At 72.9% G+C, this 56,082-nt stretch carries 52 protein-coding genes (2 of these 52 only partly in view); 28 read left to right on the top strand and 24 right to left on the bottom strand.

Annotated features, from left to right (window positions below; genetic code table 11):
* On the bottom strand, positions 1-374 hold the 5' end (the start) of the coding sequence (locus tag HHX37_RS08540) for a Re/Si-specific NAD(P)(+) transhydrogenase subunit alpha (protein ID WP_182885019.1). 1,183 nt of this gene lie to the left of the window's left edge; 374 of the gene's 1,557 nt are visible here — the first part of the coding sequence; its start codon is at positions 372-374; its stop codon lies beyond the left edge, outside the window.
* A 327-nt stretch (positions 375-701) separates the two neighbouring features.
* On the opposite strand from HHX37_RS08540, the gene HHX37_RS08535 reads away from it, so the two are divergent.
* Together HHX37_RS08535 and HHX37_RS08530 are read left to right on the top strand one after the other, a co-directional pair.
* Positions 702-1,829, top strand: a complete 1,128-nt coding sequence (locus tag HHX37_RS08535) for a winged helix DNA-binding domain-containing protein (RefSeq protein WP_310740308.1) — start codon at positions 702-704, stop codon at positions 1,827-1,829.
* 40 nt (positions 1,830-1,869) lie between these two features.
* The gene (locus HHX37_RS08530; protein ID WP_182885018.1) at positions 1,870-3,372 is read left to right on the top strand and encodes an AAA family ATPase; all 1,503 of its coding nucleotides are present in this window, start codon (positions 1,870-1,872) and stop codon (positions 3,370-3,372) included.
* Positions 3,373-3,473: 101 nt separating this feature from the next.
* Here the strand turns inward: HHX37_RS08530 and HHX37_RS08525 are convergent, their stop codons facing one another.
* Both HHX37_RS08525 and HHX37_RS08520 read right to left on the bottom strand, forming a co-directional pair.
* Positions 3,474-4,274, bottom strand: coding sequence for an ABC transporter permease (locus tag HHX37_RS08525; RefSeq protein WP_182885017.1), 801 nt, complete (start codon positions 4,272-4,274; stop codon positions 3,474-3,476).
* A gap of 29 nt (positions 4,275-4,303) precedes the next feature.
* Positions 4,304-5,023, bottom strand: a complete 720-nt coding sequence (locus HHX37_RS08520; RefSeq protein WP_182885016.1) for an ABC transporter ATP-binding protein — start codon at positions 5,021-5,023, stop codon at positions 4,304-4,306.
* A 164-nt stretch (positions 5,024-5,187) separates the two neighbouring features.
* Between HHX37_RS08520 and HHX37_RS08515 the strand changes: the two genes are divergently transcribed.
* The 3 genes from HHX37_RS08515 to HHX37_RS08505 all read left to right on the top strand — a co-directional run bounded on the left by HHX37_RS08515 (position 5,188) and on the right by HHX37_RS08505 (position 8,252).
* Entirely contained in the window at positions 5,188-6,366 is a 1,179-nt protein-coding gene (locus tag HHX37_RS08515; RefSeq protein ID WP_182882856.1) for a sensor histidine kinase, read from the top strand.
* Positions 6,341-7,003 (top strand): response regulator transcription factor, encoded by a 663-nt coding sequence (locus HHX37_RS08510; protein ID WP_310740307.1) that lies wholly within the window; start codon positions 6,341-6,343, stop codon positions 7,001-7,003. The genes HHX37_RS08515 and HHX37_RS08510 overlap by 26 nt, the downstream gene beginning before the upstream one ends.
* A 73-nt stretch (positions 7,004-7,076) precedes the next feature.
* A complete protein-coding gene (locus tag HHX37_RS08505) occupies positions 7,077-8,252 on the top strand; it encodes an erythromycin esterase family protein (RefSeq protein WP_182885014.1) in 1,176 nt (391 codons plus the stop codon).
* A gap of 72 nt (positions 8,253-8,324) precedes the next feature.
* Here HHX37_RS08505 and HHX37_RS08500 read toward each other — a convergent pair whose 3' ends face one another.
* Positions 8,325-9,143, bottom strand: a complete 819-nt coding sequence (locus tag HHX37_RS08500; protein ID WP_182885013.1) for an alpha/beta fold hydrolase — start codon at positions 9,141-9,143, stop codon at positions 8,325-8,327.
* Between the two features lie 85 nt (positions 9,144-9,228).
* Here HHX37_RS08500 and HHX37_RS08495 point away from each other — a divergent pair, with 85 nt between their 5' ends.
* The 7 genes from HHX37_RS08495 to HHX37_RS37635 all read left to right on the top strand — a co-directional run bounded on the left by HHX37_RS08495 (position 9,229) and on the right by HHX37_RS37635 (position 15,700).
* On the top strand, positions 9,229-9,690 hold the full coding sequence (locus tag HHX37_RS08495; RefSeq protein WP_310738306.1) for a MarR family winged helix-turn-helix transcriptional regulator: 462 nt from the start codon (positions 9,229-9,231) through the stop codon (positions 9,688-9,690).
* A gap of 747 nt (positions 9,691-10,437) precedes the next feature.
* Positions 10,438-11,991 carry an S-methyl-5-thioribose-1-phosphate isomerase gene (gene mtnA / locus HHX37_RS08490; protein WP_182885012.1) on the top strand — a complete coding sequence of 518 codons (1,554 nt, stop codon included), beginning with the start codon at positions 10,438-10,440 and terminating at the stop codon, positions 11,989-11,991.
* Positions 11,988-12,659, top strand: a complete 672-nt coding sequence (gene mtnB / locus HHX37_RS08485) for a methylthioribulose 1-phosphate dehydratase (protein ID WP_182882851.1) — start codon at positions 11,988-11,990, stop codon at positions 12,657-12,659. The genes mtnA and mtnB overlap by 4 nt, the downstream gene beginning before the upstream one ends.
* On the top strand, positions 12,656-13,231 hold the full coding sequence (locus HHX37_RS08480) for a 1,2-dihydroxy-3-keto-5-methylthiopentene dioxygenase (RefSeq protein ID WP_182885011.1): 576 nt from the start codon (positions 12,656-12,658) through the stop codon (positions 13,229-13,231). Before mtnB ends, HHX37_RS08480 begins: the two co-directional genes overlap by 4 nt.
* Entirely contained in the window at positions 13,228-13,917 is a 690-nt protein-coding gene (gene mtnC / locus HHX37_RS08475) for an acireductone synthase (RefSeq protein ID WP_182874396.1), read from the top strand. Before HHX37_RS08480 ends, mtnC begins: the two co-directional genes overlap by 4 nt.
* Positions 13,918-14,000: 83 nt before the next feature.
* Positions 14,001-14,846, top strand: coding sequence for an S-methyl-5'-thioadenosine phosphorylase (locus HHX37_RS08470; protein WP_182874449.1), 846 nt, complete (start codon positions 14,001-14,003; stop codon positions 14,844-14,846).
* A gap of 113 nt (positions 14,847-14,959) precedes the next feature.
* A complete protein-coding gene (locus HHX37_RS37635; protein WP_182874395.1) occupies positions 14,960-15,700 on the top strand; it encodes a helix-turn-helix transcriptional regulator in 741 nt (246 codons plus the stop codon).
* Here the strand turns inward: HHX37_RS37635 and HHX37_RS08460 are convergent.
* The 7 genes from HHX37_RS08460 to HHX37_RS08430 all read right to left on the bottom strand — a co-directional run bounded on the left by HHX37_RS08460 (position 15,609) and on the right by HHX37_RS08430 (position 22,606).
* Positions 15,609-16,613, bottom strand: a complete 1,005-nt coding sequence (locus HHX37_RS08460) for a DMT family transporter (RefSeq protein ID WP_182885010.1) — start codon at positions 16,611-16,613, stop codon at positions 15,609-15,611. The genes HHX37_RS37635 and HHX37_RS08460 overlap by 92 nt on opposite strands.
* Positions 16,614-16,672: 59 nt before the next feature.
* Complete coding sequence (kynU, locus tag HHX37_RS08455; RefSeq protein WP_182885009.1) at positions 16,673-17,902, bottom strand: kynureninase; 1,230 nt, start codon at positions 17,900-17,902, stop codon at positions 16,673-16,675.
* Between the two features lie 3 nt (positions 17,903-17,905).
* Positions 17,906-18,298, bottom strand: coding sequence for an ester cyclase (locus tag HHX37_RS08450; protein WP_165900607.1), 393 nt, complete (start codon positions 18,296-18,298; stop codon positions 17,906-17,908).
* 78 nt (positions 18,299-18,376) lie between these two features.
* Positions 18,377-18,793, bottom strand: coding sequence for an adenosylmethionine decarboxylase (gene speD / locus HHX37_RS08445; RefSeq protein WP_182874392.1), 417 nt, complete (start codon positions 18,791-18,793; stop codon positions 18,377-18,379).
* Positions 18,794-18,857: 64 nt separating this feature from the next.
* A complete protein-coding gene (locus HHX37_RS08440) occupies positions 18,858-19,586 on the bottom strand; it encodes a 2OG-Fe dioxygenase family protein (protein ID WP_111699991.1) in 729 nt (242 codons plus the stop codon).
* Positions 19,587-19,648: 62 nt separating this feature from the next.
* Positions 19,649-21,091, bottom strand: coding sequence for a glutamine synthetase family protein (locus tag HHX37_RS08435; protein WP_182885008.1), 1,443 nt, complete (start codon positions 21,089-21,091; stop codon positions 19,649-19,651).
* A gap of 222 nt (positions 21,092-21,313) precedes the next feature.
* A complete protein-coding gene (locus HHX37_RS08430) occupies positions 21,314-22,606 on the bottom strand; it encodes an endo-1,4-beta-xylanase (RefSeq protein ID WP_182882845.1) in 1,293 nt (430 codons plus the stop codon).
* A gap of 195 nt (positions 22,607-22,801) precedes the next feature.
* On the opposite strand from HHX37_RS08430, the gene HHX37_RS08425 reads away from it, so the two are divergent.
* A complete protein-coding gene (locus HHX37_RS08425) occupies positions 22,802-25,015 on the top strand; it encodes an NACHT domain-containing protein (RefSeq protein ID WP_182885007.1) in 2,214 nt (737 codons plus the stop codon).
* Here the strand turns inward: HHX37_RS08425 and HHX37_RS08420 are convergent, their stop codons facing one another.
* The 3 genes from HHX37_RS08420 to HHX37_RS08410 form a co-directional block, all read right to left on the bottom strand.
* On the bottom strand, positions 25,016-25,648 hold the full coding sequence (locus HHX37_RS08420; RefSeq protein WP_182885006.1) for a maleylpyruvate isomerase family mycothiol-dependent enzyme: 633 nt from the start codon (positions 25,646-25,648) through the stop codon (positions 25,016-25,018).
* Between the two features lie 69 nt (positions 25,649-25,717).
* Positions 25,718-27,010, bottom strand: a complete 1,293-nt coding sequence (locus HHX37_RS08415) for an RNA polymerase sigma factor (protein WP_182885005.1) — start codon at positions 27,008-27,010, stop codon at positions 25,718-25,720.
* Between the two features lie 13 nt (positions 27,011-27,023).
* Positions 27,024-27,347, bottom strand: coding sequence for a YciI family protein (locus tag HHX37_RS08410; RefSeq protein WP_111699986.1), 324 nt, complete (start codon positions 27,345-27,347; stop codon positions 27,024-27,026).
* Positions 27,348-27,481: 134 nt separating this feature from the next.
* On the opposite strand from HHX37_RS08410, the gene HHX37_RS08405 reads away from it, so the two are divergent.
* Positions 27,482-28,252, top strand: coding sequence for a sporulation protein (locus HHX37_RS08405; RefSeq protein WP_310738305.1), 771 nt, complete (start codon positions 27,482-27,484; stop codon positions 28,250-28,252).
* A 22-nt stretch (positions 28,253-28,274) separates the two neighbouring features.
* Here HHX37_RS08405 and HHX37_RS08400 read toward each other — a convergent pair whose 3' ends face one another.
* The 3 genes from HHX37_RS08400 to HHX37_RS08390 all read right to left on the bottom strand — a co-directional run bounded on the left by HHX37_RS08400 (position 28,275) and on the right by HHX37_RS08390 (position 33,898).
* A complete protein-coding gene (locus tag HHX37_RS08400; RefSeq protein ID WP_182885004.1) occupies positions 28,275-29,540 on the bottom strand; it encodes a cation diffusion facilitator family transporter in 1,266 nt (421 codons plus the stop codon).
* A gap of 123 nt (positions 29,541-29,663) precedes the next feature.
* Positions 29,664-33,230: a BTAD domain-containing putative transcriptional regulator gene (locus tag HHX37_RS08395; protein ID WP_182885003.1), complete on the bottom strand. Its 3,567-nt coding sequence runs from the start codon at positions 33,228-33,230 to the stop codon at positions 29,664-29,666.
* The gene (locus HHX37_RS08390; protein WP_182885002.1) at positions 33,230-33,898 is read right to left on the bottom strand and encodes a hypothetical protein; all 669 of its coding nucleotides are present in this window, start codon (positions 33,896-33,898) and stop codon (positions 33,230-33,232) included. The genes HHX37_RS08395 and HHX37_RS08390 overlap by 1 nt, the downstream gene beginning before the upstream one ends.
* Positions 33,899-34,044: 146 nt before the next feature.
* Between HHX37_RS08390 and HHX37_RS08385 the strand changes: the two genes are divergently transcribed.
* Both HHX37_RS08385 and HHX37_RS08380 read left to right on the top strand, forming a co-directional pair.
* Positions 34,045-35,421, top strand: coding sequence for an FAD-binding oxidoreductase (locus tag HHX37_RS08385; RefSeq protein ID WP_182885001.1), 1,377 nt, complete (start codon positions 34,045-34,047; stop codon positions 35,419-35,421).
* Between the two features lie 142 nt (positions 35,422-35,563).
* The gene (locus HHX37_RS08380; RefSeq protein WP_182882838.1) at positions 35,564-36,082 is read left to right on the top strand and encodes a hypothetical protein; all 519 of its coding nucleotides are present in this window, start codon (positions 35,564-35,566) and stop codon (positions 36,080-36,082) included.
* On the opposite strand, the gene HHX37_RS08375 is transcribed toward HHX37_RS08380, so the two are convergent.
* Positions 36,073-36,858: a Crp/Fnr family transcriptional regulator gene (locus HHX37_RS08375; RefSeq protein WP_182885000.1), complete on the bottom strand. Its 786-nt coding sequence runs from the start codon at positions 36,856-36,858 to the stop codon at positions 36,073-36,075. The genes HHX37_RS08380 and HHX37_RS08375 overlap by 10 nt on opposite strands.
* 182 nt (positions 36,859-37,040) lie before the next feature.
* Between HHX37_RS08375 and HHX37_RS08370 the strand changes: the two genes are divergently transcribed.
* The 3 genes from HHX37_RS08370 to HHX37_RS08360 all read left to right on the top strand — a co-directional run bounded on the left by HHX37_RS08370 (position 37,041) and on the right by HHX37_RS08360 (position 40,529).
* Positions 37,041-37,751 carry a hypothetical protein gene (locus HHX37_RS08370; RefSeq protein WP_182884999.1) on the top strand — a complete coding sequence of 237 codons (711 nt, stop codon included), beginning with the start codon at positions 37,041-37,043 and terminating at the stop codon, positions 37,749-37,751.
* A gap of 73 nt (positions 37,752-37,824) precedes the next feature.
* Complete coding sequence (locus tag HHX37_RS08365) at positions 37,825-38,097, top strand: hypothetical protein (RefSeq protein ID WP_182882836.1); 273 nt, start codon at positions 37,825-37,827, stop codon at positions 38,095-38,097.
* A 152-nt stretch (positions 38,098-38,249) separates the two neighbouring features.
* Complete coding sequence (locus tag HHX37_RS08360; RefSeq protein ID WP_182884998.1) at positions 38,250-40,529, top strand: S8 family serine peptidase; 2,280 nt, start codon at positions 38,250-38,252, stop codon at positions 40,527-40,529.
* A gap of 180 nt (positions 40,530-40,709) precedes the next feature.
* Here the strand turns inward: HHX37_RS08360 and HHX37_RS08355 are convergent, their stop codons facing one another.
* A complete protein-coding gene (locus tag HHX37_RS08355) occupies positions 40,710-41,036 on the bottom strand; it encodes a DUF1876 domain-containing protein (RefSeq protein WP_310738304.1) in 327 nt (108 codons plus the stop codon).
* Positions 41,037-41,159: 123 nt separating this feature from the next.
* On the opposite strand from HHX37_RS08355, the gene HHX37_RS08350 reads away from it, so the two are divergent.
* Positions 41,160-42,014, top strand: coding sequence for a universal stress protein (locus HHX37_RS08350; RefSeq protein WP_182884997.1), 855 nt, complete (start codon positions 41,160-41,162; stop codon positions 42,012-42,014).
* 203 nt (positions 42,015-42,217) lie between these two features.
* Here HHX37_RS08350 and HHX37_RS08345 read toward each other — a convergent pair whose 3' ends face one another.
* Complete coding sequence (locus HHX37_RS08345; protein ID WP_117408266.1) at positions 42,218-42,655, bottom strand: Hsp20/alpha crystallin family protein; 438 nt, start codon at positions 42,653-42,655, stop codon at positions 42,218-42,220.
* A 160-nt stretch (positions 42,656-42,815) separates the two neighbouring features.
* Here HHX37_RS08345 and HHX37_RS08340 point away from each other — a divergent pair, with 160 nt between their 5' ends.
* A complete protein-coding gene (locus HHX37_RS08340; protein ID WP_182874376.1) occupies positions 42,816-43,214 on the top strand; it encodes a cupin domain-containing protein in 399 nt (132 codons plus the stop codon).
* A gap of 11 nt (positions 43,215-43,225) precedes the next feature.
* Here the strand turns inward: HHX37_RS08340 and HHX37_RS08335 are convergent, their stop codons facing one another.
* Positions 43,226-43,768, bottom strand: coding sequence for a hypothetical protein (locus tag HHX37_RS08335; RefSeq protein ID WP_220499633.1), 543 nt, complete (start codon positions 43,766-43,768; stop codon positions 43,226-43,228).
* A gap of 50 nt (positions 43,769-43,818) precedes the next feature.
* Positions 43,819-44,388 (bottom strand): TetR/AcrR family transcriptional regulator, encoded by a 570-nt coding sequence (locus tag HHX37_RS08330; RefSeq protein WP_117408264.1) that lies wholly within the window; start codon positions 44,386-44,388, stop codon positions 43,819-43,821.
* 104 nt (positions 44,389-44,492) lie between these two features.
* Between HHX37_RS08330 and HHX37_RS08325 the strand changes: the two genes are divergently transcribed.
* Entirely contained in the window at positions 44,493-45,419 is a 927-nt protein-coding gene (locus HHX37_RS08325; RefSeq protein WP_182882833.1) for an NmrA family NAD(P)-binding protein, read from the top strand.
* 113 nt (positions 45,420-45,532) lie between these two features.
* On the opposite strand, the gene HHX37_RS08320 is transcribed toward HHX37_RS08325, so the two are convergent.
* A complete protein-coding gene (locus HHX37_RS08320) occupies positions 45,533-45,823 on the bottom strand; it encodes a hypothetical protein (protein ID WP_182882832.1) in 291 nt (96 codons plus the stop codon).
* 151 nt (positions 45,824-45,974) lie between these two features.
* Between HHX37_RS08320 and ppgK the strand changes: the two genes are divergently transcribed.
* From ppgK to hrpA, 3 genes are all read left to right on the top strand, one after another.
* A complete protein-coding gene (gene ppgK / locus HHX37_RS08315) occupies positions 45,975-46,712 on the top strand; it encodes a polyphosphate--glucose phosphotransferase (protein ID WP_182874373.1) in 738 nt (245 codons plus the stop codon).
* A 248-nt stretch (positions 46,713-46,960) separates the two neighbouring features.
* Positions 46,961-47,611 carry a winged helix-turn-helix domain-containing protein gene (locus tag HHX37_RS37630; protein WP_182882830.1) on the top strand — a complete coding sequence of 217 codons (651 nt, stop codon included), beginning with the start codon at positions 46,961-46,963 and terminating at the stop codon, positions 47,609-47,611.
* Between the two features lie 126 nt (positions 47,612-47,737).
* Positions 47,738-51,772, top strand: a complete 4,035-nt coding sequence (hrpA, locus tag HHX37_RS08305; protein ID WP_182884996.1) for an ATP-dependent RNA helicase HrpA — start codon at positions 47,738-47,740, stop codon at positions 51,770-51,772.
* A 93-nt stretch (positions 51,773-51,865) separates the two neighbouring features.
* Here the strand turns inward: hrpA and HHX37_RS08300 are convergent, their stop codons facing one another.
* Entirely contained in the window at positions 51,866-53,398 is a 1,533-nt protein-coding gene (locus tag HHX37_RS08300; protein ID WP_182884995.1) for a gamma-glutamyltransferase family protein, read from the bottom strand.
* A 67-nt stretch (positions 53,399-53,465) separates the two neighbouring features.
* On the opposite strand from HHX37_RS08300, the gene HHX37_RS08295 reads away from it, so the two are divergent.
* The 3 genes from HHX37_RS08295 to HHX37_RS08285 form a co-directional block, all read left to right on the top strand.
* Positions 53,466-54,119, top strand: coding sequence for an HAD family hydrolase (locus tag HHX37_RS08295; protein WP_182884994.1), 654 nt, complete (start codon positions 53,466-53,468; stop codon positions 54,117-54,119).
* A 105-nt stretch (positions 54,120-54,224) separates the two neighbouring features.
* Complete coding sequence (locus HHX37_RS08290) at positions 54,225-54,512, top strand: hypothetical protein (protein WP_182884993.1); 288 nt, start codon at positions 54,225-54,227, stop codon at positions 54,510-54,512.
* Positions 54,509-56,082, top strand: the 5' portion of a protein-coding gene (locus tag HHX37_RS08285; protein ID WP_182884992.1) for a KGGVGR-motif variant AAA ATPase. The gene runs 1,153 nt beyond the window's last position; only the first 1,574 of its 2,727 coding nucleotides appear in the window; the start codon lies at positions 54,509-54,511; the stop codon falls past the right edge of the window. Before HHX37_RS08290 ends, HHX37_RS08285 begins: the two co-directional genes overlap by 4 nt.

The following is a 56,082-nucleotide window of genomic DNA, read 5'->3' as shown; positions in this document are numbered from 1 at the left end:
CGGGGCACGGCGTCCATCGCCAGCACGGTCACCGGCCGCCGCGTGAGCGCGTCCAGCAGGTCCGGGTTCGCCGCCGGGCCGATCAGGGAGACGAGCGTCGCGCCGTCGCGCAGCGCCGCGATCTCCTCCTCCGCCGGGGCGTTCACCTTCAGCACGACGCCGGCGCCCCACGTCTCCTCCCGGCCGCCGATCCGCGCGCCCGCCCGGACGTACGCGTCGTCCGTGAAGCCCGATCTCTCGCCGGCGCCGGCTTCGACGATCACCTCGTAGCCGAGTGAGAGCAGTTGCGGGATGGTGGCCGGGGTGGCCGCGACCCGGGTCTCACCCGGCGCCGATTCGGCGACGACGCCCAGGCGCTGAGCTGCATGACTCATCGCGGAAATGGTCCTTCCTGTCACGCGGGTCGCCGGGTGGCCGGCCCCGCTGCCGCGCCGCCCGCCGCTCGCTCGTGGCTCGCGGTGGTACGGCGTGACGGTGTGCCGGGCCGTGGCCGGCCGGACAGCCATGAAAGGGGCGGATGCGGTGTGATGCGACGTACGGAGGAAGTCTCCCCAGTTTTCCCCTTTGGGATCAAGGCATCGCCGCAGTAGTTCCGTCATCGCGAACCACCGGACGTGCTCACCCGCACGTCGCCGATGATCCGGTGGTCGTACGGCCGGGAGCGGAGGCGCCCTGTCGTACCCAGGGTGTAGAAGGGTGGCGTGATTCCTGAGACGACCTGGGCGCGGGTGCTCGCCTGGAGGCTGAGGCGGCAGTACGTCGAGCCCGTGAGCGGCGGCGACGCGGTGGCCGTCGTCCGGCGGCTGTGCGGGGTGCAGGCGCAGGTCGCCTCGTCGGCGGCGCTGGCGGTCGCCGTGCGGCAGCGGAACCCGGCTCCCGGCGAGATCGACGGCGCGCTGTGGCGTGACCGGACGCTGGTCAAGACCTGGACGATGCGCGGCACGCTTCATCTGCTGCCGGCGGACGAGTTCCCCGCCTACCGTGCCGCCCTCGGGACGCACCGGTTCTGGGAGAAGGGCTCCTGGCAGCGCGGCCACGGGGTGTCCGCCCGGGAGATCGAGGCGGTCGTGGAGGCCGTGCCACGCGTCCTGTCCGGCCGGGTGCTGACGCGGGAGGAACTCGTCGAGGCGGTCGTCGACGCGACGGGGGAGGCGCACCTGAGGGAGGCGCTCACGTCCGGCTGGGGCGCGCTGCTCAAGCCGCTCAGCTTCCTGGGCGAGCTCTGCTACGGGCCGCCGCGCGACGGCAGGGTCACCTTCACCACCCCGGCGGGCTGGCTGCCGGACGGCGGGGGTGAGCCGCTGCCGGCGGACGAGGGGGGAGCGCGCCTGCTCCGCGCGTTCCTCGGCGCGCACGGCCCGGCCACGCCGGCGATGTTCGACGCGTGGCTCTTACGGGGCACCACGCCGAAGGCGGTCCTGCGCGGCTGGTTCCACCGGCTGCGCGACGAACTCGCGGAGGTCGAGGTGGACGGCGTGCCCGCCGTGCTGCCGGCCGAGCACCTGGACGACCTGCTGGCGTGCCCCCCGTCCGAGGAGGTGCGTCTGCTGCCCGGCTTCGACCAGTTCATCCTGGGAGCCCCGCGCGACCTGGAACCTCTCCTGCCGAAGGCCGTGCGCCCCAGGGTGAGCCGCGCGGCCGGATGGATCTCGCCCGTCGTCGTGTACCGGGGCCGGGTGGCCGGGGTCTGGGAGGCCAAGGAGGGGCGGCCGGTCGTGGAGCTCTTCGAACCGGTGCCGGAGAACCTCCTCGCCGCCGAGGCCGAGCGTACGGCCGCGCTTCTCGGAGGCCTCCAGACTCCGGGCGCCGGCCTGACACCGAGAGGATAATCACGGGCGAAGCGCCGCGAAGCCTGCCACTGTGGACGGCATGGATCTCACCGACGCCGAGAACCTGGCTCGGGCGCTGAGCGGCCTTCTGAACGAGGCCCGCCGGAGCATCGACGAGGGCCGGGAGTCTCCCGAGCTCGTGGCGCGGGTCACCGGGCACCTCGGGTGCGACCTGCGGCGCGTCGTGAACGTCGCCGAGAGCTTCCCCAGCTGGGAACACGTCAACCTGCAGCGCGGCACGGACGCGTACCTGGCGGCGTACAGCCCCGGCGCCGAGTGGGCAGGCGTCACCGGCCAGGGGCGCGAGCACACCGAACTCGTCGACATGCTCGTCAGCGCCGCCCGCGGCTGGGAGCGGTTCGAGCCGGGTGCGGTCGACTACGCGACGGCGGCGACCGGGCCCGACCGGACCACGGAGGTCGTCTCGCTCGGCCTGGTCCTGACCCGGTCTCCGGAGGGCGTTCCGGTCGTGCTGAGCCTGCGGGGCCCCCACGAGCACGGCGCGCCGGAGTGCCGGCTCGTCGTGCTCGCCCCCGACCGGGCGAGCGCGACCGCCACCCGCGACGAGGTCGAGCGGCTCATGCGCGCCGACGACGTCTACCGGGGGCAGGTCCTGTCGTTCCAGTGGAGCGAGCACCGGGGCAACGACCTCGTCACCTTCCTGCCCCGGCCGGACCTCGACGCCGAGCAGGTGATCCTGCCCGAAGGCGTGCTCGGCACGATCGAACGGCACATCGTCGGCATCGGCGAGCAGGCCGACCGGCTGCGCGCGCACGGGCAGCACCTGAAGCGGGGCCTGCTGCTGCACGGCCCGCCCGGCACGGGCAAGACGCACACGGTCCGCTACCTCATGGGCCGGATGACCGGCTGCACGGTCATCGTGATGACGGGCGCCGCGATCCGCTTCGTCGCGCAGGCGGCCGGTCTCGCCCGGCGGCTGCAACCGGCGATCGTCGTGCTGGAGGACGTGGACCTGGTGGCCCGCGACCGCTCCTTCACCGAGGACGGCAACCCGCTGCTGTTCGCCCTGCTGGACGCCATGGACGGCGTGGGGGCGGACGCGGACATCACGTTCGTGCTCACCACGAACCGCGCGGACGTGCTGGAGCGGGCGCTGGCCGACCGTCCGGGCAGGGTTGACCTGGCTGTGGAGATTCCCCGGCCCGACGCGGCCGGTCGGGCCGCCCTGCTGCGCCTGTACGCGCGTGACCTGCGGCTGGAGGCCGACCTGGAACCGGTCGTCGCGAGGACCGAGGGCGCCACCGCGTCGTTCTTCAAGGAACTGCTGCGCCGGGCCGTGCTGTCCGCGCTGCGCGCCGGGGACGGGACACCCGTGCTCACGGACGAGCACGTCGGGCGGGCGCTGGAGGAGATGCTGGGCGAGCGCGAGGCGCTCACCAGGTCCCTGATCGGCGCGGGGGAGCGGGGCCCTGACGGCTACGAGGACGAGGAGGACGCGGCGGAGTTTCCGGTCGTCACCGGTGGAGGCCCGGTGCCCGGTGCCTACGTTTCGAGGCTCCGTCTCGATTTCGACGGGCCCTGACGGCAGCGCCGCGCAATGCCGCCCCCGCCTCCCGCCACGGCCCCGCCACGGCCCCGCCCCCGCCACGGGCGCCGGCCGGGCCGCCGCGGGAAGGCCGCCGGTCAGATCACCTCCTTGCGGAGCACGCGGATCAGACCGGCGGTCATCGGGACGACGATCCACAGAGTGGCCGACGCCGCGAGCCGCGCGCCGTCGCTCCAGGTCAGGTCGCCGGTCATCAGGGGCGCGGACGTGGTGCCGAGATCAAGCCATCCGGCGAGGGCCGCGCCGCCCGGGCCGAGCCGGGCGGCCGCGCTCCAGAGCATCGGAGCCGTCAGGCAGATCACGATCGCGCTCGGCGCGTTCAGGAGCAGGGCGCCGAGGGCGAGCCCCGTCGCGGTCACCAGGACGTTCGCCCCGGTCCAGCCGAGCAGCGCGGCGGGATCGACGTCCCAGACGGGGGGAGTGTTCCGGACGCCCGCCGCGACGGCCGTCACCGGGACCGCGACCAGCATGGCCAGCAGCGAGAGCAGCACGGTCGCGGCCAGGGGCGGCACGCACTTGGCCGCGATGACGCGATGACGCCGTGGTTCGAGCGCGAAGGTGGTCAACGCGGTGCGGTGCGTCCACTCGCCGGTCATCGTGAGGATGCCGAGCACCGGGAGCAGGGTGCCGAGGGCGATCCCGGCGGTGAAGATCAGCCTCTGCGGTTCCGGGCCGGCCACGGTGGCGCGTGCGGCGACGGACGCGACCACCAGCGCGACCAGGAGCACCGCGATGACCTTTCCGCTGCGGGTGCCGGCGAGCTTGCGGGTCTCGGCCCGCAGCAGCCTGCGAAAGGGGATGGGCAGGTCCTCGGTCGTCGTGCCGTCCTCCGCGGCCGTGGCGTGCGGGCCTTCGGGGCGGCGCGTGCGGGTGGTCATCCTGTGGTCCTCCGTAACCGGGCCGTGTGTCACTTGGGGAGCGCCGTGCGGGCGGTGTTCGCGGTCAGTTCGAGGAAGGTCCGTTCGAGGCCGCCGCCCCGGCCGAGTTCTGCGGCCGTGCCCTGGGCGAGCACGCGGCCCCGGCCGATCACGACGATGTGGTCCGCCACCTGCTCCACCTCGTGCAGCAGGTGTGAGCTGAGCAGCACCGCGCACCCGGTGCCGGCGAGGTCGCGCAGCAGGTGACGCATCCAGTGGATGCCCTGGGGATCGAGACCGTTGACGGGCTCGTCCAGGACGAGCACCTCGGGACGGCCGAGGAGCGCGTGCGCGATCCCGAGCCGCTGCCGCATGCCGAGTGAGTAGCCGCCGACCCTCCGCCTGCTCTCCCGCTCGGTCAGCCCCACCAGGCCGAGCACCTCGCCGACCCGTGCGCGCGGCAGCCCGAGGGTGACCGCGCCGAGCGTCAGCACCTCCCTGCCGGTGTGGCCCGGGTGCCGGGCCCCGGCGTCGAGCAGCGTGCCCACCCGCAGCCCCGGGCAGGCCATCTCGGCGTACGGGCGGCCCAGAACGGTCGCCGTGCCCGAGGAGGGGCGGGCGAGCCCGACCAGGATGCGCAGGGCCGTCGACTTCCCGGCGCCGTTGGGGCCGAGGAAGCCGGTGACGCTCCCGGGTTCGACGGTGAAGGACACGTCGTCGAGCGCCTTCACCTTGCCGTAGTCCTTGCTGACGTGCCTGAACTCGATCACGGTGCCAGTTCATCGCGGGCCGGGCGGCCGCCGCATCAGACCCGGGGCCGCCGGCGGCCGACGTGAGGCGGTATGCCGGCGCTGACAATCGATACCTTCGGCTGCCCACACGTCGACCCAGGTCGCTGAACACCAGCTCAGCGCGGTCTCTAGGCTGTGGGGCTGTGCGTGCCCGACCGGAGTACCAGCCGCCCCTGGACAGGAGGGGCGTCGCGCTGCGCTACCTGTGCGCCGTGGTGCCCATGCTTTTCCACGGGGTGGTGCTGGCCTGGCTCGTCGCGCAGGACGGGAGCCGCCTCGCCCAGGCGCTGACCGACGTGGGGCTGGGCGTCCTCGGTCTGGTCCTGATGCGGTGGCGGCGCCGGTGGCCGTGGCAGATCGCGGTGGCGACCGTCCTGCTGACCGCCGTCTCCGCCACGGCGACCGGTCCCGCGCTGGTCGCGTACGTGTCGCTGGTGACCCATCGCCGGTGGAGCCGGACGATCCCCGTCGCGGTCGTGTCGGTGCTGTGCCTGCTGGCGGGCGCCGTCCAAGGCGGGATCACCCAGGCCACCTACGTCTCCACGGTATCGGGGGTGACGATCCTCGGCGCGCTCACGGTCTTCGGCCTCTACCTGCGCGGACGCCGCGACCTGGAGCTCTCGCTGCGGGAGCGGGCGCTGGCCGTCGAGCGCGAGCAGCGTCAGCGGATCGAGCAGGCACGGCTGGCGGAGCGCGTCAAGATCGCGCAGGAGATGCACGACGTGCTCGCGCACCGGATCTCCCTGCTGGCGATGCTGGCCGGAGGACTGGCGTACCGGACGGACCTCACACCCGAGCAGACGCGTGAGGCCGCGCTGGCCGTTCAGGAGAACGCGCACCAGTCGCTCAACGAGCTGCGCACGGTGCTGGGCACCCTCCGCGACGACGGCGAGCTGGAGGCGCCGCAGCCCGGCCTGGACCACCTGGACGCGCTGTTCGGCGAGGTCCGCGCCGCCGGTCAGCGGGTGGAGGTGGACGACAGCGTCGACGGCCGGGACCGGCTTCCCGCGCCGACGGGCCGGCACGCGTACCGGATCGTGCAGGAGGCCCTCACCAACGCGCGCAAGCACGCGCCGGGCAGCCTGGTCACCGCGGAACTCGGCGGCCGGCCGGGGGAGGGCCTGCGGATCCGGGTGACGAACCCGGCCAGGCCCGGCTCGTCCCCCGGGCCGGGTGGCAGGCTGGGCCTGGTGGGCCTGGCGGAACGGACCCGGATGGCCGGCGGCACCCTCAGCCACACGATCCGGGATGGTCGTTTCATCCTCGATGTCCGATTGCCATGGGAGAGTGCGGAGCGTGACCCGACTGGTGCTGGTGGATGACGACCCGATGGTGCGGACCGGCCTGCGCCTGATCCTCGGCGGAGAACCCGACCTGGAGATCGTCGGCGAGGCGGAGGACGGGCGGCGGGCCATGGAGGTGATCCGCGACCTGCGCCCCGACCTCGTGCTGCTGGACATCCGGATGCCCGGCCAGGACGGGCTGACCACCACCGAGATGCTGCGAGCCTGGCCGGAGCCGCCGCGGATCCTCGTGCTCACCACGTTCGACGCCGACGAGATGGTGCAGCGGGCGCTGCGGCTCGGCGCGGACGGCTTCCTGCTGAAGGACACCCCGCCGCCCCGGATGATCGAGGCGGTCCGCGCCGTCGCGAGGGGCGAGCCCGTGCTGTCCCCGAGCGTCGCCAGGCAGGTGATCGCCGCGGCCACCGCCGGAGGGGAACCGCCCCGTCCGCAGGCGAGGACGGAACTCGGCAGGCTGACCGAGCGGGAACTGGAGGTCGCGGTCGAGGTGGCGCGGGGCAGCTCCAACACCGAGATCGCCGAGCGCCTCTACATGAGCGTCGCCACCGTGAAGGCGAACGTCACCAGGATCTTCGCCAAGCTCGGCGCCGAGAACCGCGTGCAGGTGGCGATGAGGGTACGCGACGCGGGCCTCCTGGGAGACGCCGCGGATTGAGAGTTCCGCCCCGGCGAGCGGGGAACTTCACCGGGGAAGCCTCAACCAATGGTTCAACGATACCGTTGAGATCATGGACATCAATGAGTTAGCCCGGCCGCTCGACGGCGCGGCCGTCTCGGCGTTCCTCCGGTCGCTGCCGGCCGAACCCCTGCTGCTCGGACTGGGCGAGGCCAGGCACGGGGTGGAGGCGTTGCTCGAACTGCGCAACGACGTCTTCCGGCATCTGGTCGAGCACGAGGGCTACCGGTCGTTCGCCATCGAGAGCGACTGTCTCATGGGCCTGGTGGTGGACGACTACGTCGCGACGGGCGCGGGCGGTCTCGACGACGTCATGGAACGCGGCTTCAGCCACGGCTTCGGCGCCTACCCGGCCAACCGCGAGCTCGTCCGCTGGATGCGCGCGTACAACGAGGAGCACGACGAGAGGCTCCGGTTCTTCGGCTTCGACGGCCCGCTGGAGATCAGCGGCGCCGCGAGCCCGCGCGAGGCGCTCACCGGCCTGTACGGCTATCTCGCCGAGCGGCTGGACCCCTCGTTGCTCCCCTGTGCCCCCGAGACCCTGGACGAGCTTCTCGGCCCGGACGACCGGTGGACGAACCCCGCCGCCGCCCTGGATCCGTCCCAGTCGATCGGACGGTCCGCCGAGGCGCAGCGGCTGCGGCTGATCGCCGACGACCTGGTGGCGTTCCTCGACGCGCAGGCGCCGCAGCTCGGCGGGCCGGACGAGGACCTGGCGGCCCTGTACGGACGCACCGCCACCGGCCTGCTCCGCTACCACCACTGGATCGCCGACACGTCGCCGGCCCGGCTCACCTGGCTGATGAGCCTGCGCGACCAGATGATGGCCGCCAACCTGCGGGCCGTCGCGGGGCACGGTCCTGCCCTGGTCTTCGCGCACAACCGTCACCTGCAGCGGGACAAGAGCTTCCTGCTCCTGGGCGACGCGCCGGTGGAGTGGTGGAGCGCGGGGGCCATCGCGGGCGTGGGCCTGGGCGACCGGTACGCCTTTCTGGCCTCTGCCTTCGGCACGGTCGGCGGCGACGTCCCGCCCCCGGACACCGTCGAGGGCCTGCTGTCGGAGGTCCCGCCGGGCCGCTCCCTCGTCGACGCCCGCCGCCTGGCCGACACCCTCCTCGAACCGAGCCCGCGCGTCTCGCGGGACTTCGCCTACTTCCCCCTCGACCCCGCCCAGCTTCACACGATCGACGGCATCGTCTTCCTGAAGGAGACCGGCGACCTGGACTGATCCGCGGGCACCGAGAACAGCCCTCTCGCGCGTACGCCTGGGAGTCACCGTCTCGCGGTCGCGGCCCGTCGTTCAGGCGGCCAGGAGATCGAGGATCCGGGTGGCGTACGCGCGGGGGTGGGTCGTGTTCCCGTTGTGGCCGCCGGGGAACTCCCGCGCCTCCACGCCGAGGAGGGTGGCGAGCTCGTGCGCGCACCGGTAGTCGAAGACGTGCCGGGGCGTGGTGCGCCCGAAGGCCGGGATGACGCGGACCGGCGTTTCCCCGAGCGCGGCGACGTCGAGCGTGTCGCGGACCACGGCGCCGAAGTCGTTGCGGATGAAGAAGTCGAAGCCGGCCCGCCTCCGGTCGTCCAGCGGATGCGGGGTCAGTCCGGGCTCGGTGTCCTGGGCCACGGGGTCGATGCCCAGCGCTGCGGCGATCTCGGCGAAGGTGTCGGCGAGGCCGCGCTCGCGGTAGAGGTCCTGTAGTTCCTCCAGCTCCCGGATGTGGCGGACGCGTTCGGGAGCCGGGAGGAGGCCGGGAGCGACCGGCTCGTGCGCGATCAGGGTGTCCAGCTGCTCCGGATGCTCGACGGCCAGGTGCAGCCCGATGACGGCGCCGAAGCTGCATCCGAGCATGTGCGCCGGCCGGTCGGTCACCGCGGCGAGCAGGCGATGGGCGTCGTCCACGTGGTCGGCCATGCTCGCCCCCCGGTCCGGGTCGTCCAGAGCGCTGCGAGACAGCCCACGCCGGTCGTAGGTGATCACGGTGTGGTCGCCGGCGAGGTGCCGGACCAGGTCGGTGGTGCGATCGGCGTCGCCCTCCCCGCTCTGCGAGATCAGGAGCACGGGACCGGTGCCGTGCACCTCGTAGTACAGGGTCGCGCCGTTCGCGCGCAGCAAGCCGCTCATCTGGTCATCCCTTCAGGACAGGTGGCCTCGACGCACACCATAATCCATCAAATCTGATGCATCAAGGATGATGTATTGTGGGAGAGTGAACGGAGTCGACCTCTTCCTGCTCGGCAGGACCCTCATGAAGATCGGCGAAGAGGCCATGCCGGTCGAGGACATCACCCCGTCGAGAACGACGCAGGCCGCGAGTCTCCGGACGGTGCTGGTGGTCGTGGCCGATCTTCGTGCCCACCCGGAGACCTCCGTCGGGGAGATCGCGACGCGGACGGGACTGCCACAGAGCGCTGTGTCGGCGGCCGTCGCCCGGCTGAAGGAGGCCGGGGCGGTCGTGACGGCCCCCGATCCGGCCGACCGCCGCCGGGTCGTGATCAGGACGGCCCCCGAGGTCTCGGACCGGGTGGAGGCCGTGCGGGCGGCCGGTGTCGAAGGACCCCTGGCGGCGGCTCTGGGTACGGAGGATCCGGCGCGGGTCGCCGAGGTCGTCGCGGCGCTCGAGTTCCTCGCAGGCCGCCTCGCTCCGGGATCGGCCCCGCGCCGCCCCTGACGGCGGGAGGCCGGTGGTCGCCGGGCTCTGCCCCCGTTCGTCGTCGCGTTCACGCCCGAGCGCGGCTCATTCCCGGCCACTACCGGGCCACGTACCCGCCTGCCACCAATGCCGGTGGTCACGGGCCGCCATCGAATGGTTTCGGCATTCCCGCCTGGATATGAGTTCCGAGTTCGCGGGCGAATCACCTTCTGTTCGGGATCGCCTCGGCTTTCAGTACGACGCGCTTCTCCTCCTGCCGGACCCGAAAGGCCGGCGCGAACTCGTGGGCTTCGACGCGGAGAGCCGGGACGCGCAGGAGCCGCTCAAGCGATTTCGGGCTGCTGAGTGCAGGTGTGACAAGCCCTGATGTGGGCCGACGCCGCTGCCGTCCGGGACCGGAAATATATCGGTCTTTCTTAGTCCTCCATTTCCGGATGAGTCCGCGATTCGCCGCGAAGCGTGACGGAATGCGACCTTCCCGATAGTGCTGCCATCGACGATTGCGGTGGTCCGTTGCCTTTTCGAGCGCCGGGTTGACTGATCCTTACACTCAATATTAAGGTATATGTCAGGATTGTCGGTTTCGTTCCCATCCCTTCGGTCCGCGTGGCGCGGCAGGGCTGTCGAAGTATTCGGGGGTTCCATGACGAGGGAAAAACGCGTGCGTCGGCGTCCGTACGACGATGAATTTCCTGAATTCCCTTCCGCGACGCGCCGGGGCACGGCCCCCGTGATCCACCCTGTCCGTGCGGAGGGGGAGATCTGATGGCCGGGAACCGGCTGACGACCTCGCTCGGCTGGGACGACGGCGCGGTGGTCGCCGTCGACCAGCGCGCGCTTCCCCATGAGTACCGGTTGCTGCGGCTGGAAACGGTCGAGCACCTGGTCGAGGCCATCCGGTCCCTCGCGATCCGCGGGGCCCCGGCGATCGGGCTGGCCGGAGCGCTGGGAGTGGCGCTGTCCGTGTGGCGGCATTCCGACGGGAAGACCGTCGACGTGCGGGCCGTCCACCGCGACGCCACGCTCCTGGCCGAGGCGCGGCCCACCGCGGTCAACCTCCGCTGGGGGGTGAGCCGGGCGTTGCGCCGTCTCCCGGACGGCCCGGAAGGCGTTCTGGCCGAGGCGTTGGCCATGCTCGACGAGGACGCCGCGACCAACCGGTCGGCCGCCGGCCGGGCCGCGGACCTGGTGATCTCCCTGACGGCGGATCGCCCTGCCCGGATTCTCACCCACTGCAACACCGGCCGCCTGGCCACCGCCGCGGTCGGCACCGCTCTCGGCGCCATCCTCGAGCTGGCCGGCCGGGGCCGGGTCGAGGAGGTGCTGGTCGACGAGACCAGGCCCCTGCTCCAGGGGGCGCGCCTCACCACCTGGGAGCTCGGCGAGGCGGGCGTGCCCCACAGGCTGTGCGTGGACGCCGCCGCGGCCGCCGCCATGGCGCGGGGACTGGTCGACTGCGTGCTCGTGGGGGCGGACCGGATCGCGGTGAACGGCGACGTCGCCAACAAGATCGGCACCTACGGGCTCGCCCTGGCCGCGGCCCGTCACGGTGTCCCCTTCATCGTCGTCGCGCCGGAGTCCACGTGTGACCCGACCCTGGCCGACGGATCGGGGATCGTGCTGGAGGAGCGGGGCCCCGAGGAGGTGACCGGCTTCGGCGGGGTCCAGGTGGCCCCCGCCCGCTCCGCGGTGTTCAACCCCGCGTTCGACGTCACACCCGCGGAGCTGATCACCGCCATAGTCACGGAACGGCGGGTGATACGCCCCCAGGGAGACGGCGACCGGGATTCCCTGGCGGAGCGGGTGGCGGCACAGACCCGGGAGGTCGCCGACTTCCCCTTCCCCGGAGTCCGCTTCCAGGACCTGTCGGGCGTCTACGCGCAGCCCCGGTTGGTGCGGGACCTGGCGCATGCTCTGGCCGGCGCGTACAGGGGGAGCTTCGATCATGTTCTCGCCGTCGAGGCGCGCGGATTCCTGCTCGGCATGGCGGTGGCACAGGCGTCGGCGAAACCGCTGACGCTGTGCCGCAAGCCCGGCAAACTCCCCGGCCCCCTGCACACCGTCTCCTACGACCTGGAGTACGGGACCGACACTCTGCAGATACAGCGCGATCGGATCCCTCCGGACGCGCGGGTGCTCGTCGTGGACGACGTGCTGGCCACCGGGGGGACCCTGGCCGCCGCGGAGAAGCTGGTCACGGCCGGCGGGGGACGGGTCTGCGGGCACGGAGTCGTACTGGAGATCGCCGCGCTGGCCGGGCGGCGGCGACTCTACCCGTCGCAGGTCTTCGCGGTGCACACGGTGGGCGGTGCCCAATGATCACGAACGTGGACCACGACGTCGCCGCCCGGTCCCTGGCGGAGACGGCCCGTGAACTGTACGCGCGAGGCTGGATGGAGGGGACGGCGGGCAATCTGTCCACGCGCCTGCCCCACGAGGCCGGCCATGCGCTGATAACGGCCAGTGGCCGCGGCAAGGGCAGGCTCACGGCGGCCGACACGGTGGAGGTCCGCATCGCGACGGGGGCGCCGGTCAGGCCGGACGCGCCCCGGCCCTCGGCGGAGACCGCGATCCACATGGCGCTGTTACGCCTCTTCGGCGATTGCGGCGCGGTCGTGCACGCGCACCCGCCCTACGCCACCATCGCCGCGGCCCATGCGTGGGAGAGCGATACGGAGGCGGAGATTCCCCTCATCCGCTTCCGCGACTTCGAGCTCATCAAGGGGTTCGGGGTCCGTGATCCGGCCGAGGTGGCGGTCCCGGTGTTCCCCAACTGGCCTCGGGTCGCCCGGATCGGCGAGGACATCGAAAGGCACTTCACCGGCCTGCCGCCGGGATTCCCCACCGTGCTGCTGATCGCCCATCACGGGGCGACCGCCTGGGGGCCCGACCTGGACAGCGCCCGTGACCGGCTGGAATGCCTGGAGGCACTGTGCCGGCTCCGGTATCTGAACTCCGTGGCTACAACGATTCAGGAGACTCCATGACCATGCTCCGCGTCTTCGCCGAAGACGGCCGTCCCCTCTCCCGGACCAGGGATCAGAGCGAGATCGCCCGGCAACTGGCACCTCTGGGAATCCGATTCGAGCAGTGGGCCGCCGCCGCCCGGCTGTCCTCCACCGCGGGCCAGGACGAGGTGCTGGAGGCCTACCGCGCCGACGTCGACCGGCTCAGCGCGGAGAACGGCTACCGGTTGGTGGACGTGGTGCGCATGCACCCCGGAGAGGCGGACGCGTCCCGGGAGGCGGAGATCGCCCGGGCGAGGGAGAAGTTCCTCAGCGAGCACGCCCACGCCGAGGACGAGGTGCGCTTCTTCGTCGAAGGGCGCGGCTGCTTCTATCTCCACCTGGACGACCGGGTGTACGCGGTGGTCTGCGAGGCCGGAGACCTGCTGGGAGTGCCGGCGGGCACCCGGCACTGGTTCGACATGGGCCGGGCGCCGCATTTCTGCGCCATCCGGTTCTTCCAGGAGGAGGACGGCTGGCTCGCCGAATTCACGGGGAACCCGATCGCCACCCGGATCCCCTACCTCGACGAGCTGCTCGCGCCGGTCCCGTGAGCGACGCCATCGTGGTGGACATCGAAGGAACCACGAGTTCCGGCTCCCATGTCCACACCCAGCTCTTCCCCTACTCCCGCAGGCGCGTCCCCGAGTGGATCCGGAGACCGGACCCCGGCGTCGCCGCGATCGTCGAGGAGGTTCGCGCCGTGGCCGGTCGTCCGGGCGCGTCCCTCAGCGAGGTCGCCGCCATCCTTCGCGGCTGGATCGACGCGGACGTCAAGGCGGCTCCGCTCAAGACCCTGCAGGGGCTCATCTGGGAGGCCGGATTCACCTCCGGGGAACTGACCTCGCACCTCTACCCGGACGTGCCCCACGCCCTGCGGGACTGGCACGCGCACGGGCGCCGGCTGTACGTGTACTCCTCGGGGTCCGTGCTGGCGCAGCGCCTGTGGTTCCGCCATACCCCGTACGGCGATCTCTCCCAGTGCCTCTCGGGGTACTTCGACATCCGCAACGCCGGCCCCAAGCGAGAGGCGGCCTCCTACGCCGCCATCACGGCCGCCATCGGCGTTCCCGGCCCGCGGACGCTGTTCCTCTCCGACACGCCGGACGAACTGGACGCCGCCCGGCGGGCGGGCTGGCGGACGGCACAGGTTCTCCGTCCCGAGGAGGGGGCGGCCCCGGCACCGGGGCACGTCCAGGTGACCGGCTTCCACGAGGTGGCGGAGGCGGCGGCCTGGTAGCCGCGCCCTCCCCTCCCCGCGACGGCGGCCGCATCCCCTCCCACCCTCGGGCCGCGTCCGACGACACCCTTGGAAAGGTGATCATGGTTGACCACACCACTGCGCGGGGCTCCGGCGAGGCTCCCGTCGCGGAGATCGCCGTCATCGGCGGCAGCGGCTTCTACTCCTTCATCGAGGACCCCCAGGAGTTCCGGCTGACGACCCCGTACGGCGAGCCCTCCGACGCGGTCGCCGTCGGCAGGGTCGGCGGACGAATGGTGGCCTTTCTCCCGCGCCACGGCCGTGGCCACGAGCATCCTCCGCATCGCATCAACTACCGCGCGAACATGTGGGCGCTGAGGTCGCTCGGGGTCCGGCAGGTCCTCGCGCCCTGCGCGGTCGGCTCGCTCCGGCCCGAGCACGGCCCCGGCACGCTCGTCGTCCCCGACGGACTCGTCGACCGCACCAGCGGCCGGGCGCAGACCTACTTCGACACCGGCGCCGTACATGTGCCGTTCGCGGATCCGTACTGCCCGGTCGGCCGCGGCATCGTGGTGAAGACGGCCACCGAGTCCTGGGGCGAGATCGTCGACGGCGGCGCCATGGTCGTCGTCGAGGGGCCGCGTTTCTCCACCCGCACGGAGTCCCAGTGGTACGCCCGGCAGGGGTGGTCCCTGGTCAACATGACCGGCCACCCGGAAGCCGTCCTCGCCAGGGAGCTCGCGCTGTGCTACACGCCCGTCGCGCTCGTCACCGACTTCGACGCCGGCATCGACGCGGAGAGCGCGGTGAGCCAGGCGGAGGTCTTCCGTGTCTTCTCGGCCAACATCGAGCGGCTGCGGGGTCTCCTGCGCGAGGTCGTGCGGGCGCTGCCCACCGAGAGGAACTGTCTCTGCGCGCACGCCCACGACGGCATCGAACTTCCCTTCACGCTGCCGGGCCGGCACTGATCGTCGCGTGGTCCGGGCGAGGCCTCGCCCGGGGTGCCGGTCGTGACGGGGTCGATGTGACCGTGGTGACCCACCCGCACCCGTCCGTCCCAACTGAGGAGTGTCGATCTCACGTGTCCACGCTCGACCTGGATCAATCCTCGATCGAGTTCCACCGGATGATCGCGCGGAAAGACGTCGTCGGCCTCGAACTGCTGAGCACCGCCGAGGCCGTGCAGGCGCACCTCGCCGACGCCGCGAAGCGGTGCACCGGCGAGGTGCTGGCGGTCTACGCCTGCGGCTTCCCCTCGCAGAGCGTCCTGCGCGGCTCGGCCGAGCGGGACTTCGGCGCCGTCGCGCGAGGCGCTCGGATGAAGGTCTGCTGGCAGCACTCGATGATCGCCAGCACCCGCCTGACCTGGTACGTCGACGCCGCCCGCGGCCTGGGGGCCGAGATCCGCGGCTGCGACCAGTCGCCCCACCGTTTCGTCATCTACGACGACGTGGTCTTCTTTCCCCGGGACGCGCTGGCCGAGGACGAGCCCGGCGCGGTCATGACGCGGGCTCCCGCCGCGGTCGAGTACTTCCGGGCGCAGCACCGCTTCTACTGGTCGGGAGGCAGGCCCGTCGCCGCGGCGGGGGAGGGGGGCGAGGCGGACGAGTTCATCGAGAGCGACCTCGCGCGGGACATCGTCCGGCTGCTGGCCCAGGGTGAGAAGGACGAGGTGGTCTCCCGCAAGCTCGGGATCTCCCTGCGTACCTGCCGGGCGCACGTCGCACGGATCATGAAGGTGCTCGGCGCCAGGAGTCGCTTCCAGGCGGGGGTGTACGCGGCTCGGACGGGACTGGCCGGGGACTCTTCCCGCCGGCGGTGAGGCGGTCGCCGGCGCGACGGACGGCCGCCACCGCGATGCCCGCCGCGATCAGCGCGGCGCCCGCCACGTGGAAGGCGTGGATGCGCTCCCCGAGGGCGAAGAAGGCCAGCACCGCTCCGAAGACCGGCATCAGATGGAGGAACTGCCCCGCCCGCGCCCCGCCGACGAGCTCGACTCCGCGGTTGTAACAGAAGTAGGACAGGATCGAGGGGATCAGAGCCACGTAGGCGACGGCGGCGACGGCCCCCGCGGTGACGTGGACGACGTGACCGCCGGCGGCTTCGGCCACGGCCAGAGGCGCCAGCATGAGAGCGCCGAGGCCGAATGTGGCCGTCAGGAGGCTCACCGGGTTCACCTGGGGCCTCCGGCGCAGCAGGGCGGTGTAGAGGGCGTAGCTCACCACGGCCACGAAGATCCATCCGTCGCCCGCCCGCAGCCGCAGGTCACCGGACCCCAGCGGGCTGCCCTGGGTGACCACGAGCCAGACCCCGGCCAGGGAGACGACGAGCCCTGCCACCTGGGCCACGCCCGGCCGTTCGCGGAACAACGCGAACGCGAACACCACGATCAGCAGCGGCATGACCGACTGCATCAGCAGCGCGTTGATCGCCGTGGTCGTCTGCAGCCCGGTGTAGATCAGGGTGTTGTACGCGGCGACGCCGAAGATCGACAGCGCCAGCACCGTCACCCAGTGCCGGACGAGGGTCCGCCGATCCTGCCGCAGCTTCCGCCATCCGAACGGGAGGAGGACGACGAACGCCGTCAGCCAGCGCAGGAAGGCCAGGGTCGCCGGCGGGACCGAGTCGTGGACGAGCCTCCCGACGATGAAGTTGCCCGACCAGCCGAGCACGGCGAGACAGAGAAGCGGAACCGGGGATCCGTAAAGCCTGCCTGCCAGCCCGCCCGGTCGCATCCGTCTCCTCCATCCCTCGGCCGGCGGCTCGGCCGCGAGCCCCGTCGGCACGCGTCCGGTCACCCGCCGGCGGCTCCGTACGTCAGGGAGCGGTGCTCGCTCGTCAGGAGCCGCTCCAGGACCGCGACAGCGTCCCATACATCGACATAGCGATTGAACAACGGAGACGGGGCCAGACGCAGGAGTTCGGGCGACCGGAACTCCACCGCGATTCCATGGGCCGCGAGGCTCCGCGCGAGCCGCTCCGCGGCCGGGTGCCGGAGCGCGACGTGTCCGCCCCGGCGGGCGGGGTCGGCGGGGGTCGGCACCTCGACCGAGAGTGGGCCCAGCCGCCCGGTCGTCAGCTCGATGAGCCAGCCGGTGAGCGCGGTCGACTTGGCCCGCACCATGCCGGGATCGGCCTCGCAGGCCAGCGCGACACCCTCGTCGAGCGCGACCAGGCTGAGCAGCGGGGGACAGCCCGTGGTCAGGCGTCCGACGCCGGGGTCGGGGCGGTACTCCGCTTCGAAGGCGAACGGATCCGCGTGGCCGAGCCAGCCGGTGATGGGCTGCTCGAATCCGGGGAGCAGCCGCGAGGCGACGTACATGTAGCCGGGCGCGCCCGGTCCGCCGTTGAGGTACTTGTATCCGCACCCGACCGCCAGGTCCGCGCCGTCGGCGTCCAGGGCCAGCGGGAGCACGCCCGCGCTGTGCGACAGGTCCCACAGGACCAGGGCGCCCGCGGCGTGCGCCCGCTCGTTGATCTCCTTCATCGGCAGGATCTCGGCCGTCCGGTAGTCGGCGTGGCTCAGCATGACCACGGCGACGTCGTCGTCCAGCGCGTCGAGGAGATCCGGGGCGGGGACCCGGCGCACCCGGGCGTCCGGGTGGACATGGGCGGCGATCCCGTCCGCTATGTAGAGGTCGCTCGGGAAGTTGCCGGAATCGGTGAGGACGGTCCGCCGGGTGCTGATCCGCAACGCGCCGCAGAGCAGCTTGAAGAGGTTGACCGAGGTGGACTCGCCCACCACGACCTGCCCGGGCCCGGCGCCGACGAGCCGTCCGATGCGGTCTCCCACCGTACGGGGCAGGTCGAGCCAGCCGTGCTTCCACCAGCCGGAGTTCATGTCGTCGCGCCAGTCCTGCCCGACGAGTCGGGAGAGCCGGCTCCACGTGCTCTTGGGAGGCGCGCCCAGCGAGTTCCCGTTGAGGAAGACGCGATCGCCGGGCAGATCGAACCTGGCGCGGAACGACGACAGCGGGTCGGCCTGGTCCAGGGCTTCGAAGAAGGATCTGTCGAGGGCCGCCATCGCTCAGTCCGTGATCTGCTGCATCATGCCGAACATGTCCTCGTTGTGCCACCACTCGGCGAGGTGCTCGCCGTCGAACCGCATGATGTCGATGCCGGTGAGCGACACCTTGCGACCGGTCCCGGGGATCCCGGACAGCACCCCCAGGTGGGTGCCGCAGGAGACGTACCGGGCCACCAGCCTGTCGCCCTCCACGATCACGTCCTCGATCAGGAACCGGTAGTCGGGAAAGGCCTGGTGCCAGTCCAGGGCCATGGCGATGTGGCCCTCCTTGGTGTTCGGGAAGGCGTCGATCGGCCGGTGGTCGACGAAATGCTCCGCGAGCGCCCGGCCGCCCGCGGGGTCTCCGCGGTTCCAGAGCTCGCCGATCCAGATCTCCTCATATACGTGCCGCATAAGGCTGCGCTGTGCCGACGATACGGAACTGGGCATCAGAGAGCACACCTCTCGAAATACGTCCGGGAGTCCCGGGGCCTATTTAAGAAGGTCGAGTGATTCGAAGATCTCGCCTTGCAGGCCGCCCTTCCCGCGCTCGAACCTGCGGGTGACCATTTCCGTGGGCCGGAAACCCGCGTCGAGGACGGGAAGCGCCTTGTCGGGCTGGGCGGAACCGCACATGAAGATGTCGATGGCGGCGAACCGGTATTCCGGCCAGCTGTGGATGCTGATGTGCGATTCGGCCAGTACGGCGACCCCGGACACCCCTTCGCCACGGTCGAAGTGGTGCACGTAGACGTAGAGCAGGGACGCGCCCGCGGCCGTCACGCATTCGCGGAGCACCTTCTCGACGTGCTCGGGGTCGTCGAGTCTGCTGGCGCCGATCAGGTCGGCCAGGATGTGGATGCCGGCGGCTTCGTCTGAGGAAAGCGGGCCCGCCGAGGCGTGCGACATCAGGGACTCTCCTTGAGGAGTTCACGGTCGTTTCACCGGCATGCCGGCGTGGAGGAGTGCCGGGTCACAGGGGGTTCAGCGAGAATCCGCAGACGTCCCGGACCGCCAGGTCGTCCCCCTCGGCCACGGTCACCGGCGTCACGTCGTGCAGGCAGCGCGGATCTTCGAAGACGACGGTGTCGCCCGGCGTCTCGAGCTCCAGCGTCCGGTAGACGCGGCCGTCGAGGTCGGCGAACATGCTGCACCCGCCCTCGACCGACCTCCGGTCGACGAGTGTGATCGAGGTGAACGCGTGCCCGTCGTGATGCATCCCCTCCGGGGCCGGATAGCCCGGCTGGCCGGGGCGGGCCAGGATGCGCATCAGGTGGACGCCGATCTCCCACTCCTTGGCCGCCGCCACCCGCTCGGGCGGCAGCACGGCGAGGACGTCCCACATGAGCCGGTGGAGAAAGGGGTTGGCGGCCGTGCGCTCGGCGAGCGGGGCGAACCTCCGCTCCATCCCGCCCGCGTACGGATTCAGGTCGACGCTCTGGAAGAACGGCCTGTCCTCGAGCCGCTCCACGCGGTGCCCGGCGGTGTCCACCTTGAACAGGCTGAACCGGCGCTGCCGGAAGACGTAGTCGGTCTTGAGCCAGAGATCGTCGGGCAGATCCTCGAAGTCCTCGCAGAGCTCGTGCAGTCCTGCTCCCAGGCTTCCCCGGAACGCGGCGGCACGGCCGGGGAGCAGGATGACCGGATCGTCGACGAAACGATCGGGGGAGAGTGGGCCGAAGAGTTCGGTGCTCGTTGCCATCTGTCGTCCTCATTCGCTGTGGCGGGCCGCGGTTCCGGTGAGTCCCCTCGGGGACCCGCGAGTCATGGCACGTAGTCGAGGTAGGCGTCGAAGTCCCAGGAGGTGGTCGTCGCCAGGAAGCGCTCCCATTCGTCCTGCTTGTGGTCACGGAACACCGAGTAGAGGTCGCCGTGGAGCGCGGAGCGGACGAGCGCGTCGTCGTGGAGCGCGGCCAGCGCCTCGCCGAGGTTCATCGGCAGCCGGTCGGCTCGGGCGGCGTCCGACTCGTAGGTGTTCGCGGTGGTCGGCTCGCCCGCGGGCAGCTTGGCACGGAGGCCGTCGCCGACGGCGGCGAGCAGCCCGGCCGCCATCAGGTACGGGTTCACCATCGAGTCGGCGGCCCGGTACTCGATCCGGTCCGGCGCGGACACCCGGAGAGCGCACGTCCGGTTCTGGTGTCCCCACCCACGGGTGAAGGGCGCCCACAGCCCGCTGTCCCACATGCGGCGGTAGGAGTTGACCGTGGACGCGGCGAGCGCGGTCAGGGCCGGGAGATGCGCGAGAACCCCGCCGATCGAGTGCAGCGCCTCCTCGCTCAGGCCGGCGCCGTCCGCGCGCGGGAAGAGGTTGCGGCCGCCTCGGCGATAGGCGGCGACGTTCCTCCCGACGGCGTCCGGAGCGTCGGCCATCGGAGCGTCCTCGCCACCGCTCCAGAGCGAGAAGTTGTGATGACAGCCGGACGCCGACAGTCCCATGAAGGGCTTGGTCATGAAACACGCGACGAGATCGAATTCGCGGGCCACCTGCCGGCAGATCTGGCGGTAGGTGATCAGCCTGTCCGCGTTGCGGAGCGGCTCGTCGAAGGCGAAGTTGAGCTCCAGCTGTCCCGGCGCGTCCTCGTGGTCACCCTGGATCATGTCCAGGCCCATCTCCCGCGCGTACCGCAGCACCCTGAGCATCACGTCGCGCAGTTCCTCGAACTGGTCGATGTGGTAGCAGTAGGGCTTCGAGGCGCCCACCAGTTCCGCACCGTCGCGGCGCAGCCACATCATCTCCGGCTCGGTCCCGATCCGCAGTTCGAGCCCGTGCCGGTCCGCGAAGCCGGCCGTCATCCGGGCCAGGTTCCCCCGGCAGTCGGACGTCAGCGGGGCGCCCGGCTCGTGCTCCTCCTCCCGGTTGCGGAAGAGCCTGGCGAAGACCCTCGCCACCCGGCCGTCCCAGGGGAGCCGCGCGAAGGTGTCGGGTTCGGGGACGGCGACCAGTTCCGAGGCCTCCGGACCGTAACCGAGATAGCGTCCGGTCCGTCCGGCCGCGACGTTCGCGGTCGAGCCGTAGACGAGTTGCACTCCGCGCTCGGCCACCCGCTCCCAGTGCGCGGCCGGCATGCCTTTGCCGACCACTCTGCCCGTCACCGTCACGTACTGCACATAGATGTATTCGATTTCGAAAGTGTCGATGAGTTTGCGGGCGTGGGCGACGTCGTCCGCCCGGCCCTGCCTGTTCAGGAAATCGTCGATTCCCGTCATCGCCTTTTTGCGCCTCCGGGGGGAACGGTGGTTGTCAGCGACAGTAAATATCCAAAGTCGGGACACGAATCCGCGTCAAGGAGTTCCCCATTGCAGCTTCCTGCGGCGGGCCTTTTCGCCGTGTGTTCCGGCGGCGCCGCAGGCATTCGTCATCCGGACGGCGGAGCGCCGCCCCCCGTGGGCGGGGAGCGGCGCTCAGGGCCACAGGATGCGCGGGAGACGTCAGATCTCCGCACCCACCGCGGCCTCGCCCGGCTCGTCCAGGGAGAACACGGCCGTCCGCCCGCCGGCCGACACCTCGTACTCGCCGAGGAAGCCGGTGAAGCGCACCCGGCCGTCGTCGTCGGTGACCATCGTCGTGGGCGGCAGCCACCACTCGCCCTTGACGAGCGAGCGCAGCGCCTCGTACGACGGCTTGGGCGTGCCGTCGACCCGGACGAAGCCGCCCGGCGCGCCGAGCCAGCCGCCGTCCGACAGCCCCCAGTAGGTCATCGCCTCGACCGACGGGTGTGACAGCAGCGTCTTGTAGTGGCGCACGACCTCGTCGGCCTGGCGGGCCTCCCCCTCGGGGGTCGTCGGCCACTCGGGGATCTGGTAGTCGTTCAGGTCGACGATCTCCTCGGGCATGATGTGGCCGGAGACGATCGTCGTCTCGGTGAAGTGGATGGGCAGGCCGTACCGCGCGAAGCGGTCGATGGTCGCGAGCGTCTTCTCCTCGCCCCAGTAGCCCTGGTGCATGTGGCTCTGCAGGCCGAGCACGTCGATCTCGACGCCCGCCTCCAGCACGCCCTCGATCAGGCACTCGTACGCCGCGGACATGTCGAAGTCGTTGAGCAGGAGCGTGGCGCGCGGGTTGGCCTCGCGGGCCGCGTCGAAGACCATCCGGACCAACGGGATGCGGCCCATCTCCCGGCAGATCCGGGTGATGCCGTTGTCGTACTTGTCGAAGATCGGCATGATCACGACCTCGTTGACGACGTCCCACATGTCGATCACGCCGGCGAACTCGGTCACCTCGCGCCGGATGCGGTCCGCCTGCGCCTTGGCGATCTCGGCGTTCGGCAGGTCCATCAGCCAGCCGGCCGTCTCGGTGTGCCAGGCCAGCGGGTGCCCCTTCACCACGCACCCCCGGTCGGCGAACCACCGCGCGGCGGTGAGTGTCCGCTCGGTGTCCGGACGGCCGCGTTCGGGCTCGAACCACCCCCAGTAGAAGGGCAGCGTGGCGAAGTTGAAGACGTCGAGCCACAGGTCGGCGACTGCCTGGGAGCCGGTGGCGGGCGGCTGGTCCGGCGCGGGGGCCTCGCCGTTCGCCAGCGGGATGAAGTCGCCGCCGGTGCAGCCGAAGAGGAACCTGTGCCGCCGCTGCGCGACGACCACCTCCTGACCGGCCAGCGGCGCGCCCTGCGCGGTCACGGTGAGCGTGGCGTCCGCGGTGCGGTGCTTCCTGATCAACGGGTCGGGGTCGAAGGAGGAGGGGTCGAAGCCGGAGGGGTCGAAGGCGGGGCGCGACGACATGGGCGGCCTCCAGGGAGTGCGCGGGGCGGAGGACCCTCTCCGAGAGCCTCCACGCTCCCGCCGGAGGGGTCTCATGATCCAGTGCACAGTATCGCTTGTGCTGGGAAAGGCCCAGGCTGTCTGAAAGGTGCAGACAACAGTCGGAATGCGCATCGCGCTATCGCCAGAAAGTGCACCCGCTGTCACGATGAGCGCATGAGAGTCCCGGCCGGGTGGCGGCGCGCCGCCCTTCCCTCCGCGGGGCTGGTCGCCGTCGGCGGCCTCGGCTACGGCCTGACGAAACTCTCCGACTCCGACGCCGCGGCCAACTGGGCCCAGCTCGCGAGCGTGGCCCTCGCCGTGTTCGCCCTGGTCCCGCCCTTGATCAGCAGCTGGCGGCAGCGGCAGCCGGGCGGGACGAGCACGATCGAGCAGATCGACCGCGCCGAGCGGACGCTACGGGTGCTGGTGCGGGAGCAGTGGCGCGAGGAGATCGTCATGCGCGAGCTCGACCAGCCCGCCCGGCTGCCCGTCCGCTGGAAGATCTCCGGCCTCGACGTGATGGACCAGGACGAGCGGATCGACGGGGCGCGGCTGCTGCGCTCCTGGTTCGGCCTCGGCAGGGTGCGGTTCGACGGGCGCACCGACCGGATGCCCGAGATGGCCGGACGGTTCCGCAAGCTCGCGCGGCGCCGGCTCGTGATCATCGGCGAGGTCGGCATGGGCAAGACCACGCTGGCCGTCCTGCTGCTCAGCGAACTGCTGAAGGAGCACCGGGAGGGCGACCCGGTGCCCGTGCTGCTGTCGATGTCCGGGTGGGACCCGTCGGACGAGCCCGTCCACCGCTGGCTGGCCAGGCGGCTGCGGGAGAACTACCCGGCGCTGCGCGCGTCCGGCTTCGGCCCCGACGCGGCGCGCGGCCTCGTGACGTACCGCCGGATCCTGCCCGTCCTCGACGGCCTCGACGAACTGCCGAGCCCGGTGCGGTCCAAGGTGGTCGACGCCCTGAACGACGCCTCGGCCGTCGAGGCGCTCATCCTCACCTGCCGTACGTCGGAGTACCTGGCCGCCGTGAACGGGGGCGGTGGCGCGCCGCTGGCCGGCGCGGCCGTCATCGAGCCCAGGCCGGTGAAGAGCGCCGACGTCATCTCCTATCTCCTCGACCGGCTCGCGCCCGGCCAGCGAGCCGGCTGGGCGGAGCTGCTGGCCGCGCTGAAGAGCGAGCCGGACGGCCCGCTGGCCGAGGCGCTGTCGACGCCGCTGGTTGTGTGGCTGCTCTACAAGGTCTACATCGAGACCCGCGCCAACCCCGCGCCGCTGTGCGACTCCGGACGCTTCGACACGGCGGACGCCGTCACCGAGCACCTGCTCGACAACCTCGTCCAGGCGACGTTCTCGGCCGCCCCGCCGGACGACGACCCCGACGAGCGGCACGAACACGACCATCCGTTCCGCCCGCAGCGGTCGTGGGACCCGGAGGAGGCCCGCGGCCGGCTGGCCTTCGTCGCGCACCACATGTCCGAGACCGGCAGCAGGGACTTCCGCTGGTGGCACCTCCACCGGTCGGTGCCGCGGCGTACGAGCATCCTGATCGGCGGCGTGTCCGTCGGCCTGACGGTCGGGACGACCGTGGGACTGGTCAGCGACGCCGTCGTGGCGCTGCGCAGCCCGCACGCGGGCAGCCTGCGCGACGCCCTGCTGTTCGGCCTCGCCGGGGGACCGGTGGGCGGCCTCGTGGGCGGGCTGACCGGCGGGATCATCCTGGAGCGCCTCAAGGGCTACTCGCTGGAGCCGGCGTACGCCAACCTGCGCTGGCGGGGCAACGTCACCGGCCTCGCCGGGCAGCTGGCGCTCGGGCTGGTGACGGTGCTCCCGGTCGGCATGGTCGCGGCGTTCGCCCTGTGGCGGGTCGCGGGCATGTCCTCCGAGGTCGGCGGCCTGGTCCTCTACGGGCTCGTCGTGGGAGCCATCGGCGGCGTCACCCTCGGGCTGAACAAGTGGGTGACGACCCCCCTGACGAACGACCGGCCGCAGGGCCCGGTGACCACGCTCCGGCGGGACCTCCGGCTCGTGTACGGCAGGTCCCTCACGTTCGGCACGGCGCTCGGCCTCGCCTTCGGCGTCGCCGGCACGCTCGTGGACGGGTTCTCCGGGCTGCTGCGCGGAGCCGAGGCCGGGATCGCCTTCGGCCTCGCCGGCGGCGTCGTGTTCACGCTGACCTTCGGGTTCACCGGCGCCAGCTCGACCTACCTGGTGGCCGTCGCCATGCTCCGCGCCCGGCGCCGCGTCCCGCTCCGGCTGATGACCCTCCTGGAGGACGCCCATCGGGTCGGCCTGCTCCGCCAGGTGGGGCCGGTGTACCGGTTCCGGCACGAGAGGCTCCAGGACCGCCTCGCCCACCTGCACCGTCACCCCGGCGAGAACCGGTGATCAGACCGCTCGGCGGGTGAAACGGGCGCTGGGCTCGCCGCGCAGCCGTCCTTCCGGCAGCCTGCGGCCGGACAGCACCAGGACCAGGTCCTGCGCCGCGCCGGTGAGCGGGACGCCCGACCCGAACGACCAGTCCACGTCGTCGGCCCGCAGTTCGATCCCGTCGAGATCGACGCCGAAGTAACGGCGGGCCCTCGGCGACAGCGCGCCGTCGAGCAGCACGCGCAGCCGTTCGCCGGGAACCCGCCGGTCGATCCCCAGAGCCACCGTGATGTCCATCCCGTGGATCACGTCGTGCGACAGCGCGCCCTCGAAGCCGCCGCCCGGGGGCCGCCACGGGTGCTCGGCGTTGTCCCGCAGGCACGCGGTCAGCTCCTCAGCGGTCAGCGAGGCCGTGTCGCGGCGGGCGAGCCGGTCGGCCAGCCGGTCGAAGTTGCCCCGGGCCGCGACCAGGCCGGCCAGCACGCGCGGCCCCGAGTGGCGGTAGGGCAGGGTCAGGTGCGCCACCACTTCCCGGACCCGCCAGCCCGCGCACAGCGACGGCGCGTCCCACGCCCGCGGCGGCAGCCCGCTCAGCAGGTCCGCCAGCTCGCGGCGCTCGGCCGCGATCATCCGCCGTATGTCCGTTCCCATCTGTCCGCCGTCCTTCCGGTCGTCCACCTGTACGTCCTGCCGACGAACGGGAACGGCCCGGACGGACACCTACTCCAGGGCCGCGAGGCGGCGGGCGAGATGGCGGCGTTCCGCGCCGGTCGGGGCCAGGCCCATCGCCTCCCGGTAGGCGTCGCCCGCCTCGGCCGTACGGCCGAGACGTCGCAGCAGGTCGGCCCGGGCGGCGGGCAGCAGGTGGTAACCGGCCAGCGCCCCCGACTCCCGCAACGCGTCGAGCAACGCCAGACCGGCGGCGGGACCGGCCGACATCCCCACCGCCACCGCCCGGTTCAGCTCCACGACGGGGGACGGGACCAGGCCCGCGAGCCGCGCGTACAGGACGGAGATCTGGGCCCAGTCGGTGTCCTCCGGGCGGGCGGCGGTGGCGTGACAGGCGGCGATGGCGGCCTGCACCTGGTAGGGGCCGGGACGGCCTCGCCGCAGCGCGCCGTCCAGGAGGGCGACGCCCTCGGCGATCCGTGCGGCGTCCCACAGCGTGCGGTCCTGCTCCTCCAGGACCACCAGGTCGCCGGCCCCGTCCAGGCGGGCGGCCCGGCGGGCGTGGTGCAGCAGCATGAGCGCGAGCAGGCCCGCCGCCTCCGGCTCGTCCGGCATCAGCCGCACCAGCACCCGGGCCAGCCGGATCGCCTCGGCGGCGAGGTCCGGCCGCATCAGGCCGGCGCCGGACGTCGCCGAGTAGCCCTCGTTGAACAGCAGGTACAGCACGGCGAGCACCGCCGGGAGGCGCTCGGGCAGCAGATGCGCCGGCGGCACCCGGTAGGGGATCGCCGCGTGCCGGATCTTCTGCTTGGCCCGGGCCAGGCGCTTGGCCATCGCCTGCTCCCCGACCAGGAACGCGTGGGCGATCTCGGCGGTGGTGAGCCCGGCGAGGGTCCGCAGGGTCAGCGCCACCCGGGCCTCCGGCGCGAGCGCCGGGTGGCAGCAGGTGAAGATCAGCCGCAGCCGGTCGTCGGGCACGTCCGGCCCGTCGCCGGGCTCCGGTCCGTACGGCACGCCGTCCTCCCGCATCGTGCTCGCGACCTCCCGCAGTTTGGCGGCGCCGGCCGCCTCGCGGCGCAGCAGGTCCACGGCCCGGTTGCGCGCGGCGGTGGTCAGCCACGCCCCGGGCCGGCGTGGCACGCCGTCGCGCCGCCAGGCGCGCAGGGCCAGGGCGAACGCGTCCTGCACACACTCCTCGGCCAGGTCCCAGTCGCCGGTCCGGCGGATGAGCGTCGCCACGAGCTGCCCCCACTCCTCCCGGAACGCCTCGGCGACGGCGGCCTCGACCGGAGACGGCGCGGCGCCGGCCGTCGTGGCTCCGGGTGCGGTGGCTCTGGGTCTCATCTCGGGGGACGCCTCACGGCGACACGAGCGGGCGGATCTCGATCGTCCCGTACGCCGCGGCGGGGTGGGCGGCGGCGACCTCGATCGCCTCGTCGAGGTCGGCGCACTCGATCAGGCAGAACCCGCCGATCTGCTCCTTGGTCTCGGCGAACGGCCCGTCCGACAGCAGCACCTCGCCGCCGCGCACCCGCAGCGTGGTGGCGTCGTCCGGCGGGCGCAGCCCCGCCCCTCCCCGGAGCACGCCGCGCTCCAGCATCGTCTCCGACCACCCGCCGCAGCCGTCGGCGGCGTGTTCCGCCGCCGACTCGTCGCCGCAGATCAGCAGCACGTACTTCATCCGTCCTCCTCGGGCCGTCGTCCCATCCTGACCGTACGACGAACGGGACGGCCCGGAACGGACACCGCCGGCGGGAACCCGGCGGGGAAACGGGTCGTTCCGACCGGTGTACGCCGCAGACAAGGGAGTGATCGGTGTTCCGTAAGCTGATGGCCGCGCTGGGATCCGGGGTCGAGGTCGACACGGTGCTGCGTGACCCGCACGTGCGCCCGGGGGAGACCCTGTACGGCGAGGTCCGTTTCCGGGGTGGTTCCTCCGACCACAAGGTGGAGGGGATCACCGTCGACTTCACCGCCGTGGTGGAGGTCGAGCGCGGCGACGAGGAACATCACGTCACCTACAGCTTCCTGCGGGCGCCGGTGTCCGGGCCGTTCGACCTGCGGGCGGGAGAGGCGCGCACGCTGCCCTTCGCGATCCCGGTGCCCTGGGAGACGCCGGTCAGCGCGATCGGCGGGCGTCCGCTGCCCGGTATGCGTCTCGGCGTGGCCACCGAGCTCGCGCTCGCGGGCGCGCTCGACAAGGGCGACCTCGACCCGCTGCACGTCGCTCCGCTGCCCGCGCAGGACCACCTGCTGGGGGCGCTCATGCACATGGGCTTCCACTTCAAGCGGGCCGACCTGGAACGCGGGACGATCCGGGGCTCGTCCATGCCGTTCTACCAGGAGATCGAGTATCACGCGGGCTCCGAGTGGCGGCGCCACTTCAGCGAGCTCGAGCTGACCTTCATCGCCGGGCCGCACTCGATGGACGTGATCCTGGAGGCCGACAAGAGGGGCGGCTTCCTCACCTCGAGTCACGACGTCTACAACCGGTTCCGGGTGGGGTACGGCGACCATCCGGGCGCGGTGGAGCAGGCGCTGCGCGACGGCCTGGCGTCCATGGCCCGCCACCGCGGCTGGTTCTGACCCTTCGGCCGCCTCCGGCGGGTCAGCCGGGCCGGCCTGCCGGGTGGTGGTCGTGACGGCGATCCTGCCGGTGGTCGCGCCGGTTCTCGTGCCGGTGCGTCCGGCGGTGGTCCTGGGGGTGATCCCGGCGCTGGTCCTGCCGCTGATCCCGGTGGTGGCCGTCGAGGACGGCGTGGTGGTCCACGCCGTCACCGGGCAGCGGATCGGGATGCACGATCGCGGCGGTCAGCCGGGGCACGGCGTGGATCAGGTTGTGCTCCGCCTCGACCGCGACCCGGTGGGCCTCCACCACGGTCGCCCCCGCGTCGACGATCACCTCGCACTCGGCCCTCAGCCGGTGCCCGATCCAGCGCAGCCGCACCTGGCCGGTGCCCAGCACGCCCGGCGTGCCACGGAGGGTCGCCTCGGCGAGGTCCACGAGAGCGGGGTCGACGGCGTCCATCAGCCGCCGGTACACCTCCCGCGCGGCCTGCCGCAGGACCGTCAGGATCGCGACCGTGATGAGCAGTCCCACGGCGGGGTCGGCCCAGGTCCAGCCGAGCGCGGCCCCGCCCGCCCCGGCCAGCACGGCCAGCGAGGTGAGACCGTCGGTGCGGGCGTGCAGGCCGTCGGCGACGAGCGCCGCCGAGCCGATCTCCCGGCCGACCCGGATGCGGTGACGGGCGACCAGTTCGTTGCCGGCGAAGCCCACCAGGGCCGCCGCCGCGACGGCCCCGAGGTGGGTGACCTCCCGCGGCTCCAGGAGCCGGACGATCGCGGCGTACGCCGCGGCGGCCGAGGAGGCGGCGATCGTCAGGACGATGGCCACGCCCGCGAGATCCTCGGCCCGCCCGTAGCCGTACGTGTAGCGGCGGGTCGGCGGGCGGCGGCCGAGCAGGAACGCGATCCCGAGCGGCACCGCGGTCAGGGCGTCGGCCGCGTTGTGCAGCGTGTCGCCGAGCAGCGCCACCGACCCCGACAGCACCACGACCACCGCCTGGACCAGCGTCGTCGCCCCCAGACCGGCCAGCGACACCCACAGCGCCCGCATGCCCCGGGCGGAGGACTCCATCGCCGGGTCGACCTTGTCCGCGGCCTCGTGCGAGTGCGGCCGCAGCAGGTGCGCGACCCGCCCCCGCAACCCGCCCCCACCGTGCCCGTGCCCGGCCTCGTGCCCGCCGTCCTGCCTGTGCTCGTGAGCGTGCCCAGGACCGTGACCATGTCCGGGACTACGACCGCGCTCGTGCCCATGCCCATGCCCATGGCCGTGCTCGTGCCGGGGACCGGGACCGGCCTGTTCCTGGCTCATGGCACCACCATGCCTCGGAAAAGCCGTCGCAGCACCTCGACAACAGCGTGCCCGGCGCAGTTGCGAGCGTTCCGCAGCCGCACCCCGTCCGCGACGGGCGCCGAGCTGGAGACCCAGCCGGGATCAGCCGCCCGAGATCTCCCGTACGAGGGCCTCGCTGCGGCGGACGAGATGGGGCAGGCCGAGCCGGCGATGGGCATCGCGCGCCGCCTCGGCGTGCGCCAGCGCGGCGGAGGTGTCGCCGGTCCGGTGCAGCAGTTCGGCGACCACGTCGTGGAGTGTTCCCCAGGCGACGCAGCCGGTGCCCATGATCACCAGCTCGTGGGCGATGGGCCGCAGCTCCGCGAGCATGGCGTGGGGGTCGGGACGGCCGAGCCGCGCGGCGACCAGACCCCACTGCCAGGCGACGAACTGCCACGTCCAGTCCTGTGGCGCCACGGTTCCCCAGCGGTCGATCAGCCGGTGGGCCAGGTCGTGGTCCCCCGCCTCGACCGCCGCGAGCACGGCCGTCGGGCGTGCGATCATGTTGGACTCGTCGGCCGCGGAGTCGACGAGCTCGGCGAGGAGGCCACCGCCCCGGCCCTGGCCCCATTCCACGAAGAACGAGTTGATCCGCTTCAGGACGTCCGGCCCCCAGAGGCTGGTGCGACGGTAGCTCCCGGTGCTGAGGTCGGCGAGGCGCTTCGCCTCCGCCCAGTCGCCCGCCAGCAACGCTCGCCCGGCCGCGGCGTACGAGACCTGTGTCTCGATCTCCGGCATCCGCACTTCGGCGGTGAGTCGCAGGCAGCGGGCCAGCTCCGCGTCGTAGTCGGCGATCAGGCCCGCCTTCAGGAACCTGGGCATGCGGTGCAGGCGGGCGATGATCTCGGTGGCCCGGGGGAGGCCGGGAAGGCCCAGCATCTCCTCCGCCGCGCGGTAGCGCTCCTCCTCGTTCTCCGGCGTCCAGGCCGCGATGACGAAGTTGTTCAGCGTGCGCGCCAGCAACCGGGTGTCACCCGTACGGCGGGCCAGCTCCACCGCCTCCAGGGCGTGCCGGCGGCCCTCCCCGCGCCGCTCGCCGTAGTACAGCTCGACGGCGAGCGTGCCGAGCAGCTCCGCCCGGGTACCGGCGGCGTCCGGATCCAGCCGGGAGAGCTGGTCCTCCAGCACGGTCACCATGCGCTCGTCCACGACGCCGTACGAGCGCCAGTTCCACAGCGTGACGCCGCCGAAGACCGTGGCCGCCTCGATGACCGCCGCGTCGTCGCCGAGGGCGGTGGCGAGCGTCACCGCCTCGTCGAGCGCGCTTCGCGCGCCGTCCACGTCGCCGGTCACCCGCCGGGCCCTGCCCAGGCCGATCAGCAGCGAGCACCGGGTGGCCGGGGGCCCGGCGGCGCAGGCGTCGAGCGCCTGCTCCCAGTAGAGGACGGCCTCGTCGTAGGCGAGCCGCGCCGCCGCCTGCCCGGCCGCCTCCACGGCGTACGCGACCGCCTTGCCGGCGTACCCGACCCGGGCGGCCAGCGCGAAGTGGTGGGCCAGCGCGGGCAGCCGCGAGGCGGCCTCGCCCCACCGCAGGCTCTCGATCGCCTCGCCGACGCGGCCGTGCAGCTGGGCGCGCTGCCTCCGGCTGAGCCCCGAGTACAGCGCCTCCTGCACCAGGGCGTGCGAGAAGCGGTAGTCCCAGCCGCCGTCCACCTCGACCAGCAGCCCGGTCGCGACGGCGGGTTCGAGCAGCATCATCACCCGGGACCCGCCGATGCCGGTCGCGGTCTCCAGCACGTCGGCGTCCACGTCCCGGCCGATGACGGCGGCGGCGCGCAGCAGGGTCTGGGAGTCCTCCGGCAGCCGCGACACCCGCTGGTTGATCACGTCGCGTACGCCGTCGGGCACGGCGGTCTCCAGCACGTCCGCCGCGCCGACCCGGCCGCCGGTGTGGGTGCTGGTCAGCAGGCGCAACAGCTCGCCGAGGAAGAACGGGTTCCCGCCGGTCCTGTCGTGCAGCGCGCGGGCGAGCTCGGGCCCGGACCCGTCCCGGCCCGCCTCCCGCAGGTAGTCGGTGATCTGCTCGGGGGTGAACGGCGCGACGCTCATCCGCTCGGTGCCGCGCTGGCGGGTCAGCTCGCCGAGCGCCTCGGTCAGCGCCTGCCTGCCCGTCGCGGGCTCGGGCCGTACGGTCGCGAGCACCAGCAGCGGGAGGCGGTGCAGGTCGGCGCCGAGAAAGGTGAGCAGCTTCAGCGACGCCGCGTCGGCCCAGTGGAGGTCCTCCACCACGACCAGGACCGGCGTGGCGGCGGCCCGCCGCGCCAGCGCCCGCGCCACGGCGTCGTGCAGCAGAAACCGGGCGGTGTCGGGGTCGGCCGTGTCCGTCCGGTCGTCCGTCCGGTCGCCTGTCCGGTCGCCTGTCCGGTCGTCTGCCCTGTCGTCTGCTCTGTCGCCGTCCGACAGGCGGTGGGCGAGGCGGGCGAGGTCGCCGTCCGTCTCAAGGGCGTGCAGGGCCTGGATCCAGGGCCAGAACGCGGGAGCGCCGCTTCCCTCGACGCACCTGCTCCAGGCGACCACGGCTCCGCGTCCGGCCGCCATCGCCGCGGCGGCCTCCGCGAGGCGGGTCTTGCCGATGCCGGACTCCCCGCTGACCAGGAACACCCCGCCGACGCCCCGGCGCAGGTCGTCGAGCCGCTCGGCGATCCGCCGCAGGTACGGCTCCCGCCCCACGAGGCCCGGCGTTCCGGAGGCCTGCGCGGACGCGTCCGCGCTGTCCACGGCGTCCGCGGTGCCCGGGGCGCCGGGCGCGGTGGCGTCCCTGTCCGGGGAGACCGGCGGGTCCGGCGCGAGCCCGGCGAGCCGCGCCGGCGCGGCGGCGGGCGGCCACGGGCCCGCCGGCGACTCGTCCTGGTGCAGGATGGCCTGCTCCAGCCGCCGCAGCTCCGGGCTCGGGTCGAGCCCCAGTTCGTCGTCGAGCAGCGTACGGCAGCGCTGGTAGGCCGCCAGCGCCTCGGCCTGGCGGCGTTCCCGGTAGAGGGCACGCATGAGCAGCGCCCACAGGCCCTCGCGGTAGGGGTCCCGCTCCAGCAGGCGCTCGGCCTCGACCGTCACCTCGGCCGCCCGTCCCAGCGCGAGCCACGCCTCCGCCCTTACGGTCAGCGCGGAGAGGCGGGTCTCGGTCAGCCGGGAGATCGTGGACCGGGCGAACGGCTCGTCGGCGAGGTCGGCCAGCGGCTCGCCGCGCCACAGGGCCAGCGCGGGCCGGAGGATCCGGTCGGCCTCCTCGGGACGGCCGGCCGCGAGGGCGGCGTGCGCGGCCTCGGCGGCCCGGGTGAACCGCTCGGCGTCGATCTGGTCCGGCTGCACGTCGAGCAGGTAGCCGGGTTCCCTCGTGCGCAGCACCTGGGCGGGCGAGCGCGGGCTGCGCAGGGGTTCGAGCGTCCTGCGCAGGTGCGAGATGTACGCCTGGAGCGTTCCCGTGGCGCTGGAGGGCGGCTCGTCGCTCCACAGCCGGTCGATGAGCTGGTCGAGCGGCACGACGTGGGGGGCGTTCAGCAACAGCAGCGCCAGCACGGCGCGTTGCTTGCGCGGGCCCAGGTCGAGGACCATTCCGGCGGCGTCGGCGACCTCGACCGTGCCGAGAAGGCGGAAGTCCAGGGCGGAGTCCCGCCGGTCGGCCCGGGCCGGGCGAGGCGCCGGTAATCGCCCGCCGTCGATGCTTGTCCGCATCACAACTCCCGAACAAGCCATACGGCCCTAAGTCGGATTTCTGGCTCATCATACTCAGATGTCCGGTGATTCTCGCCAGCGAACGGGGGGCCGGTCCGCTCGGTGAAACCGGCGTCCTCCAGGAGGGCGCGCACCGCGGCGCCCCCGGTTCCGTTCCCGGTGCCGTCGCTGGGGATGGCGCCGGGGACGGCGTGGAAGACGACGGACCGGATCCCGTCCGCGCGCAGTTCCATGAGCAGGTCGTCGAGCAGGCGGTCGAGCAGGCGGCGGACGAGGCCCCCGCCGCATACGTGACCTCGGTCCGGCGGAGCGACGGTGAGGGCGCGCAACAGGGCCCAGCGCCCGCCGCCGCACGCCGCGTCGCCCCCGGCGGACCGGGCGCGCGAGGGCTCCGCCGTCTCCAGCAGCGCGGCGGCCAGGGGCGCGGCGGCGGCCGGGTCGGCGAGGTCGGCCAGCACGTAGAGGCGGCAGCGGGCGGGCGGGACCTCCCGCAGGGCGAGCGGCAGCGCCGGGCCGAGGATCTCGGCGCCCGGCGCGCCCGCGTGCGCGGCCACCTCGCGCAGCAGCAGCGTGCTGGGCGGCGGACGGCCCTCCGGCTCGTCGGCGTACGGCTCGCCGGTGTACGGCTCGTGGGGACGCGGCGGCCGCTCGTTCGTTGGCGACGACATCGCCCCAGCGTGCGCGGGGTCTCTTGGACGTCTCTAGGAGTTCGCTTGGTCCGTCCCGCCGCCCGGCGGCGCGAACTGCGCAAGAACATCCCAAGCGGTGGCTGCGACAACTGGGACCGTCAACCACAGCGACATCGAGGACGGACATGTACAGCACCATCGAGGACGCGCTCCGCGGGCAGGTCACCGGGCGGGTCCTGGTCCCGGGGCAGGACGGGTACGCCGAGGAGGCCGCGGGGTTCAACCTCGCCGTGCGGCACCGGCCCGCGGTGATCGTGGCGGCGGAGGGCGCCGCCGACGTGGCCGCGGCCGTACGGCTCGCCGCCGCGCACGGACTGCCGGTGGCGGTCCAGTCGACCGGCCACGGAGCCGTGCAGGCGGCCGACGGCGCGCTGCTGATCAGCACCCGCGCCATGCGGGAGATCGTGGTCGACGCCTCCGCCCGCACCGCCGTGATCGCGGCGGGCTGCACCTGGGGCGAGGTGATCGCCGCCGCCGCGCCGTACGGGCTGGCCCCGCTGTGCGGCTCGGCGACCGGTGTCGGCGTGGTGGGCTTCACGCTCGGCGGCGGCATCGGGCCGATCGCGCGGACCTTCGGCTTCGCCGCCGACCACGTGCGGGAGATCACCGTCGTGACCGGCGACGGCGTCGTCCGCACCGCCGGCCCCGGGAGCGAGCCCGACCTCTTCTGGGCGCTGCGCGGCGGCAAGGCCGGATTCGGCGTCGTCACCTCGATCACCGTGGACCTGCTGCCGCTCACCCACCTCTACGGCGGCGGCCTGTTCTACGCCGCCGAGGACGCCGGGCGGGTCCTGCACGCCTACCGCACCTGGGCCGGCACGCTGCCCGAGGCCACCACGACCTCGGTCGCGCTGCTGCGCCTGCCCCCGCTGCCCGAGCTGCCGCCGCAGCTCAGCGGCAGGTTCGTCGTCCACCTGCGGGTCGCGCACGTGGGGGAGGGGCAGGAGGCCGAGGACCTGCTCGCGCCCATGCGGGCCGTGGCCGAGCCCGTGCTCCAGGCCGTCGGCCCCCTGCCGTACGCGGCGATCGACTCCATCCATCAGGACCCGGCCGGGCCGATGCCGGTCGCGGAGCGGGGGGTGCTCCTGCGGGAGCTGACCGCGGAGACCGTGGAGGCGCTGCTGGCGGCGGCCGGGCCGGCCGTGCCCGCGCCGCTCGCCGTCGTCGAGATCCGCCAGCTCGGCGGGGCGCTCGCCCGTGAGCCCAGGGAGCCGAACGCCGTGGGCGGGCGCGACGCCGCCTTCTCGCTGCTGGTCATCGGCGCGCCGGTGCCCGAGCTGATGGAGACCGCCGTCCCCGCCGCCGTACGGGCGGTGACCGAGGCCGTCGCGCCCTGGGCCACCGGCGGCACGCAGATCAACTTCCACGGCGGCGCGCTGGCGCCCGAGGAGCTCTCCCGGGCCTGGCCCGCGGAGACGCTGCGGCGGCTGGCGAAGCTGCGGGACGTCTACGACCCGGCGAACCTGTTCCGCTTCGGCCACGTCGTTCCTCGCGAGGGCTGAGCACGCGGGCCCGGCTGAGCACGCTGGCACGGCCGGACACGCGGGCCCGGCCGTCCGCCGGAGTTTCGCGAGAAGCCGCATCGATGCGGCCGTACGCCTCCTCGCCGGCTCTTCAATGGGAGAAACGACGGAGGGGATGCCGATGTACGGGCGCAGGAACCGGCTCACGCCGAACGAGGCGCTCCAGGTGGCGCTGACGGCTGTCGGCGCCTTCCAGGGCTACGTGCAGCACGCCGATTCCAAGGTGGCCACGGTGACCACCGTGCATCTCGGCGCGGCGGCGGTGGCGGCCACGCAGATCGGAGTGCTCGCCGCTCTCCGGGCACCCGGCAGGCCGGCGCTGCTCGGCGTCGTCGCCGTGGTCCTTCTCGCGCTCTACGCGGCGGGGTTCTTCGTCGCGGGCTACCACCTCGTTCAGGGACTGCGGCCCAGGCTCGGCGGGCCGGCGGGCCCGAACAGGTTCGGCCTGGCGGGCGGCGAGCCCGGGCCGTCGCCGCAGGCGGACGCGACGCAGCAGGAACGGGAGGCCTGGCTGCTGGCGGGCAGGCTCGCCGAGCTGAGCCGCGACAAGCACCGCAGGGTGGGGCGGGCACTGCCGTGGACGGCACTCATGCTCGCCGCCACCCTGCTGTGGCTGGCGCTCGGAGGTCTCTACGGCTGACCGGCGCCACCCGGCGGCGACGGATCCGGAACCCGGGTCGGCGCGGCTTCCAGCCGGACGGGCGGAGGCGCGGGCCGGCCAGGGCTCAGGCCGGCGAACGCCGTGAGGCCCGCCATGTCGCGGACGACCACGCCGCGATGGCGCTGCAGCACGAGACCTCGGGCGGACAGGTCGTGCATCGCCTTCTGCACCGTGCGTTCCCTGATCCCGACCAGTTCCCCCAGTTCGGCCTGGGTGACGGGCACACCGACGTCGACGCCCGCACGGTGGGGTCTTCCGTGCCGCACGGCCAGGTCGACCAGGATGCGGGCCAGGCAGACGTCGGCCTCGTACCCCGCGAAGTCGAGACGCCGGCGGTTGGCGAAGCGCAGCCGGTCGATCGTGACCCGGCTGAGGGCGGCCGCGACCTCGGGAGCGCGGGCGAGATGAGCCGTGAAGACCGGCCCCTTCACGACGCAGACGAGCGACCGTCCGCAGGTCGTCACCGTCGCCGTGCGCGGGCAGTCCTCGAAGGCGGCCGTCTCGCCGACGACGTCGCCGGCCGCCCGGATCGACAGCAGCGTCCGGGACCCGTTCTCGGCGAGAGCCGTGACCTTCACCAACGCGTCGAGCAGCAGGTAGACCGCGCTGCCCGGGTCGCCCTCGCGGACGAGGACATGCCTGCCGGGGAACGTCACCGGAGAGCCGAGACGAAGGAGTTCGTCGCGCGCGGCCTCCGGGAGCCGGTCGAGGAACGATCCGGTCAACCACGGTCGTCGCTCGGTCCTCCGCGTCACCTCGGCACCTCCAAGCCGGAGTATGACCCGGCGGGGCTCTCCACGTCACCGGGTCCCGGCGGGGGCCGAACGCCAAGACGCCCTTAGCCAGTCATTACGCTCATAACGTTGTGAGACTGATCCGTCACGCGATGTAATCACATCGGCGATGGGCCGGACCTACTGGCTCCGAAGGAGTGACTATGACGTTCACAGCTATGCACCCCGCGTCCATGGCGACCACGCTGGGCTACGGCTCCCAGCACCAGATCACGCCGCTGCAGCTCGCCCAGCAGATTCCGGGGCTGCAGCAGCAGGTGTCGCCCCTGGCGATGATCCAGCAGGAGGAGCAGATCCTCCCCCAGGAGCACCTGGTGAGCCCGGTGACCTTCTGGACCAAGGTCGCCAGGCACGCCGTCCGCTACGGCGCGCCCGCGGCCCGCCAGATGCTGGAGAGCGTGCTCTACCAGCAGCTGGTGCAGCAGCAGATTCAGGCCCAGATCCAGCAGCAGCAGGTGCAGCAGCAGATCCAGGCCCAGATCCAGCAGCAGCTTCAGCAGCAGCTTCAGCAGCAGGCGCTGCCGCCTCAGGTGCTGCAGGCGCTGCAGGCCATCCAGGCCCAGGCCCTGCAGATCCCGCAGGCCGCCTACGCCCAGCCGTACGCGCAGGCGTACGGCGCGCAGGCGTACTCCCAGCCCTACGCGGCCCAGGCGTACGCCCAGCAGCCCGGCCAGCAGATCCCGCAGCTCGGCGTCCAGTCGGTCCTGCCCCAGCACGTCCAGGCGGCGTACGGGCAGCAGGTCCCGCTGACGATGCAGTCGCTGAACCCGCTGAACCCGCTGGGCCAGGGGTACGGCCAGCTCCACCAGCAGGCCGCCCAGCAGGTCCCGGTGCCGGCCGGTGCCGGACTCTGAGCGGAGGAACACCGTGGAGTCGATGGGTCCCGGGACGGGTGTCCCCGGAATGGGTCCCGGGATGGGACCCGGGATGGGTTCGCCGACGCCCCCGGCCACGGGAGTGACGGCGGGGCAGCCGACGCCGGCGGCGCAGTTGCAGGCGCACTGCGCCGTGACGCTCCAGCAGCTGTACGAATGGCTGCAGACGTCGATCCCGCAGGCGCCCCAGGTCGCGGGGGTCATCCCGCTGCTGGTGCAGGCGGTGCAGCTGTACCGGGCCGGGCGGTACGAGGCGTGCCTGGCGCAGATCCAGTACGCGCTCGGCGTCGTCGCCCCCGGACGGCCCATGGTTCCACTGCTGTGACGTGATCACCTCGGTGGCCCGGACCGGTCGGCGGCCGGTCCGGGCCCCCGCCGTCCCGAGACCGGCGAACCGTGATGACAGAGCCTGAACGGCCGGCCGCGCCGTGCGCGCGACCGGTGACACCAGTCTGAGCTGGGGAGAGTCGAGACGTTGTGACCACTAACGACAAGCCCAAGGACGCAATCGAGGAGCCGCGCCCGGCGACCCCACGGGGGCGGCAGGCGTCGCGCCAGGCGCCGCAGCCGGTGGAGTCCCGGCCGCGGCGCTACATGGTGGCGGCGCTGCCGCAGCCGCACCCGGCGGCGCCGGGAGCCGCCGGGCCGGCGTACGACGACGACACGGTGCGCAGGCTGCTGGAGGACGACCCCGAGGTGCGCGTGCTGCGCCGCGTACGGGGACGGGCGGCGGGGAACCCGGAGGCCGCGGTCCCGGGGTTCCCCGCCGTGGTCGTGGCGGAGACGACGCCGCAGCACGTCGAGGCGCTGCGCCGCCAGTATCCGCAGCTCCACTTCGAGCGCGACCGGCTGCTGACCTACAGCGAGGTGCCGCGGCCACCGCGCCGGCGGCGGCCCGCCCCGGTGGTGGCGCCGCCCGGCCTGGAGAGCACGTTCGCCGTCCTGGTCAGGGACGCGGACGGCACGCCGCTGCCGGGCGCGAGCGTCCTGGTGACCGGGCACGGCTGGCCGGGCCAGGCGGTCACGGGGGCCGATGGACGCGCCGTGGTGACGATGGCGGGAGAGACGCCCGACTCGATCACCGGGCTGACGGTCCGGCCGCGCTCGGGCTACTGGAGCGTGCACGTCGAGCGCCCGGCCCTGTCGACCACAAGGGACAACCTCGTCGAGCCGGTGCGCCTGGCCGAGACCTTCGGCGGCTTCCCGGACCGGCAGGTCTTCGGCTGGGGCCAGCAGGCGATGAACCTCGACCGGCTGCCCCCCACGCTGCGCGGCGCGGGGGTCAGGATCGCCATCGTCGACTCCGGGGCCGACGTCCGCCACCCGGACCTGCGCGAACGCGTACGCGCCGGGATCGACCTGGTCGACGCCGAGCCCGAGGGATGGAGGGCCGACGCGGCCTACCACGGCTCCCACTGCGCGGCCGTCATCTCGGGCGCGGACGACGGCCGGGGCATCGTGGGCTTCGCCGTCGAGGCCGAGGTGCACGCGTGCAAGATCTTCCCGGGCGGGCGGTTCAGCGACCTCGTCGAGGCGCTCGACTACTGCGTCGAGCAGCGCGTCGACGTGGTCAACCTGAGCCTCGCGAGCAGGCACCACTCCCCGCTGGTGGCCGCCAAGATCGAGCAGGCCCGGGCGGCGGGGGTGGCGTGCGTGGTGGCCGCGGGCAACGACGGGGGACCGGTCGCCTTCCCCGGCACCCTGCCCGGAGTGCTGACCGTCGCCGCCGTCGGCAAGGCGGACGCGTTCCCGCCCGGCACCGCGCACGAGGCCGAGATCGACGGTCCCGTCACCGGTGACGGGTACTTCTCACCCCGCTTCACCTGCCGGGGACCCGAGATCGACGTCTGCGCTCCGGGCGTGGCCGTCCTGTCGGCCGTGCCGCCGGACGCGTACGCCGTCCTGGACGGCACCTCGATGGCCGCGCCGCACGTCGCCGGCCTGGCGGCGCTCGTGCTCGCCCATCACGGCGACTTCCGCACCGCCTACGCCGCACGGGACGCGCGGCGGGTCGACCGCCTCTTCCAGATCATCAAGTCGAGTTGCGTGCCGCTGAACCTCGGGGACCTCCACCGCACCGGCGCCGGGATGCCGAACGCGCTGCGCGCCCTCGCGCCCGCTCTCGCGCAGATCACCCCCGAACCGGCCGGGACGGACACGCTGCTGGGCCGGCTCGCCGCCGAGATGACGGAGGCCGGGCTGCTCGCGCCCGCCCCGGTGGGGCAGGGCGGCCGGTCCGGGTATCCGGGTCATCCCGGGCAGGCCGGCTCGGGGGCGCAGCACGGCCTCGCGGGCCAGACGGCGTACGGCGCGGGCGTCACGACGAACGGGCCGCTGTCCGGGGGGTCCCTCCCGGGCGGGCTCGTCCCCGGCGGTCCCCGCACGGGCGCCAAGGGCGGCGGCTCCGGCCCGGATCCGCGGGAAGGGGCCGGCGGCGCCGGCTCCCCGGGGGGCAGGCGCGGCAGCGGACCGTCCGCCACCCGGTCGTACGCCACCGGCTCGACGGGACCGGGCCGCGCGCAGGGCGCCCGCGGCGCGGCCGGCGAGGCGGCCCCGGTGATGGACGTCACGACCGGCGGCGGGCCGCGGACGGCGAACGGCGCGCCCGCGATGGGTTCACCTGTGGGCTCACCGATGGGTGCGCCGATGGGCTCACCGGCGGGGACGGGGGCGCCGATGGGCGCCGTGCCGTACGAGCAGGTCGCCCTGGCCTGGCTGGCCGAGGAGATGCGCGCCGCCGGGCTGATCGGTGGTTGACAGGGGCTGACCGGGGGCTGACCGGTGGTTGCCCGTGGCTGACCTGTGGCTGATCGGTGGCTGATCGGTGAGTAGATCGGTGGCGACACCTGGCGGACCCCGGCCCGGCACGGGGCCGGGGCGCCACGGGTGAATCACCTCGGCAGGACCTCAGCAGGACCCGGCGGCGGGCACTCGGTATCAGTAGGACTCGTACGCGGGCCCGGCCAGCTGGGCCACGTCCTCGGCTCCGTCGCCGATCAGCTTCGACCCCAGGTCGGCCAGCGCGCGACCGGCCGCCAGTTCGTCGCCGATCTCCGGCACCGGCCTGTCGGCCGGGTTGCGGCGGGCCCGGCCGACGCTCTCGTGCCGCCGCCCCGAAGGCGTGTAGAGCACCGCGGTCGCCGTGGTGATGTCGTCCTTGTCGTCCTCGTTCACGAAGATCTCGACGGTCCAGCGCTTCGACTCCATGCGGACCACCTCCCAGGAGTCCAGCATCCCTCCGGGCCGTACGGCCCCGGCACCCACCCCGCCATGAGGAGCGACGAGGACCGACGAGGGCCGACGCGGCCCGGCGAGGACCGGCGCGGCCCGAAACGCCGCCCCTGGGCGGTGGCGCCACGAAGGGGGCCGGCCAAGGAAGGAGCGCCCATGCCCGGCCAGATCGTCGTCGGCACCGACGGCTCGCCCGCCGCGACGGCCGCCGTGCGGTGGGCCGCGGACGACGCCGCCCGCCGCGGCTGCCCGCTCCGCCTCGTCTCGGTCGTGGACCATTGGGCGTACGGGATACCGAAGTTCCCCACCTCGGGCGGTGACCCGCTGACCCGGCACGCCGAGCGGGCGCTCGCCGCCGCCGAGGCCGTGGTTCGCGAACACCGGCCGGACGTGCGGATCAGCGCGGAGATCGTCGAAGGCGTCCCCGCCCGCGCGCTGCGGGACAAGGGGGAGGAGGCCGTCGAGATCGTCCTCGGCAGCAGGGGGCTCGGCGGCTTCGCCGGCATCGTCGTCGGGTCGGTCGGCTTCCACGTCGCCGGGCACGCTCCCTGCCCGGTCGTCGTCGTACGGCCCGGGTGGTCCGGAGGCCGCGGCGAGATCGTCGTGGGGGTGGACGACTCGCCCGAGTGCGATCCGGCGCTGGCGTACGCCTTCGAGCAGGCGAGGCTGCACGGCTGCGGCCTGCGGGCGGTGCACGCGTGGCGGCTTCCCGCCCACCCGCTCGCACCCGAGATCACCTATGACGTCGAGGAGGCGCGCGAGGCCCGCAGGAGCGTGGCGGCGGAGAAACTGGCGGGCCCGCGCCGCGGGTATCCGGAGGTGGCGGTGCACGAGGAGGTCGTCTACGGCCACCCCGTCGACGCGCTCATCCAGGCGTCACGCGCCGCCGGCCTGCTCGTGGTCGGCTCGCGCGGGCGGGGAGCGCTGGGGTCGGTGATGCTCGGCTCGGTCAGCCGGGGCGTCCTGAACCACGCCGGCTGTCCCGTCGCCGTCGTTCGGCCGGCCCGCTGAGCCGTCTCCCTTCCGTTCCGGATGCGCGGGCGACGGTCCGGGCGTGTGACGGAAAGGCCCGGCGGTCGGCGGCCTGGGCAAGTGGCCCTGACGGCCTGGGCAGGTGGCCCGCCCGGTCGGCCCGCCCGGTCGGGCGGGCCGTGGTGGGCGGGCCGTGGTGGGCCCTGGCGGGCTCTGGGGCGGAGCCGGTACTCCCGTGTGCGTCAGTCCTGCTGCCGCTGTCCCTCCGGCCGCTCGATCGGGATACGCCTGCGCTCCTCCCGCTCCTCGGCGAGCCGTACGCTCACCTCCAGGATGCCCTGGTCATAGGTGGCCTTCACGTCGTTCTCGTCCACGTTCGGGGGCAGCACGACGGACCGGGTGAAGGTCCCGTACCGGAACTCGGTGCGGTGCCCCTGCCGCTCCTCGTGGCGCCGTTCGGCGTGGATGGTCAGAACCCCGTTCGACACACTGATCTCGACGTCCTTCTCCGGGTCGATGCCGGGCAGTTCCGCCCGCAGCACGTACCGGCCGTTCCTGACGTAGTCCTCCAGCCGCATCTGCTGGCCGGCCATCGGCCTCATCGCGGCCAGCGGCGCCTCCAGCAGGTCGAACAGGTCGGGCACGAGGCCCCGGGACTCCCGCCGCATCGGAACGCTCATGGCTGTCACCTCCGTCCGGCAGAACTCATCAGAAGAGACGTACCCGGCATAAATCGGGCAAATCGCCATAGCTGGGCCGCCGCCGCGTGATGCAGGATGCGGAGACGGGTGCGGGCGGCGCCGGAACGACCCGACCGGCCCGCGGTGAAGGGAGTGGGCGATGAGGTTCGTACGCGAGAGTGACATGAAGGCCACCCGGCCGGGACCGGACAGGTTCACCGACGGCGTGTGGGAGGCGGAGGCGCTGGAGGCGGTGCGGCCGGACGGCCTGCGTGCCCAGCGTTTCTCCTACGAACCGCAGGCCCGCTCGGGCTGGCACACCCACGACGGGGAGCAGGCGCTGTACGTGGTGTCGGGACGCGGGGTGGTGGTGCGCTGGGGCGAGACCGGGGGCACGCCCATCGGGCCGGGCGACTGGGTCCATGTGGAGCCGGGTGAGAAGCACTGGCACGGCGCCGCCGCCGACGACACGCTGGTGCACCTCGCCGTCACGGCGAGCGGCAAGACCCACTGGCACGGGCCGGTCAGCGACGAGGAGTACCGCGCCGGCCTGGGCTGATCGGCGGCGCCTCAGCCGGTGACGACGACGAGGCCGGCCCGGGAACGCACGTCGTGGCGGGCGTAGTACCGCTCCTCCTGCTCGGCCCAGCGCCGCCAGTGGGGCGCGTACGTCTCGCCGTCACGGGCGAGCGCCCGCGCCCGGCGGACCTCCTCGCCGGCCTCCAGCCACACCAGCCCGCCGAGGTACGGCCCGGCCTCGCGGGCGCCGCAGCCCACGCCCTCGATCACAAGGGTGTCCGCCCCGGCGATCTCGTGCCATTCCGCGTACTCGCCACGCGCCCAGTCGTAGCGCCGCCAGCGTGCCGGGCGGCCGAGGCCGAGCGGTCGCAGCACCCACTCCATCAGGGCGTCCACCCCGGCCTGCAGGCCGTCCCAGCCGTCGTACAGGTCGTCCATGCGGACGACCGGCGCGACGAGCGCCGCGGCCACGGCGGCGGCCAGCCTCGACTTGCCCGCACCCGAGCGTCCCTCGACGGCCAGGACGCGGGTGCCGCCCGCGCGGGCGGGCCGCATGCGCAGCCAGCGCGCGACGGCGGCGGGGTCCGGTGTCACGCGCGCCGAGCCTGGCGGAGCCGCCGGAGCGTGGGCGGCACTCCCTCCGCTCACCGCCGGCTGGGGCTGACTCCCGCCACGGCCAGGCCGAGCAGCCGGTCCGCCTCGGCGGCGGCGTCCGGACGGTGCTCCGTGGCCAGGGCGATGCCGGTGATCAGGGTGAGCAGGTCGGCGATGGTCACGCCCGGCGCCAGCGCGCCGTCGTCCGCGGCGCGGCGCACCAGTGGCTCGCCCGCCTCGGTGAGCTGCGCCGAGCAGCAGTACTCGTGCGCCGCGCCGGCGTCGATCGCGGGGTCGAGGGTCAGCGCGGTGGCCAGCCCCCGGATGGTCGCGGCGTCCGCGACGACGGCGCTCAGCCACTCCAGCAGCGCGGCCCGGGTGTCGGACCCGCCGGTCAGCTCGCGGGCGCGGGCGCACAGGGTCTCGACCCGTTCGCGGAAGACCGCCTCCAGCAGGGCGTGACGGCTGGGAAAGTGCCGGCGCAACGTGGCGGACCCGACCCCCGCGACGCGCGCGATCTGCTCCAGGGAGGCGTCGGGACCGTGCGCGGCGATCTCCTCCTTGGCCACGGCGAGCAGGAGGCCGTAGTTGCGCCGGGCGTCCGCACGCTGGGCGGGCATCGCGTCACCTCACGGTTGCTAACTGGCGGGGTCCGCCGTATCTTACCGAAGCATAAACGGCGGGGTCCGCCGTTTAGCGACCGCCCACCTGTAGGAGGGGTCTCATGTCCACCGATTCCGCACCCGTTCTGGTCACCGGCGCCACCGGACGGCAGGGCGGCGCCACCGCCCGCGCCCTGCTCGCGAACGGCGTTCCCGTCCGGGCGCTGGTCCGCGACCCCACGTCCGCCCGGGCGAGGGCGGTCGAGGAGCTCGGCGCCGAACTGGTCACCGGCGACCTCAACGACCGCGACTCCGTGGTCAGGGCCGCGAGGGGGGCCCGGGGCGTCTTCTCGGTGCAGATGCCCCCGATCAAGGGAGACGCCTACGACTTCGAGGGCGAGGTGGCCCAGGCCGTCAACCTGGTCGAGGGCGCCCTGGCCGCGGGCGTGCCGCAGTTCGTGCACACGTCTGTCACGGGCGCGGGGCGGCACACGGAGGCCCCCGGCTGGGCCGAAGGCCGCTGGGCGTCCATAGAGCCCGCCCTCTCCGCCAAGGCCGAGGCCCAGGAGCGGGTGCGGAAGGCGGGCTTCACGCGCTGGACGATCATCAAGCCCGGCTTCTTCATGGAGAACTTCCTGCCGTCGACGGCCTACCTGCTTCCCCGCGGCGTCGAAGGGGGGATCGTGACCGTGCTGAAGCCGGGCACCCGGCTCTCCCTCGTCGCGTCCGGCGACATCGGGGCGGCGGCCGCCGCGGCCTTCGCCGAGCCGGACCGGTTCCACGAGGTCGAGCTGGAACTGGCCAGTGACTACCTCTCGATGACGGAGATCGCCGGGGTTCTCTCCCGCGTTCTGGGCACGGAGCTGGCCGCGCCCGACATGACCATGGAGGAGGCGATCGCCGCCGGAATGCCGGGAGCCGGCGTCACCTCACACGAGTACATCGACACGGTCGGCCAGCCCGCCCGCCCGGAGTACGCGCGGGCATTCGGCATCCCGCTCACGACCTTCGAGGAATGGGCGCGGGCGCACTTCCGGGCCGAGGCCTGACGGGCCCTTCGCCGGGACACGGCCCGTGGCAGGCGCGTGTGAGCACGGGTGGGCGCCAGGCGGCCCGGAGGGGCCGTCCGGTCCCTCCGGGCCGCACACGGAGCGCCCGCTAGCTAGACGCCCGCGCGGGTGGGGCGGCGGATGTCGCTGCTCTGCTCCTGCCACTCGGGGGTCTCGCGCCCCTTCTCCTCGGACATCTCCTCAAGCTGCAGGGCGATGCCCATCGCGAAGAAGGTCGGGGCCCACTCGCCGACGAACAGCGCCCAGCGGTCCGCGCGTTCGATGCCCGCCTGCTCGTATTTGTTCGAGAGGATCCAGGAGGCGATCGACATGCCGATCGACCCGAACGCCGCGCCGTACATCATGTTGGAGCGGAGCCCTATTTTGTGAAGCATCTTGATCATGGTGTCCCCCTTGTGGTGATTTGCCCCCATTTGTGGGCTACCCGGCCTCTTCTGACGTAACCCGCCGGGCCCGTGAAGGCGTGCGATACTCGCGTCCGCGCATGAGGACAGGCCTGCGGGGTAGCCGTGAAGCCGGACCGGGAGGGAAGTCATGGAAGTTCTGGGCATCGACATCGGCGGCTCGGGGATCAAGGGCGCCACCGTGGACACGCTCACCGGGACGCTCACCCGTGAGCGCCTGCGCGTCCCGACGCCGCGTCCCTCCTCGCCGGGGGCCGTCGCCGCGGCCGTGCAGGCGATCGTGGACCACTTCTCCTGGACCGGCCCGATCGGCGTCACCTTCCCCGGAGTGGTCCTCGACGGCGTCATCCGTACGGCCGCCAACGTCGACAAGTCATGGATCGGGGTGAAGGGCGCCGACCTGTTCGGCGACCAGTCGGTCGTCCTCAACGACGCCGACGCGGCCGGGGTCGCCGAGATGACGTTCGGCGCGGGGCGGGGCAGGCCCGGGGTGGTCCTGATGCTGACCTTCGGCACCGGCATCGGCAGCGCGCTGTTCGTGGACGGACATCTGGTGCCCAACACCGAGTTCGGCCATGTCGAGATCCGCGGCAAGGAGGCCGAGCACCGCGCCTCCGACCGGGTGCGCGAGGAGGAGGACCTGGACTGGGACGAGTGGGCCGAGCGCGTCGAGGAGTACCTCGCGCACATGCGCGACCTGCTGTCTCCCACCCTGATCGTCGTCGGCGGAGGCGTGAGCAAGAAGGCGGAGAAGTTCCTGCCGCACGTCCACCTGGGGGACACCCCTGTGGTGCCGGCGGAGCTGCGGAACGAGGCCGGGATCATCGGCGCCGCGATGGCCGCGGTGGGCGCCGCGCGCCTGCCCTGAGTCCGCCTGCCTCGGACGATAGATCTCCCTTATTCCTACCTGGACAGCGGGTAATTTCGCTGTCATGATTGACTCATGAACTCCTCGGGCGGGCTGACCCAACGCCGGCACATCGACCTGCTGCGCGTCTGCGCCGCCGCCTGTTGACCACCTGTCGACGAACCGCCGGCGACCGTGGTCACCACCATTCCGTAAGACAGGCATCCCGTACGCGACAGGCCCTCTTGCGACAGGCGAGGAGAAGCGACATGTCCCACCAGAATGTGATCGATTCCGGCGTACGGGGGTACGAGCACGGCCACGAGCCCCCGGACCCCGGGCAGGGATCGGTGCTCGGCGTGCTTCCCGTGCCGGGCACCGGGGCCGCGCTGATGATCGTGGGCTATCTCGTGCCCGCCGACACGTCCCTGGACGTACCGGCCCGGACGCCCCGTCCGGCCGCCGGAGAGGCGAGCGACGCGGTGAGCAGGACGGCCAGGGCGGCCGTCGAGTCCGCCGGGTCCGCCATCGCGGGCGGACCGCCGTCCGCCGCCACCGCCGAGACGCCGGCCACGCGGGAGCGGGCGCCAGGACCGGCGTGGCACGAGTTCTCCGCCGTGTCCCTCCCGGAGGAGGACCTGGTCCTGGACCGGACCGCGCGGGTGGTCCGCAGCGGCGGCGAGGAGATCGAGCTCACCTACCGCGAGTTCGAGCTTCTCGACTATCTCACCTCGGCGCCGGGCCGGGTCTACAACCGCCGCCAGCTCATGGCGGCCGTCTGGGACCGGTACGACGAGGAGGGCGGGCGCACGGTCGACGTGCACGTGCTGAGGCTGCGCCGCAAGCTCGGCAGGCACGCCGGACGGATCGTCACCGTCCGGAACGTGGGATACAAGTACCAGCCCCCGCGCCGCCACTGAGGCCCCCAGGGCCGTGGCGGGGGTGCCCGGCCGGCCCTCGGCGGTCTCCTCCGGCGGGCCGCCCGCCGCGCGGTTCGAAAACGGCTGGCAGATCGGCCGGGTGCGTTGCCTATCCTTGAGCCTGGAATGAACACGCTCGCCGATCTCCAGGGCCGTATCCCCGATCTGATGCTGCGCGACCAGCGCAGGCTGCGCCGCCGTATCGACGGCATGCGCCGGGTCCGCGACCGCGCCTCCCGCCAGTCCGTCGTCCAGGAGATCGCGGGGGACGTGGAGGCCGCCGAACGCCGCGTGGCCGAGCGCCGCGCGGCCGTGCCGGTCATCAGCTATCCCCCCGATCTCCCGGTCAGCCGGCACAAGGACGACCTGCTCGCGGCCATCAGGGACCACCAGGTCGTGATCGTGGCCGGGGAGACCGGCTCGGGCAAGACCACCCAGATCCCCAAGATCTGCCTGGAGCTGGGCCGGGGCGTCCACGGGGTCATCGGGCACACCCAGCCCCGCCGCATCGCCGCCCGCACGGTCGCCGAACGCATCGCGGAGGAGCTGTCGATCGACCTCGGATCGGCGGTCGGCTACAAGGTCCGCTTCACCGACCACTCCAGCGACGGGACGCTCGTCAAGCTCATGACCGACGGCATCCTCCTCGCGGAGATGCAGACCGACCCGCTCCTGCTGCAGTACGACACGCTGATCATCGACGAGGCGCACGAACGCAGCCTCAACATCGACTTCATCCTCGGCTATATCCGCCAGCTCCTTCCCCGGCGGCCCGATCTCAAGGTCGTCATCACCTCCGCGACCATCGACCCCGAGCGGTTCGCCCGGCACTTCGCCGCCCCGGGCGGCGACCCGGCGCCGATCGTCGAGGTGTCCGGCCGGACCTACCCGGTCGAGGTGCGCTACCGCCCGATCGACGAGGACGACGACCAGACCCAGGCCATCGTGGACGCGGTGGACGAGCTGTGCGCCGAGGGGCCGGGCGACATCCTGGTCTTCCTCAGCGGCGAGCGGGAGATCCGCGACACCGCCGACGCGCTCAAGGGACGCCCGGAGGAGGTCCTCCCGCTGTACGCGCGGCTGACGGCCGCCGAGCAGCACCGGGTGTTCCAGTCCCATCGCGGCCGCCGGATCGTGCTGGCCACCAACGTGGCCGAGACGTCGCTGACCGTGCCGGGCATCAAGTACGTGGTGGACCCCGGGACGGCGCGGATCTCCCGGTACAGCCACCGGCTGAAGGTGCAGCGGCTGCCGATCGAGCCGGTCTCGCAGGCCTCTGCCAACCAGCGCAAGGGCCGCTGCGGCCGTACGTCCGACGGCGTCTGCATCCGCCTCTACTCGGAGGAGGACTTCCTCTCCCGCCCCGAGTTCACCGACCCGGAGATCCTCCGTACGAACCTGGCGAGCGTCATCCTGCAGATGACCTCGCTGGGCCTGGGCGACATCGCGGCGTTCCCGTTCGTGGAGCCGCCGGACAGCCGCCAGATCAGGGACGGCGTCAACCTGCTGGTCGAGCTCGGCGCCCTCGCCGACCGGAGCGCCGACCGAAGTGCGGACCGGAGCGCCGAGCAGGACGGCGACCGGAGCGCCGAGCGAAGTGGAGACCGGGGCGCCGAGAGGGCCGGAGGCCGGGGCGGACGGGGTCCGGGGCGGGAGGCGCGGCAGGGGCCGCAGCTCACGCCGGTGGGACGCAGGCTCGCCCAGCTGCCGGTCGACCCCCGGCTGGCCCGGATGGTGCTGGAGGCGGAGAAGAACGGCTGCGCCCGCGAAGTGATGATCATCGCGGCCGCGCTGTCCATCCAGGACCCGCGCGAACGCCCGGCCGACAAGCAGCAGGCGGCCGACGAGAAGCACCGCCGCTTCGCGGACAAGGAATCCGACTTCCTGACCTACCTGAACCTCTGGAACTACCTGCGCGAACGGCAGAAGGAGCTGTCGTCGGGCGCGTTCCGGCGGTTGTGCAAGGCCGAGTTCCTCAACTACCTGCGCGTACGGGAGTGGCAGGACATCGACAGCCAGCTCCGCCAGGTGGCGCGGACGCTGAACGTCGTGCCCAACAGCGCGCCCGCCGATCCCCGGCGCGTGCACGAGTCGCTGCTGGCCGGTCTGCTGTCGCACATCGGCGTCAAGGACGTCGAGGCCAAGCGCAGGCAGGACGGCCCGCGCCGTCCGCTCACCGAGTACATCGGCGCCCGCAACGCCCGATTCGCCATCTTCCCCGGCTCGGCCCTGGCCAAGACGCAGCCGCAGTGGGTCATGTCGGCCGAGCTGGTCGAGACCTCCCGGCTGTGGGCCCGGGTCAACGCCAAGATCGAGCCCGAGTGGATCGAGCCGCTCGCCCAGCACCTCGTCAAGCGCACCTACAGCGAGCCGCACTGGGAGAAGGACCAGGCCGCCGTCGTCGCGCTGGAGAAGGTCACCCTGTACGGCGTGCCGATCGTGACCGAGCGGAAGGTCAACTACGGCCGCATCGACCCCGAGCTCAGCCGTGAGCTGTTCATCCGGCACGCGCTGGTCGAGGGCGACTGGCGGACCCACCACAGGTTCTTCCACGACAACCGCAAGCTGCTCGACGAGGTCGGGCAACTGGAGGAGAAGGCCCGCCGCCGCGACATCCTCGTCGACGACGAGACGCTGTTCGACTTCTACGACCAGCGGATCCCCGCCGAGGTGGTCTCGGGCCGGCACTTCGACAGCTGGTGGAAGAAGGCGTCCCGCGAGACGCCCGACCTGCTGACGTTCACCCAGGAGATGCTGGTCAACGACAGCGCCGGGGTCAGCGCCCGCGACTACCCCGACGCCTGGCGGCAGAACGGCCAGCGGATGCGGCTCACCTACCGGTTCGAGCCCGGCGTGCCGGAGACGGGGGAGGCGGACGGCGTGACCGTCCACATCCCGCTCGCCGTGCTCAACCAGGTGGAGCCGGAGGGCTTCGACTGGCAGATCCCGGGTCTGCGGGAGGACCTCGTCACCGCCCTCATCAGGTCGCTGCCGAAGCACCTGCGCCGCAACTTCGTGCCCGCCCCCAACTACGCCAAGGCCGTGCTGGAACGCGTACGGGCGGGCGGCGAGCCCATCCTCGGCGCGCTGGAGCGCGAGCTGCACGCGATGACCGGGGTGGCGATCCCGCGCGACGCCTGGGCGCTCGACCAGCTCCCCGCGCACCTGCGGATCACCTACCGGGTGATCGACGACCGCAGGCGCACGGTGGACGAGGACAAGGACCTGGAGGCCCTCAAGCGGCGGCTCGCCTCCAAGCTGCGCGCCACCCTGTCGAGGGCCGCCGACGACCTGGAGCGCGACGGCCTGCGGAGCTGGACGATCGGCACCCTGCCGAAGGTGTTCGAGCAGGGCAGGATGCGCGCGTACCCGGCCCTGGTGGACGAGGGCGGCAGCGTCGCGGTCCGGATGTTCGACACCGAGGCCGAGCGCGACCGGGCGATGTGGGCGGGCACCCGGCGGCTGGTGCTGCTCACGGTGGTCAGCCCGGCCAAGGCCATCCTGCGCGGGCTGACCACCGCGCAGAAGCTCGCCCTCAGCCGCAGCCCGCACGGCGGCGCCGCCGCCCTGTTCGACGACTGCACGGAGTGCGCGGCCGACCGGCTGATCGCCGAGGCGGGCGGGCCCGCGTGGGACGAGGCCGCCTTCGAGCGGCTGCGCGACCACGTGCGCGCCTCGCTGTTCGAGACGACGGAGGAGGTCGTCACCCGGGTGGAGCGCGTCCTCGCGGTGTGGCACACCGCGCAGACGCGGCTCGACGCGCTGGGCGGCGCCGTCGCCGACCTCGCCGCCGACGTCCGCGACCAGCTCGACGCGCTGGTCCACGCCGGGTTCGTCACCGAGACGGGGTACGACCGGCTGCCGGACGTCCTCCGCTACCTGCGCGCGGTCGAGCGGCGGCTGGACAAGCTCCCCGACGACCCCGGCCGCGACCGCGAGTGGATGCACCGGGTGCACGACGTCGAGGACGACTACCGCGACCTGCTCGACCGGCTGAAGCCCGCCGAGCGGGACGCCAAGGCCGTGCGGGACATCCGGTGGATGATCGAGGAACTGCGGGTGAGCTTCTTCGCCCAGCAGATCGGCACCCCGACACCGGTCTCCGAGAAGCGCATCCGCAAGGCCGTCGAGCAGGCCGAGTCCGCCGCCCGGGCCGGGTGACCCCGGCGTCGGCGGCCCCGGCGTCGGGTCTCGCGGCCCGGCTGAGGGGGCACGTCTCAGGGGACACGGCGGCGGGTTCTCCGCGGCGGGCTTTCAGCGGCCGAGCGCGGCGCCGATGAGGGCGCGGGGGTCGGCCGCCCCGGCGAGCGCGCCCGACGGGAGCAGGTCGATCAGGTGGGCGTGCCCGAAGTCCGTGCCGTACGCGGCCGTCCCGACCGCATGGCCGCGCTCGCGCAGGCCGTCCGCCCACGGCGCCCCCTCCTCGACCTCGACCCCCTGATCGGACCGCCAGGTGTCGAAGCCGGTGTCGCCGCCGCTCAGCCGCCACCGGGGGGCGCCGACGGCCTCTCCCGGCGTCTGCCCGTGCAGGAGGAGGCGGGTGACGATCTGCAGCAGGATCTGCGGCTGGGCGTCCCCGCCCATCGTGCCGAGGACCGCGCGCAGGGTGCCGTCCGGGCGGGTGACCAGCGCCGGGCACAGGGTGTGGGGCGGCCTGCGGCCCGGGCCGTACTCCGCGGGATGACCGGGCGTGAGCGAGAAGCCGATGCCGCGGTTGTGCAGGTTGATGCCGGTGCCGGGCTCGAAGAGCAGGCTGCCGAAGCCCGACGCGTTCGACTGGATCAGTGAGACGCCCATGCCGTCGCCGTCCACCGCGCACAGGTACGTCGTGTCGCCGGACGCGGAGGGGGCGGCCGGCAGCGGTGAGCGGCGCGCCGGATCGACCAGGGCCCGCCGGGCGGCCGCCGTGTCCAGGGGCGCGACGGCCGTCTCGTGCAGCACGCCGAGGCGGTCGTGCCCGGCCGCCCTGGCCGATTCCACCAGCAGGTGCGCCCAGCGCGGCTCGGCCGGATCGGCGGGCGGGCCGAGCCCGGCGAGGATCTCCAGAGCGAGCAGCAGCAGGTAGCCCTGCGAGTTCGGCGGCGTCGTCCAGACGCGGTGCCCGAACACCTCGATCTCCAGTGGCTCCACCCAGTCGGCGTTCGGCCGGGCCAGGTCGTCCCCGGTGTACTCGCCGCCGCCCAGCGCCAGCAGCCCTTCGCCGAACTCGCCCTGGTAGAACGCTTCCCGGCCGCCTTCGGCGAGGGCGGCGAGCGCTCTGGCGACCCCGGGACGCCGGATCACGTCTCCGGGACGCCGTACGGCCGCGAAGTCGCCCGCACCGGCGAGCGTGCCGACGAAGTCGGCCGTCGGCCCCAGCAGCGGAGAGGCGGGGAAGCCGCCGGCCGCGTGGCGGATCGCCGGGGCCAGCAGGTCGGCGAGCGGCAGGCGGGCGTACCGCTCGTGCAGCGCCAGCCATCCGTCCGCGCAGCCCGGCACCGGGACCGACCGGATGTCGAACAGGTGCGGCATGCGGTCCCGGCCCTCCGCCCGCAGCCGGCCGGGGTCCGCGCCCGATCCCGCCCGTCCGGACGCGTTGAGCGCGGACACGGCGCCGTCGTGGACGAGCGCGAACAGGTCGCCGCCGAGACCGCACAGATGCGGGGCGGTGACCGCCAGCACAGCGTTGGCGGCGATGGCGGCGTCCACCGCGTTGCCGCCCCGGTCGAGCATCGCGACACCGGCCGCCGAGGCCAGGTGGTCGGCCGTGCACACCATGCCGTTCAGGGCGTACCGCGTCTCGCTCACGACCGGTGATCGTACGGCACGCCGTAGAGTGGCTGCCGTCAATCAGGACGTAAGGGATGGGATGGTCATGGTCCGGGCGCTCGTGTTCGACGTGGGGGAGACGCTCATCGACGAGACCCGGATCTGGTCGCGGTGGGCCGACCGGCTGGGCGTGCCGCGCCTGACCTTCATGGGCGTCCTCGGCGGCATGGCGGCTCTCGACCGAAGCCACCGGGAGGCGTTCGAGCTGGTCAGGCCGGGCATCGACGTCGAGGCCGAGATCGAGGCCTGGCGGCGCGAGGACCCGGCCGGGCTGCGCGAGAACTTCGACGCCGACGACCTGTACCCCGACGTCCGGTCCGGCCTCGCGGCGCTGCGCGCGGCGGGCTACGACCTGGTCGTCGCGGGCAACCAGCCGCCGCAGGCCTACGACGCGCTGGTCGCGATGGACCTGCCGGTCGACGGGGTCCACACCTCCGCCGCCTGGAACGTGGAGAAGCCCGACCCGGCGTTCTTCGCCAAGGTCGCGGCCGTGTGCGGGCACGAGCCGGAGGAGATCCTCTACGTGGGCGACCGCCTCGACAACGACGTCCTCCCGGCCGCGGCGGCGGGGATGCGGACGGCCCTGCTGCGCCGGGGCCCCTGGGGCCACCTGCACGCCGCCCGCCCCGAGTCCGCCCGCGCCGACCTGGTCGTCGACGCCCTCACCGACCTCGTCCACCTGGTCCCCGCCCTTGGCTGACTTCTGCACCGCTCAGGGCGACCGGGTACATGCGAGGTTTCCGGCACGCACCGTCCTGACGGGCAACCGGCGGCTCTTCTCACCTTCTACGGCACAGAATGCGGCATGAAGGCCGCCATCCTGGACCGCCTCGGCCTGCGGTCCACCGCGCAGCTCCCCGAGCACCTGAGGAACCATGATCTGCACCGGCTGGCCAAGGAACTGAGATTCCCCCCTTCCCTGTGCAGGCGGATGCGACCCTGCGCGAGTCAGAGCGTGTCTGGACAGGTGGCGTTCGGCGATCTGCACCAGGCGTGGCGATACGGCCACCCTCTGCGGAAGGACCAGCAGCAGGAGGCGCTCACCGTGTTGCGTGAGCTGCTGGACTGGTGTCGGCGAGAATTGAGGACATGATCGTGCCGGACGAGACATCGGTCCCTGAGCGCCTCTACACCTGGGTCGACGTCGACGCGCATCTCGCGAATCTCGCTGTTCGCGATCAGTGGCCCGACTGGCTTCACGAGTCCGACGCGTTCTGGGACGGGGTGGAGTTGACCGTCGGCCCAGGCGCATCGCGTGAAGAGGCACTCTCCTGGCTGGGGGAGAAGTTCGGCGTGGGCTCGATCGTGCGCGACGAGGAGGTCGCCGCGCTCCGGCTCGACGACGTCCCAGGAAGGTTGTCCAACAGGCTGCTTCCGATCGTCGTCCGGCATCGGGAGCCCGACCTGCCCAGGCGAGAGCCGCGATGGCGGGAGCGCCGGATCGTCCGTTCCCTCGGCCAGCCGCTGCCTCCACCCGGCGGTCCTTTCCAGGGCAACGTGCGGATCGCTGCTCTGCACTCGTTCAAGGGCGGAGTAGGGCGCACGCTGCACGGCGTCGCCCTCGCCGAGGCCATCGCCCGGCGTGGCGAGCGCGTGCTCCTGGTCGACGCCGATCTGGAAGCGCCCGGGATCACCTGGATGTTCACCGCTCATGGCCGGCGGGTGGACTTCGCCTACGAAGACTTCCTGTCGCTACTGCACTCGTCGGAGGACGGGCGGCCCGACGACGCGGTGACGCTCGGGTCGGCCTACCTGCCGAACCAGACGATCGACAACGTGATCGTCATGCCGACCAGGCGCGCGCCGCAGGACATCGCCCCACCGCGCATCCAGCCCACCGACCTGCTGACCCCCGAACGGTCGATCTACTACCTGACGGAGTCCCTGGGCCAACTCGCGCACCGACTCGACGCGCGAGCGGTTCTGATCGACCTGCGCGCCGGCGGCAGTGAGCTGTCGGCCCCTGTGCTTCTGGACCCCCGTGTGCAGAGAATCTTCGTCACCACGATCAGCGACCAAGCACTGATCGGTACTGTCCGCACCATCCAGGAACTCGGCAGGAGGGCACCCTCACGCCCCGAGGATCCCGCGAGCGCGGCGGTCATCACCCAGTTCCATCCGCAGGGTCACGGCGAACTCGCCGTACGGGCCGCGGCGATGCTGCGCGACGTGATCTCCAGGACGCTCGAGCCGGGCGGCCAGGAGAGCGACGACCGGGTGGTCGACGGGGACGTAACGCTGGAACCGATACTGAGCGTGTTCCAGGACGGTCTCCTGGCGCTTCCCTCTTCTTGGGAGGCCGTCGTCGATCTGGTGCGTCGTCAGAGACTCGACCACACCTTGGCTCCGCTCGCCGACGAACTGAGCCGTTCGGAAGAGCCCGCGTTCCTGCCGCAGGCAGGTCCACCTGTGTCGCCTTTCGGGCCGGATGAGCATCTGGCCGCGCTCCGGGGACGGCTCGGCGACTTCGCCCGGCGGCTCGCGTATGCCGAGACCGCTGACGACACGGCGTTCCTGCCGACGGAGTCACTCCGGAACCTCCTGACCTCGCACCGGACCGAGCCGCCCCTGTGCGTGGTGGCGGGTGCCAAAGGTTCCGGCAAGACGTTCACCCAGATCCAGATGTGCTTCCGGCGGACCTGGCGTGACTACGCGGCCGATGT

This window comes from Microbispora sp. H10885 (assembly GCF_014161415.1).
Lineage (GTDB): Bacteria > Actinomycetota > Actinomycetes > Streptosporangiales > Streptosporangiaceae > Microbispora > Microbispora triticiradicis.
The sequence above is the reverse complement of the archived record's forward strand: the minus strand, read 5'-3'. Positions and strand labels throughout refer to the sequence as shown.

Excerpts from the sequence above, each read along its gene's own strand:
- HHX37_RS08530 (WP_182885018.1), top strand. The coding sequence starts at position 1,870 with ATGGATCTCACCGACGCCGAGAACCTGGCTCGGGCGCTGAGCGGCCTT.
- HHX37_RS08525 (WP_182885017.1), bottom strand. The coding sequence starts at position 4,274 with ATGACCACCCGCACGCGCCGCCCCGAAGGCCCGCACGCCACGGCCGCG.
- HHX37_RS08505 (WP_182885014.1), top strand. The coding sequence starts at position 7,077 with ATGGACATCAATGAGTTAGCCCGGCCGCTCGACGGCGCGGCCGTCTCG.
- HHX37_RS08500 (WP_182885013.1), bottom strand. The coding sequence starts at position 9,143 with ATGAGCGGCTTGCTGCGCGCGAACGGCGCGACCCTGTACTACGAGGTG.
- mtnA (WP_182885012.1), top strand. The coding sequence starts at position 10,438 with ATGGCCGGGAACCGGCTGACGACCTCGCTCGGCTGGGACGACGGCGCG.
- mtnB (WP_182882851.1), top strand. The coding sequence starts at position 11,988 with ATGATCACGAACGTGGACCACGACGTCGCCGCCCGGTCCCTGGCGGAG.
- HHX37_RS08480 (WP_182885011.1), top strand. The coding sequence starts at position 12,656 with ATGACCATGCTCCGCGTCTTCGCCGAAGACGGCCGTCCCCTCTCCCGG.
- HHX37_RS08470 (WP_182874449.1), top strand. The coding sequence starts at position 14,001 with ATGGTTGACCACACCACTGCGCGGGGCTCCGGCGAGGCTCCCGTCGCG.
- HHX37_RS08460 (WP_182885010.1), bottom strand. The coding sequence starts at position 16,613 with ATGCGACCGGGCGGGCTGGCAGGCAGGCTTTACGGATCCCCGGTTCCG.
- kynU (WP_182885009.1), bottom strand. The coding sequence starts at position 17,902 with ATGGCGGCCCTCGACAGATCCTTCTTCGAAGCCCTGGACCAGGCCGAC.
- HHX37_RS08450 (WP_165900607.1), bottom strand. The coding sequence starts at position 18,298 with ATGCGGCACGTATATGAGGAGATCTGGATCGGCGAGCTCTGGAACCGC.
- speD (WP_182874392.1), bottom strand. The coding sequence starts at position 18,793 with ATGTCGCACGCCTCGGCGGGCCCGCTTTCCTCAGACGAAGCCGCCGGC.
- HHX37_RS08440 (WP_111699991.1), bottom strand. The coding sequence starts at position 19,586 with ATGGCAACGAGCACCGAACTCTTCGGCCCACTCTCCCCCGATCGTTTC.
- HHX37_RS08435 (WP_182885008.1), bottom strand. The coding sequence starts at position 21,091 with ATGACGGGAATCGACGATTTCCTGAACAGGCAGGGCCGGGCGGACGAC.
- HHX37_RS08430 (WP_182882845.1), bottom strand. The coding sequence starts at position 22,606 with ATGTCGTCGCGCCCCGCCTTCGACCCCTCCGGCTTCGACCCCTCCTCC.
- HHX37_RS08425 (WP_182885007.1), top strand. The coding sequence starts at position 22,802 with ATGAGAGTCCCGGCCGGGTGGCGGCGCGCCGCCCTTCCCTCCGCGGGG.
- HHX37_RS08420 (WP_182885006.1), bottom strand. The coding sequence starts at position 25,648 with ATGGGAACGGACATACGGCGGATGATCGCGGCCGAGCGCCGCGAGCTG.
- HHX37_RS08415 (WP_182885005.1), bottom strand. The coding sequence starts at position 27,010 with ATGAGACCCAGAGCCACCGCACCCGGAGCCACGACGGCCGGCGCCGCG.
- HHX37_RS08410 (WP_111699986.1), bottom strand. The coding sequence starts at position 27,347 with ATGAAGTACGTGCTGCTGATCTGCGGCGACGAGTCGGCGGCGGAACAC.
- HHX37_RS08400 (WP_182885004.1), bottom strand. The coding sequence starts at position 29,540 with ATGAGCCAGGAACAGGCCGGTCCCGGTCCCCGGCACGAGCACGGCCAT.
- HHX37_RS08395 (WP_182885003.1), bottom strand. The coding sequence starts at position 33,230 with ATGCGGACAAGCATCGACGGCGGGCGATTACCGGCGCCTCGCCCGGCC.
- HHX37_RS08390 (WP_182885002.1), bottom strand. The coding sequence starts at position 33,898 with ATGTCGTCGCCAACGAACGAGCGGCCGCCGCGTCCCCACGAGCCGTAC.
- HHX37_RS08385 (WP_182885001.1), top strand. The coding sequence starts at position 34,045 with ATGTACAGCACCATCGAGGACGCGCTCCGCGGGCAGGTCACCGGGCGG.
- HHX37_RS08380 (WP_182882838.1), top strand. The coding sequence starts at position 35,564 with ATGTACGGGCGCAGGAACCGGCTCACGCCGAACGAGGCGCTCCAGGTG.
- HHX37_RS08370 (WP_182884999.1), top strand. The coding sequence starts at position 37,041 with ATGACGTTCACAGCTATGCACCCCGCGTCCATGGCGACCACGCTGGGC.
- HHX37_RS08365 (WP_182882836.1), top strand. The coding sequence starts at position 37,825 with ATGGGTTCGCCGACGCCCCCGGCCACGGGAGTGACGGCGGGGCAGCCG.
- HHX37_RS08350 (WP_182884997.1), top strand. The coding sequence starts at position 41,160 with ATGCCCGGCCAGATCGTCGTCGGCACCGACGGCTCGCCCGCCGCGACG.
- HHX37_RS08345 (WP_117408266.1), bottom strand. The coding sequence starts at position 42,655 with ATGAGCGTTCCGATGCGGCGGGAGTCCCGGGGCCTCGTGCCCGACCTG.
- HHX37_RS08340 (WP_182874376.1), top strand. The coding sequence starts at position 42,816 with ATGAGGTTCGTACGCGAGAGTGACATGAAGGCCACCCGGCCGGGACCG.
- HHX37_RS08330 (WP_117408264.1), bottom strand. The coding sequence starts at position 44,388 with ATGCCCGCCCAGCGTGCGGACGCCCGGCGCAACTACGGCCTCCTGCTC.
- HHX37_RS08325 (WP_182882833.1), top strand. The coding sequence starts at position 44,493 with ATGTCCACCGATTCCGCACCCGTTCTGGTCACCGGCGCCACCGGACGG.
- HHX37_RS08320 (WP_182882832.1), bottom strand. The coding sequence starts at position 45,823 with ATGATCAAGATGCTTCACAAAATAGGGCTCCGCTCCAACATGATGTAC.
- ppgK (WP_182874373.1), top strand. The coding sequence starts at position 45,975 with ATGGAAGTTCTGGGCATCGACATCGGCGGCTCGGGGATCAAGGGCGCC.
- HHX37_RS37630 (WP_182882830.1), top strand. The coding sequence starts at position 46,961 with ATGTCCCACCAGAATGTGATCGATTCCGGCGTACGGGGGTACGAGCAC.
- hrpA (WP_182884996.1), top strand. The coding sequence starts at position 47,738 with ATGAACACGCTCGCCGATCTCCAGGGCCGTATCCCCGATCTGATGCTG.
- HHX37_RS08295 (WP_182884994.1), top strand. The coding sequence starts at position 53,466 with ATGGTCCGGGCGCTCGTGTTCGACGTGGGGGAGACGCTCATCGACGAG.
- HHX37_RS08290 (WP_182884993.1), top strand. The coding sequence starts at position 54,225 with ATGAAGGCCGCCATCCTGGACCGCCTCGGCCTGCGGTCCACCGCGCAG.